At 72.8% G+C, this 56,307-nt stretch carries 51 protein-coding genes and 1 pseudogene (1 of these 52 only partly in view); 28 read left to right on the forward strand and 24 right to left on the reverse strand.

Annotated elements, in window-relative coordinates:
* Positions 1 to 1,224, forward strand: a 1,224-nt coding sequence (locus ABZX11_RS02660; RefSeq protein WP_354909234.1) for a PepSY-associated TM helix domain-containing protein, incomplete at its 5' end; no start/stop codon positions are given.
* A complete protein-coding gene (locus tag ABZX11_RS02665; RefSeq protein ID WP_354909236.1) occupies positions 1,221 to 1,823 on the forward strand; it encodes a DUF5134 domain-containing protein in 603 nt (200 codons plus the stop codon). The genes ABZX11_RS02660 and ABZX11_RS02665, both read left to right, overlap by 4 nt.
* A 341-nt stretch (positions 1,824 to 2,164) precedes the next feature.
* On the opposite strand, the pseudogene ABZX11_RS02670 reads toward ABZX11_RS02665, so the two are convergent.
* Together ABZX11_RS02670 and ABZX11_RS02675 are read right to left on the reverse strand one after the other, a co-directional pair.
* Positions 2,165 to 4,341 (reverse strand): annotated as a pseudogene (locus ABZX11_RS02670) (heavy metal translocating P-type ATPase).
* Between the two features lie 62 nt (positions 4,342 to 4,403).
* A complete protein-coding gene (locus ABZX11_RS02675; RefSeq protein ID WP_176172381.1) occupies positions 4,404 to 4,610 on the reverse strand; it encodes a heavy-metal-associated domain-containing protein in 207 nt (68 codons plus the stop codon).
* Between the two features lie 130 nt (positions 4,611 to 4,740).
* Between ABZX11_RS02675 and ABZX11_RS02680 the strand changes: the two genes are divergently transcribed.
* The 3 genes from ABZX11_RS02680 (at position 4,741) to ABZX11_RS02690 (ending at position 7,048) form a co-directional block, all read left to right on the forward strand.
* Positions 4,741 to 5,301: a sigma-70 family RNA polymerase sigma factor gene (locus ABZX11_RS02680; RefSeq protein WP_354909240.1), complete on the forward strand. Its 561-nt coding sequence runs from the start codon at positions 4,741 to 4,743 to the stop codon at positions 5,299 to 5,301.
* A gap of 82 nt (positions 5,302 to 5,383) precedes the next feature.
* Positions 5,384 to 6,124, forward strand: a complete 741-nt coding sequence (locus ABZX11_RS02685) for a zf-HC2 domain-containing protein (RefSeq protein ID WP_354909242.1) — start codon at positions 5,384 to 5,386, stop codon at positions 6,122 to 6,124.
* A gap of 228 nt (positions 6,125 to 6,352) precedes the next feature.
* Complete coding sequence (locus ABZX11_RS02690; protein WP_354909244.1) at positions 6,353 to 7,048, forward strand: HU family DNA-binding protein; 696 nt, start codon at positions 6,353 to 6,355, stop codon at positions 7,046 to 7,048.
* A gap of 305 nt (positions 7,049 to 7,353) precedes the next feature.
* Here the strand turns inward: ABZX11_RS02690 and ABZX11_RS02695 are convergent, their stop codons facing one another.
* On the reverse strand, positions 7,354 to 7,710 hold the full coding sequence (locus ABZX11_RS02695; RefSeq protein ID WP_354909246.1) for a DUF6292 family protein: 357 nt from the start codon (positions 7,708 to 7,710) through the stop codon (positions 7,354 to 7,356).
* A 160-nt stretch (positions 7,711 to 7,870) separates the two neighbouring features.
* Between ABZX11_RS02695 and ABZX11_RS02700 the strand changes: the two genes are divergently transcribed.
* Genes ABZX11_RS02700 through ABZX11_RS02710 form a run of 3 tightly spaced genes read left to right on the forward strand, consistent with a single transcriptional unit; the run spans position 7,871 to position 11,015 of the window.
* Positions 7,871 to 9,319: a tryptophan 7-halogenase gene (locus ABZX11_RS02700; RefSeq protein WP_354909248.1), complete on the forward strand. Its 1,449-nt coding sequence runs from the start codon at positions 7,871 to 7,873 to the stop codon at positions 9,317 to 9,319.
* The gene (locus ABZX11_RS02705; protein WP_354909251.1) at positions 9,316 to 10,389 is read left to right on the forward strand and encodes a hypothetical protein; all 1,074 of its coding nucleotides are present in this window, start codon (positions 9,316 to 9,318) and stop codon (positions 10,387 to 10,389) included. Before ABZX11_RS02700 ends, ABZX11_RS02705 begins: the two co-directional genes overlap by 4 nt.
* 26 nt (positions 10,390 to 10,415) lie before the next feature.
* Positions 10,416 to 11,015 (forward strand): TetR/AcrR family transcriptional regulator, encoded by a 600-nt coding sequence (locus ABZX11_RS02710; protein WP_354909253.1) that lies wholly within the window; start codon positions 10,416 to 10,418, stop codon positions 11,013 to 11,015.
* 156 nt (positions 11,016 to 11,171) lie between these two features.
* Here ABZX11_RS02710 and ABZX11_RS02715 read toward each other — a convergent pair whose 3' ends face one another.
* From ABZX11_RS02715 to ABZX11_RS02725, 3 genes are all read right to left on the reverse strand, one after another.
* On the reverse strand, positions 11,172 to 11,585 hold the full coding sequence (locus ABZX11_RS02715) for an Lsr2 family protein (protein WP_176172374.1): 414 nt from the start codon (positions 11,583 to 11,585) through the stop codon (positions 11,172 to 11,174).
* 223 nt (positions 11,586 to 11,808) lie between these two features.
* The gene (locus ABZX11_RS02720) at positions 11,809 to 11,994 is read right to left on the reverse strand and encodes a hypothetical protein (RefSeq protein ID WP_354909256.1); all 186 of its coding nucleotides are present in this window, start codon (positions 11,992 to 11,994) and stop codon (positions 11,809 to 11,811) included.
* A gap of 859 nt (positions 11,995 to 12,853) precedes the next feature.
* Entirely contained in the window at positions 12,854 to 13,528 is a 675-nt protein-coding gene (locus ABZX11_RS02725; RefSeq protein WP_176172372.1) for an HU family DNA-binding protein, read from the reverse strand.
* A 604-nt stretch (positions 13,529 to 14,132) separates the two neighbouring features.
* On the opposite strand from ABZX11_RS02725, the gene ABZX11_RS02730 reads away from it, so the two are divergent.
* From ABZX11_RS02730 to ABZX11_RS02745, 4 genes are read left to right on the forward strand one after another with little or no spacing between them, the layout of a single operon-like run.
* Positions 14,133 to 15,875, forward strand: coding sequence for an ATP-binding protein (locus ABZX11_RS02730; protein ID WP_354909258.1), 1,743 nt, complete (start codon positions 14,133 to 14,135; stop codon positions 15,873 to 15,875).
* 47 nt (positions 15,876 to 15,922) lie between these two features.
* The gene (locus ABZX11_RS02735) at positions 15,923 to 17,083 is read left to right on the forward strand and encodes an exonuclease SbcCD subunit D (RefSeq protein WP_354909261.1); all 1,161 of its coding nucleotides are present in this window, start codon (positions 15,923 to 15,925) and stop codon (positions 17,081 to 17,083) included.
* 1 nt (position 17,084) lies between these two features.
* Positions 17,085 to 20,486 carry an SMC family ATPase gene (locus ABZX11_RS02740; RefSeq protein ID WP_354909263.1) on the forward strand — a complete coding sequence of 1,134 codons (3,402 nt, stop codon included), beginning with the start codon at positions 17,085 to 17,087 and terminating at the stop codon, positions 20,484 to 20,486.
* A complete protein-coding gene (locus ABZX11_RS02745) occupies positions 20,483 to 21,475 on the forward strand; it encodes a hypothetical protein (protein ID WP_354909266.1) in 993 nt (330 codons plus the stop codon). Before ABZX11_RS02740 ends, ABZX11_RS02745 begins: the two co-directional genes overlap by 4 nt.
* Before the next feature lie 262 nt (positions 21,476 to 21,737).
* Here ABZX11_RS02745 and ABZX11_RS02750 read toward each other — a convergent pair whose 3' ends face one another.
* Complete coding sequence (locus tag ABZX11_RS02750; protein WP_354909269.1) at positions 21,738 to 22,187, reverse strand: hypothetical protein; 450 nt, start codon at positions 22,185 to 22,187, stop codon at positions 21,738 to 21,740.
* A gap of 130 nt (positions 22,188 to 22,317) precedes the next feature.
* On the opposite strand from ABZX11_RS02750, the gene ABZX11_RS02755 reads away from it, so the two are divergent.
* Positions 22,318 to 24,432: a glycoside hydrolase family 3 C-terminal domain-containing protein gene (locus ABZX11_RS02755; protein WP_354909272.1), complete on the forward strand. Its 2,115-nt coding sequence runs from the start codon at positions 22,318 to 22,320 to the stop codon at positions 24,430 to 24,432.
* Here ABZX11_RS02755 and ABZX11_RS02760 read toward each other — a convergent pair.
* The 4 genes from ABZX11_RS02760 to ABZX11_RS02775 form a co-directional block, all read right to left on the reverse strand.
* Positions 24,354 to 24,932 carry a hypothetical protein gene (locus tag ABZX11_RS02760; protein WP_354909275.1) on the reverse strand — a complete coding sequence of 193 codons (579 nt, stop codon included), beginning with the start codon at positions 24,930 to 24,932 and terminating at the stop codon, positions 24,354 to 24,356. The two genes, ABZX11_RS02755 and ABZX11_RS02760, sit on opposite strands and share 79 nt — an antisense overlap.
* Positions 24,933 to 24,984: 52 nt before the next feature.
* Complete coding sequence (locus ABZX11_RS02765; protein WP_354909278.1) at positions 24,985 to 25,239, reverse strand: hypothetical protein; 255 nt, start codon at positions 25,237 to 25,239, stop codon at positions 24,985 to 24,987.
* A 91-nt stretch (positions 25,240 to 25,330) separates the two neighbouring features.
* On the reverse strand, positions 25,331 to 26,032 hold the full coding sequence (locus tag ABZX11_RS02770) for an MBL fold metallo-hydrolase (protein ID WP_354909281.1): 702 nt from the start codon (positions 26,030 to 26,032) through the stop codon (positions 25,331 to 25,333).
* 532 nt (positions 26,033 to 26,564) lie between these two features.
* Positions 26,565 to 27,266 (reverse strand): IclR family transcriptional regulator, encoded by a 702-nt coding sequence (locus ABZX11_RS02775; protein ID WP_176172366.1) that lies wholly within the window; start codon positions 27,264 to 27,266, stop codon positions 26,565 to 26,567.
* 143 nt (positions 27,267 to 27,409) lie between these two features.
* Between ABZX11_RS02775 and leuC the strand changes: the two genes are divergently transcribed.
* The 4 genes from leuC (at position 27,410) to ABZX11_RS02795 (ending at position 34,208) form a co-directional block, all read left to right on the forward strand.
* The gene (gene leuC / locus ABZX11_RS02780; protein WP_176172365.1) at positions 27,410 to 28,843 is read left to right on the forward strand and encodes a 3-isopropylmalate dehydratase large subunit; all 1,434 of its coding nucleotides are present in this window, start codon (positions 27,410 to 27,412) and stop codon (positions 28,841 to 28,843) included.
* 19 nt (positions 28,844 to 28,862) lie between these two features.
* A complete protein-coding gene (gene leuD, locus ABZX11_RS02785) occupies positions 28,863 to 29,465 on the forward strand; it encodes a 3-isopropylmalate dehydratase small subunit (protein ID WP_176172364.1) in 603 nt (200 codons plus the stop codon).
* 232 nt (positions 29,466 to 29,697) lie between these two features.
* Entirely contained in the window at positions 29,698 to 30,441 is a 744-nt protein-coding gene (locus ABZX11_RS02790) for an HU family DNA-binding protein (protein WP_354909285.1), read from the forward strand.
* A gap of 1,055 nt (positions 30,442 to 31,496) precedes the next feature.
* Positions 31,497 to 34,208, forward strand: a complete 2,712-nt coding sequence (locus ABZX11_RS02795; protein WP_254896927.1) for a BTAD domain-containing putative transcriptional regulator — start codon at positions 31,497 to 31,499, stop codon at positions 34,206 to 34,208.
* 98 nt (positions 34,209 to 34,306) lie between these two features.
* On the opposite strand, the gene ABZX11_RS02800 is transcribed toward ABZX11_RS02795, so the two are convergent.
* The 3 genes from ABZX11_RS02800 to ABZX11_RS02810 are packed head-to-tail and all read right to left on the reverse strand — an operon-like array spanning position 34,307 to position 38,389.
* Positions 34,307 to 35,260: an NUDIX hydrolase gene (locus tag ABZX11_RS02800; RefSeq protein ID WP_354909287.1), complete on the reverse strand. Its 954-nt coding sequence runs from the start codon at positions 35,258 to 35,260 to the stop codon at positions 34,307 to 34,309.
* Positions 35,257 to 37,623, reverse strand: a complete 2,367-nt coding sequence (locus ABZX11_RS02805; protein WP_176172361.1) for an RNA degradosome polyphosphate kinase — start codon at positions 37,621 to 37,623, stop codon at positions 35,257 to 35,259. Before ABZX11_RS02805 ends, ABZX11_RS02800 begins: the two co-directional genes overlap by 4 nt.
* A gap of 55 nt (positions 37,624 to 37,678) precedes the next feature.
* Positions 37,679 to 38,389 (reverse strand): 2-phospho-L-lactate guanylyltransferase, encoded by a 711-nt coding sequence (locus tag ABZX11_RS02810; RefSeq protein WP_354909290.1) that lies wholly within the window; start codon positions 38,387 to 38,389, stop codon positions 37,679 to 37,681.
* Positions 38,390 to 39,224: 835 nt separating this feature from the next.
* Here ABZX11_RS02810 and ABZX11_RS02815 point away from each other — a divergent pair.
* The 3 genes from ABZX11_RS02815 to ABZX11_RS02825 all read left to right on the forward strand — a co-directional run bounded on the left by ABZX11_RS02815 (position 39,225) and on the right by ABZX11_RS02825 (position 41,619).
* Complete coding sequence (locus ABZX11_RS02815) at positions 39,225 to 39,944, forward strand: lysophospholipid acyltransferase family protein (RefSeq protein WP_176172359.1); 720 nt, start codon at positions 39,225 to 39,227, stop codon at positions 39,942 to 39,944.
* Entirely contained in the window at positions 39,944 to 40,960 is a 1,017-nt protein-coding gene (locus ABZX11_RS02820; protein WP_354909293.1) for an NAD(P)H-dependent glycerol-3-phosphate dehydrogenase, read from the forward strand. Before ABZX11_RS02815 ends, ABZX11_RS02820 begins: the two co-directional genes overlap by 1 nt.
* A 179-nt stretch (positions 40,961 to 41,139) precedes the next feature.
* Complete coding sequence (locus tag ABZX11_RS02825; RefSeq protein WP_176177892.1) at positions 41,140 to 41,619, forward strand: cysteine dioxygenase family protein; 480 nt, start codon at positions 41,140 to 41,142, stop codon at positions 41,617 to 41,619.
* Here ABZX11_RS02825 and ABZX11_RS02830 read toward each other — a convergent pair whose 3' ends face one another.
* From ABZX11_RS02830 to ABZX11_RS02855, 6 genes are all read right to left on the reverse strand, one after another.
* Positions 41,620 to 42,594 (reverse strand): asparaginase, encoded by a 975-nt coding sequence (locus ABZX11_RS02830; protein ID WP_354909295.1) that lies wholly within the window; start codon positions 42,592 to 42,594, stop codon positions 41,620 to 41,622.
* Positions 42,595 to 42,607: 13 nt separating this feature from the next.
* Positions 42,608 to 42,856 carry a hypothetical protein gene (locus tag ABZX11_RS02835; RefSeq protein WP_354909297.1) on the reverse strand — a complete coding sequence of 83 codons (249 nt, stop codon included), beginning with the start codon at positions 42,854 to 42,856 and terminating at the stop codon, positions 42,608 to 42,610.
* A gap of 4 nt (positions 42,857 to 42,860) precedes the next feature.
* On the reverse strand, positions 42,861 to 43,241 hold the full coding sequence (locus tag ABZX11_RS02840) for a VOC family protein (RefSeq protein ID WP_176172356.1): 381 nt from the start codon (positions 43,239 to 43,241) through the stop codon (positions 42,861 to 42,863).
* A gap of 64 nt (positions 43,242 to 43,305) precedes the next feature.
* Positions 43,306 to 44,046 carry an FAD:protein FMN transferase gene (locus ABZX11_RS02845; protein WP_354909300.1) on the reverse strand — a complete coding sequence of 247 codons (741 nt, stop codon included), beginning with the start codon at positions 44,044 to 44,046 and terminating at the stop codon, positions 43,306 to 43,308.
* Positions 44,043 to 44,549, reverse strand: coding sequence for an FMN-binding protein (locus ABZX11_RS02850; protein ID WP_176172354.1), 507 nt, complete (start codon positions 44,547 to 44,549; stop codon positions 44,043 to 44,045). Before ABZX11_RS02850 ends, ABZX11_RS02845 begins: the two co-directional genes overlap by 4 nt.
* A 10-nt stretch (positions 44,550 to 44,559) precedes the next feature.
* Positions 44,560 to 45,906, reverse strand: a complete 1,347-nt coding sequence (locus ABZX11_RS02855; protein WP_176177891.1) for a ferredoxin reductase family protein — start codon at positions 45,904 to 45,906, stop codon at positions 44,560 to 44,562.
* Positions 45,907 to 46,053: 147 nt separating this feature from the next.
* Between ABZX11_RS02855 and ABZX11_RS02860 the strand changes: the two genes are divergently transcribed.
* A complete protein-coding gene (locus ABZX11_RS02860) occupies positions 46,054 to 46,767 on the forward strand; it encodes a response regulator transcription factor (RefSeq protein ID WP_176172353.1) in 714 nt (237 codons plus the stop codon).
* Positions 46,764 to 48,185 carry a HAMP domain-containing sensor histidine kinase gene (locus ABZX11_RS02865; protein WP_354909304.1) on the forward strand — a complete coding sequence of 474 codons (1,422 nt, stop codon included), beginning with the start codon at positions 46,764 to 46,766 and terminating at the stop codon, positions 48,183 to 48,185. Before ABZX11_RS02860 ends, ABZX11_RS02865 begins: the two co-directional genes overlap by 4 nt.
* On the opposite strand, the gene ABZX11_RS02870 is transcribed toward ABZX11_RS02865, so the two are convergent.
* Entirely contained in the window at positions 48,157 to 48,813 is a 657-nt protein-coding gene (locus tag ABZX11_RS02870) for a pyridoxamine 5'-phosphate oxidase family protein (RefSeq protein WP_354909307.1), read from the reverse strand. The genes ABZX11_RS02865 and ABZX11_RS02870 overlap by 29 nt on opposite strands.
* Before the next feature lie 84 nt (positions 48,814 to 48,897).
* Between ABZX11_RS02870 and ABZX11_RS02875 the strand changes: the two genes are divergently transcribed.
* Together ABZX11_RS02875 and ABZX11_RS02880 are read left to right on the forward strand one after the other, a co-directional pair.
* A complete protein-coding gene (locus ABZX11_RS02875; RefSeq protein WP_176172350.1) occupies positions 48,898 to 50,262 on the forward strand; it encodes a PLP-dependent aminotransferase family protein in 1,365 nt (454 codons plus the stop codon).
* Between the two features lie 120 nt (positions 50,263 to 50,382).
* On the forward strand, positions 50,383 to 51,477 hold the full coding sequence (locus tag ABZX11_RS02880; protein ID WP_176172349.1) for a D-alanine--D-alanine ligase family protein: 1,095 nt from the start codon (positions 50,383 to 50,385) through the stop codon (positions 51,475 to 51,477).
* On the opposite strand, the gene ABZX11_RS02885 is transcribed toward ABZX11_RS02880, so the two are convergent.
* Both ABZX11_RS02885 and ABZX11_RS02890 read right to left on the reverse strand, forming a co-directional pair.
* Entirely contained in the window at positions 51,474 to 52,010 is a 537-nt protein-coding gene (locus ABZX11_RS02885; RefSeq protein ID WP_354909311.1) for a DUF3515 domain-containing protein, read from the reverse strand. The two genes, ABZX11_RS02880 and ABZX11_RS02885, sit on opposite strands and share 4 nt — an antisense overlap.
* 19 nt (positions 52,011 to 52,029) lie before the next feature.
* Positions 52,030 to 52,263 (reverse strand): Lrp/AsnC ligand binding domain-containing protein, encoded by a 234-nt coding sequence (locus ABZX11_RS02890; RefSeq protein ID WP_003091994.1) that lies wholly within the window; start codon positions 52,261 to 52,263, stop codon positions 52,030 to 52,032.
* A 137-nt stretch (positions 52,264 to 52,400) separates the two neighbouring features.
* On the opposite strand from ABZX11_RS02890, the gene ABZX11_RS02895 reads away from it, so the two are divergent.
* Both ABZX11_RS02895 and ABZX11_RS02900 read left to right on the forward strand, forming a co-directional pair.
* A complete protein-coding gene (locus tag ABZX11_RS02895; RefSeq protein WP_354909314.1) occupies positions 52,401 to 53,357 on the forward strand; it encodes a thiamine-phosphate kinase in 957 nt (318 codons plus the stop codon).
* 16 nt (positions 53,358 to 53,373) lie between these two features.
* Positions 53,374 to 53,853: a GNAT family N-acetyltransferase gene (locus ABZX11_RS02900; RefSeq protein WP_176172346.1), complete on the forward strand. Its 480-nt coding sequence runs from the start codon at positions 53,374 to 53,376 to the stop codon at positions 53,851 to 53,853.
* Here ABZX11_RS02900 and ABZX11_RS02905 read toward each other — a convergent pair.
* Positions 53,840 to 55,036: a glycoside hydrolase family 27 protein gene (locus tag ABZX11_RS02905; RefSeq protein ID WP_354909317.1), complete on the reverse strand. Its 1,197-nt coding sequence runs from the start codon at positions 55,034 to 55,036 to the stop codon at positions 53,840 to 53,842. The genes ABZX11_RS02900 and ABZX11_RS02905 overlap by 14 nt on opposite strands.
* Positions 55,037 to 55,074: 38 nt before the next feature.
* Here ABZX11_RS02905 and ABZX11_RS02910 point away from each other — a divergent pair, with 38 nt between their 5' ends.
* Both ABZX11_RS02910 and ABZX11_RS02915 read left to right on the forward strand, forming a co-directional pair.
* On the forward strand, positions 55,075 to 55,605 hold the full coding sequence (locus ABZX11_RS02910; RefSeq protein WP_354909319.1) for a gamma carbonic anhydrase family protein: 531 nt from the start codon (positions 55,075 to 55,077) through the stop codon (positions 55,603 to 55,605).
* A 30-nt stretch (positions 55,606 to 55,635) separates the two neighbouring features.
* Positions 55,636 to 56,307, forward strand: partial view of a uracil-DNA glycosylase gene (locus ABZX11_RS02915; RefSeq protein WP_176172343.1) — the 5' portion only. The gene runs 6 nt beyond the window's last position; the window shows 672 of its 678 coding nt (coding positions 1-672); the start codon lies at positions 55,636 to 55,638; its stop codon lies off the right edge, out of view.

A 56,307-nucleotide genomic window follows, 5' to 3' on the forward strand; every position in this document is an offset into this window, starting at 1 on the left:
GCCACTCGCTACGACAAGCTCGCCATCGTCTACCGATCAGCGGTCGTCTTGCACGCCGTGTTCACCTGGACCAAGGCATTGTCAGACACGCCCTACGACCACGAGCTGCACGTCCCCGCCGGGCCCGGCAGCGTTCCGCTGGCCCAGCAGGCCGCCGCCGCCAAGGCCGTCGTCCCCGACGGGACGGTCACCGGGATCCGGCCCGGGGCGGCGCCCACCGACGCGACCCAGGTCGTCTTCGACCGGCCCGGGCTCGCTCCCAGCTACCACCACACCGTCTTCGTCGACCCGCACACCGGCGGGATCCGCGGACAGCTCGAAACCTACGGCTCCGGGCAGGCGCTGCCGCTGCGGGCCTGGATCGACGGGCTGCACGCCAACCTGCAGCTCGGGGACTTCGGCCGCTGGTACAGCGAACTCGCAGCCAGCTGGCTGTGGGTCGTCGTGCTCGCCGGGATCGCGTTGTGGGCGGGGAGGCGCAAGAGGTCGCGCAGCGCGCGCGGCCGGTTGCTGTCCTGGCACCGGATGACCGGCTTGGCGATCGCGGCCGGGCTGCTGTTCCTCTCGGCCACCGGGCTCACCTGGTCCGAGCACGCCGGCGACACCATCAGCGAACTGCGCGCCCAGCTGGACTGGACGACGCCCTCGGTGCCGACCGCGCTGCCCACGCCCCCGGGCGCCGACGTCGGGGTCGATGCCGTGCGCGCCGCGACCCTGCAGGCGGGCCTGGCCGATCCGGTGGAGATCCGCCCGCCGTCCGCGCCGGGGAAGGCCTACGTCGTGCAGCAGGTCGGCCGTGACTGGCCGACCCGGGCCGACTCGATGGCCGTCGACCCCGACGGCGGCCGGATCACCGGCACGCTGCGGTTCGCCGACTACTCCCTGGCCGCCAAGCTGTCCCGCTGGGGGATCGACGCCCACATGGGACTGCTCTTCGGCGTCGCGAACCAGATCGTCCTCACGCTGCTGGCCGCCGGGCTCGTCGCGGTCATCTTCTGGGGGTACCGGATGTGGTGGCTGCGCCGCCCGACCCGCGGCGAGAAGCGGTGGGGTCGCCCGCCGGTGCGCGGGACCTGGCGCCGGATTCCCGGGCGAGTGCTCGCGCCGTTCCTCGTGGTGACCGCGGTCATCGGCTACTACCTGCCGGTGTTCGGCCTGTCACTGCTGGCTTTCCTGGTCGTCGACCTGGTCGTCGGCGCGCGTCGCGAGGAGGTGCCGTCGTGATCGAGGCGACCGGGTTGCGGTGGATCCTGACGGCGGTCTTCGCGGCGGCGGGGGCGTTCTGCCTCTACCGCTGCATCCGGCACGGCACGGCGGCGAGCCGGATCGGCGACGTGCTGCACGCGGCGATGTGCGCGGCCATGGTCGCCATGGTGTGGCCGGCCACGATGGGCCTGGCCGGCCTCCCGCAGGTGGTGCTGTTCGGGTTCGCCGCCGCGTGGTTCGCCGTGGCGGCCGTGCGCGGCGGCGCGCACGGGAGCCGGTGGCACCCCGGCTACCACGCCGTGATGATGCTCGCCATGGTGTGGATGGTGTTCGCCATGCCCCGCGCCATGGTCGGCGGCGGAACGGCGACGACCACGGACATGCCGGGCATGGAAGGCATGGCCATGGCCCTCCCGTCGGCCGGCGGGGGTGTGCCCGCGGACGTCGTGCTCGTCGCGCTGCCGCTGGCGATCGCCTTCGGCCTGGCGGGCACGGTGTTCCTCGCCCGAGGTCTCGACGGGGCGCGGGTGGCGCCGCCGTCGGTGCGCACGGCCGGGTGGGGTGCCGACGCCCTGATGGGCCTCGGCACCTCCGTGCTGCTGCTCGCGATGCTGTGATCCCCCTGCTGCGGCTCGCGATGCTGCTCCCGGTGCCGTCGGGGAACCTGTCGATCACCCTGGCGCTGGTGCCGTCGCTGCGGTTCCCGTGGTGGGAGCTGGTTTGCGTCGCGCCGGCCACGCCGGTTGTCCACTGTGGATATCGCCGCGATGACCGGGGAACCCGGTGCCGGTCATGGTGGGTCGGCGCGGCTGCTGGTCGAGGCAGGTGTCGCCGTGCCCGCCCCGGCCGCTGAAGCGGCCACCGGGTGGCGATGGCATTGACGACGCCCGGCGCCGGCGACCGTCGGCCTCGGGATCGCCACCGGCACCGGCGTGCGCCGGGAGTCTGAAGTGGACATTCAGTGCGCCGCCCGCGCGGTCGTGCCCTGGAACCGGGTCAACCGCAGGCTGTTGGACACCACCAGGCAGCTCGACAGCGCCATCGCCGCGCCGGCGATCATCGGGTTCAGCAGGCCCGCGGCCGCCAGCGGCACCGCGGCGACGTTGTAGGCCAATGCCCAGAACAGGTTCGCCTTGATCGTGCTCAGGGTGCGCCGGGCGAGCCGGATCGCGTCGACGGCGGCCAGCAGGTCGCCGCGCACCAGCGTCAGGTCGGCGGCCTCGATGGCCGCGTCGGTGCCGGTGCCGATGGCCAGCCCGAGGTCGGCGGCGGCCAGCGCGGCGGCGTCGTTCACGCCGTCGCCGATCATCGCGACCACGTGCCCGCGCGCCTGCAGCTCCGCCAGCACCGCGACCTTCTGCTCCGGCGACACCCCGGCGATCACGTCGGTGATGCCCGCCTCGACGGCGATCGCCCGGGCCACGGCTTCGTTGTCGCCGGTGAGCAGGACCGGGTTCAGGCCCAGCCGGCGCAGGGCGAACACCGCAGGCGCGGACGTCGGCTTCACGGTGTCGGCGACGACGAGCACGGCGTGCGCGAGGCCGTCCCAGGCGAGCACCACCGCGGTGTTCCCGGCCTGCTCGGCCTTGGTCTTCTCGCGGGCCAGCGACGCCGGGACGCCGATCGAGAACCGCTGCAGCAGTTCCGGCTTCCCGACGACGACCCGGTGCCGCCCGACCCGGCCCAGCACCCCGAACCCGGCGATGGTCCGGAACTCGGCGACCTGCCCCACGTGGCCGAAGCGGCGGCGGGCGGCTTCGGTGACGGCGAGCGCGATGGGGTGTTCCGACGCGCTTTCCAGCGCCGCGGCCAGCTGCAGGGCGACGTCCGCGGGCACGCCGTCGGCGGTGCGGACGCGGTGAGCGTCATCTTCCCGGTGGTGATGGTGCCGGTCTTGTCGAGCACGACGGTGTCGACGCGGCGGGTGGACTCCAGCATCTCGGGCCCCTTGACCAGCACGCCGAGCTGGGCCCCGCGGCCGGTGCCGACGAGCAGCGCGGTCGGGGTGGCCAGGCCGAGCGCGCACGGGCAGGCGATGATCAGCACGGCCACCGCCGCGGTGAACGCCTGCCCGGCACTCCCGCCGGACAGCAGCCAGAAGGCCAGCGTGGCCAGGGAAAGCACGAGGACGATCGGGACGAACACCGCCGACACCCGGTCGGCGAGCCGCTGCACCCGCGCCTTCCCGTTCTGCGCCCGTTCGACCATCGCGGCGATCCGCGCGAGCCGGGTCTCCGTGCCCACCCGGACGGCACGCACGAGCAGCCGGCCGCTGAGGTTGACCGTGGCGCCGACGACTTCCGCGCCGGGCGCGACCTCGACCGGCACCGCCTCGCCGGTCACCAGGCTCAGGTCGACCGCCGAAGCGCCGTCGACGACCACGCCGTCGGTCGCGACCTTTTCGCCGGGCCGCACGACGAACACGTCGCCCGCGCGCAACCGGTCGATCGGCACCCGCTCCTCGCGGCCGTCGACCAGCAGCGAGACGTCCTTGGCGCCCAGGTCGAGCAACGCGCGCAGGGCCGCGCCGGCCCGTCTGCGCGACCGTGCCTCGAAGAAGCGCCCGGCCAGGATGAACAGCGTCACCCCGGTGGCCACTTCGAAGTAGATCCCGTCGCCCTGCCCGGACGGGGTGAGGTCGAACCCGTGCCGCATCCCGATCGTCCCGGCGTCGCCGAAGACCAGCGCGTAGAGCGACCACAAGTACGCCGCGGCGACCCCGATGGACACCAGCGTGTCCATGGTCGCGGTCCGGTGCTTCAGGTTCGCCAGCGCCGCCCGGTGCAGCGGCCAGGCGCCCCAGGTGACCACCGGGGTCGCCAGCACCAGGGAAAGCCATTGCCAGCCCGGGAACTGCAGTGGCGGCACCATCGCCATTGCGACGACGGGCACCGCGAGCGCGGCGGACAGCTTCAGCCGTTGCCGCAGCGCGTCCGGCGTCGCCTTGGCCGCCGCCGCGCCGGGCACCGTCGCCGTGTAGCCGCTCGCCTGCACCGCCTGCACGATGTCGTCGACCGTCAGCGCTGGCGGAACGTGCACGAGCGCCTTGGCGGTCGCGTAGTTGACGCCCGCGCGGACGCCGTCGAGCCGGTTGAGCTTGCGTTCGATCCTCGCGGCGCACGACCCGCAGGTCATGCCGCCGATCAGCAGCTCGACCTCCCGGCCCGGCGCCCGCGTCGCGCGGTGGCCGGTGGTGGTCACCGGACGAGCCGGTAGCCGGCGGTGCGGACGGCTTCGGCGACCTGCGCCGGGTCGAGCGCGGTGTCGCTCGCCACGTCGACCGCACCGCTCGGGACGTCGACGTCGACGCTGCGCACCCCCGGCAGCCCGCCGAGTTCCTCGCGGACCGAGCTGGCGCAGTGCCCGCAGGTCATCCCGGTGACCTCGTACTGTGTCCGGATCATCGCCGTCCTCGCCTTCCGCGCGTCGTTCGTGGCCTCGCGGGGAGAAGGTCGGTCCCGGCGGCCGATCGGTTCCCGCGGGTTTTCCAAGATCGTTTTCAACCGGCCGGGACGGGGGTGCGTAGTAGGGGGTGTGACCGCACACCGCGCGGAAGACCCCGAACTGACCGGCTGGGCCCTGCGCGCGGGGCGCGGCGACCCGGTGGCGCTCGAGCGGTTCCTGCGGGCCGCCCAGCCGCACGTCTGGCGGTTCGTCGCCGCGCTGGACAGCACGCGCACCGCCGACGACCTCACCCAGGAGACGTTCCTGCGCGTGCTGAGCGCCCTGCCGCGGTTCCGGGGCGATTCGTCGGCCCGCACCTGGGTGCTGGCCATCGCCCGCCGGGTCGTGGCCGACCACATCCGCGCCGCACGGGCCCGGCCCCGCACCACCGGGACGGACTGGCAGGCCGCGGCCGAAAGCGTCGTCCCGCCGGAACGGCTGGACGAGCAGGTCGTGCTGGACGAGCTGGTGGCCGCGCTCGACGAGGACCGCCGGGCGGCCTTCGTGCTCACCCAGACCCTCGGACTGTCCTATGCGGACGCCGCCGAGGTGTGCGGGTGCCCGGTCGGCACCATCCGGTCCCGCGTCGCGCGGGCCAGGGAGGACCTGCTCGCGGCGCTGGCGGGGCGCTCGTCCCGGCTCGTGGGCTGAACGCACACCCGGCGGGACCGTCCCGATCGGACAGTGGGCCCGGCATCCGGGTTCGCCCGGCAGGCGACTACGGGAGGTGGACGTGGACTGCGCGGAGCTGCGCGAATCGCTGTCGGCGCGCATCGACGGCGAGCGGCCGCCGCTGCCGGACGACGTCCTCGACCGGCACCTGGCCGGCTGCCCGGACTGCCGCGCCTGGCAGGAGCGGGCGGCGGCGCTGCGCCGGCTGACCGTGGTCCGGGAAGCGCCGCCGGTGCCCGATCTCACCGCGCGGATCCTGGACGGCGCGCCGGTGCCCCGGCCGCAGCGCTGGGGCGTGCGCGTGGCGCTCGCCCTCGTCGCGCTCGTGCAGAGCGGGCTCGGGCTGGCCGAGCTGCTCGGCGCTGACGTCGGGCACGTGGGTCACGCCGGCCACGGCGGGTTCGCGGCCGCGGTGCACCTCGGCAACGAGAGCGCCGCCTGGAACGTCGCCGTCGGCATCGGGCTGCTCTGGGCGGCCCTGCGGCCCGCGACGGCCGCGGGGCTGTTGCCGGCGCTGGGCGGATTCGTGGTGGTGCTGGGCATCACTTCCGGCGTCGACCTGACGACCGGGGAGGTGGCGCCGGACCGGGTGGCCTCCCACGCGCTCGTCGTCGCCGGGCTGGCCCTGCTCTTCGCGGTGCGGCGGCAGCACAAGCGCCGGCCCGCACCGCGTTCCGCCGGCCGGCTGCCGTTGCCCGGCGACGACGTCACGGGCACCGCGGGCGGTTCTTCGCCGGAGGCCGCGGAACCGCCGCAACGATGGCGTTTCCGGCCGCGGCCGACGGGACGGCACGTGGCCTGACCGGCTTTCCGCCGCGGCCGCGGATCGGTTGCGGGGGAGGGCTTTCGCGGGCCGACGTCGATCAATTGTTCGATTTTCCGGCCGTCCCGGGCCGGGTGGGACCGGAATTCCGCGCGACACAACAGAGTTAAGATGCCGTCGCTGTTTGGTTTTGCGGGGCCGTGGTAATACGCTGTGCGCTGTCGGCCGCGATGGGCCTGACTGGTAGTTCCACTATGGAGGACTGGAATGACGAACAAGGCCCAGCTGATCGAGGCGCTGTCGGAGCGTCTGGGCGATGACAAGAAGGTGGCTGCGCAGGCCGTGGACGGTCTGGTGGACATCATCATCCGGACGGTCAACAAGGGCGAGAAGGTCAACATCACCGGCTTCGGGGTGTTCGAGAAGCGCGCTCGCGCGGCTCGCACGGCGCGCAACCCGCGCACCGGTGAGGCCGTGAAGGTGAAGAAGACCAACGTGCCCGCGTTCCGCGCCGGCACGACGTTCAAGGACGTCATCTCCGGCACGAAGAAGCTCCCGAAGGCGACCCCGGTCAAGCGCGCCACGGCGTCGACCTCGACCCGCGCGACGGCGACCAAGACCGCGGCGGCTGCTGCTCCGGCGAAGGCCACCACCACCCGCACCACGCGGGCGGCGGCGGCGAAGCCGGCCGCGACGACCACGCGGACCCGCGCGACCGCGGCGAAGCCGGCGGCCAAGGCGACCACGGCGACCAAGGCGGCCCCGAAGACCGCAGCCGCCAAGACGACGGCGGCCAAGGCCACCCCGGCGAAGGCGACCCCGGCGAAGGCGACTGCGGCGAAGGCGACGACGACGCGCACCCGGACTGCTGCCGCCAAGCCGGCCGCGGCCAAGACCACCGCGGCGAAGGCCCCGGCGGCGAAGGCCCCGGCCAAGCGGACCTCCGCGGCCAAGAAGAAGTAACCGGATCCAGCTGGCGAAGGGCCCCGCACCGAACTGGTGCGGGGCCCTTTGTCGTTTCCGGGATCGAGCCGAAACGCTGGGCGGCGATCGTCTCGCGGCCGGTGCGCGGGACGTCCGCGACCATCGCCTCGGACGTGGCCGCCGCTCTCCGAGCACTCCCGCGACAAGACCGACCTGTCCCGCAGCGTGGCGACCGGGGAACTGCCCGCACGGGGCGCCACCCTGGCCGAGCTTCCCGAAGCGTCCACTGTGGAAATCGGCACCCGCCGGGAACGCCACGAGCGCTTCGCTGCGCACCCGCGTGATCACCAAGGGCGTCGAGCCGGCTCGGCCGCGCCCTCGTCCGCCCGGCGCACCGGCCGTTCCCCTCGCCCGGACAGCGCCGTGAGGACGAAGTCGGCGACCGCTGCGGGTGCCGGCGTGCCCGGCAGGCCGGCCACGACCCGCGCCGCGCCGGACGGGCCGGCCTCGGCGGCCAGCTCCCAGCCTTCGCCGGGTGTCCAGCGCAGCAGGTAGTCGTTCGCCGCGCGCTCGCCCGCCTGTCCCGCGAAGCGGATCTGCCCGCCCGCGAAGTCGCCGGTGCGCGATCGGGTGTCCTCCGGCTGCAGCCCCAGCTCCGCGGCCACGGCCTGCAGGTGCGCGGCCGGTTCGTCGTCGGTCATCGTGCGCCTCCCTGTCGCCGGTGACTACCCGCGCGGGCGGGCCGGGAAACCCCGGACCCGCCTTGTCTGTCCATAGTGGACGCAGGCGGGGGCTTGACACCGCCCGTGGGTCATTCATACATTCAGTGTCCGTTTGTATGAATGACGGGAGTTGATCCGCATGCGGCTCGGCAACACCGCCGTCGTCCTGGGCGGCAGCGCCGCCGGTCTCTGCGCGGCCGGTGCGCTCGCCCCGCACTTCGGCCGCGTCCTGGTGCTGGAACGCGACGAACTGCCCGAGGGCGCCGAGCACCGCCGCGGCGTCCCGCAGAGCAAGCACCCGCATTTCCTGCTCAACTCCGGGCGGCGCGCGATCGGCGCCCTGTTCCCGGGCTTCGAAGACGACCTCATCGCGGCAGGCGGGCTGCTGCTGATGCCGTCCATGGACGCCGCCTACCTCGACGGGCCCGGCTGGTCGGCCCGCAAGCGCAGCGCCATGACGATGGTCTACGGCTCGCGGATCCTCATCGAGCGCGTGCTGCGGGACAAGGTGCGGCAGCTGGCGAACGTCGACGTCCGCGAAGGTGTCGCGGTGCGCGGCCTGACCACCGCGGACGGGAAGGTCACCGGCGTCGGCTTCGCCGACGGCGAGCACGTCGACGCCGACTTCGTGGTGGACGCGATGGGCCGCGGCTCCCCGGTTTCCGGCTGGCTGGCGGCGGCCGGCTGGCCCGAGCCCGAAGTGCAGACCCTCGACGCCAAGGTCACCTACACCTCGCGCTGGTACGACCTGCCCGCCGAACGTCCCGCGTCCTGGTGGTGGCGGCACCTGGTGATCATGCCGACGCCGGACAAGGGCGAGCACCCCGCCGAACACGAGTTCCTGGTCAACTTCTTCCCGATCGAAGGCAACCGCGTCATCGCCTGCATGGGCTCGTGGGGACTGGAGATGCCGAGCACCACCGACGCGTTCGTGGAGACCGCGCGCCGGGTGCGGACGCCGTTGTTCGCCGACGCCATGGACCGCTGCGCCCCCGCCTCGCCGGTCCACCTCACCCGCTCCACCGGCAACAAGTGGCGGCGCTACGACCGGTTGCGCCGCCGGCCGCGTGGCCTGGTCTTCGTCGGTGACTCGATCTGCGCGTTCAACCCCTTCTACGCCCAGGGCATCAGCTCCGCGTCGGCTTCGGCCCTGCTGCTGCGCGAGCACCTGTCCCGCGCCGAGCGGCTCGACGAGAGGTTCTCCGCGCGCTTCTTCGCCGCGCAACGCGGATTGCTGCGCGTGCCGTGGCGCCTGGCGATGGCCCGGGACCAGGGCTACGCGTGCGCCGTGGGGACCGAACAGCTGCCGGAGTGGCGGCGACGGCTCGTCGCGGCCGTGTCGGCGCCGGCGTTCAGCCTCGTCGTCGGTGCGGCGCGGGAGGACGCGGTGGTCGACGAGCACTTCGCCAAGGTGTTCAACCTGGACGAGTCGCTCGGGCAGATGCTGCGCACCCCGCGCGTGCTCGCGGGCCTGGTGCGGTACCGCGTCCGCGCGGCGCTGGGCAGGCACCGGGTCCCGTTCGGCTTCGACCCGCAGGCCGAACCCCCGGCCACGGACTACTCGACGGCGACGGCGACCGCGCGATGAGCACGGCGTGCGGGCCGGACGCCGAAGCCGTCACCCGCGGTCTCGGGTTCGACTGCCACGACGTCTCGCCGGTGGTTTCGGTCCGGCCGCCGTGGGCGCTCGCCCACTGGACGATGCCGCTGCTGGAGGTGCTGATCGTCGGCGGCGCGGTGTTCGCGCTGGTGCACGCCCTCCGCCGGTACCGCGCGGGTGACCCGGTGAACCTGGCGCTGTGGTGGGCTTCGCTGGTCTACCTCTTCGTCACCGAGCCGCCGCTGTACTTCCCGGAGTGGTTCGGGCTCGACCGGCTGTACGGCTTCATCTTCGCCCACAACCGGTTCACCGTGCAGTTCATGGGGGACCGGCTGCCGCTCTACATCATCGCGTTCTACCCGGCGTTCAGCCAGCTCGCCTACGAGGTCGTGCGATCGCTCGGGCTGTTCCGGCGCGGGGCGCTGCGGGGTTCGGTGGCGGTGGCCTTCGTCTGCCAGGTGTTCTACGAGGTCTTCGACCAGCTCGGCCCGCAGCTGAAGTGGTGGGCCTGGAACCCGGGCAACGCGATCGTCAACCGGCCGGCGCTGGCTTCGGTGCCGCTCAACAGCATGCTGCTGTTCGCGTCGGTGTCGATGGCCGCGATGACCTACCTCGTCGTGCGTCTGACGGGCGGTCCGCCGCGGCGACGGCTCACCCCGCGGATCCTGCTCGCCGGGGTGCTCACGCCGCCGGCCATGGCGATCGCCGGGATCCCGTCGGGCTTCGCGGGCGACGACGTCACCGCGCGGGCGTGGATCCTCGGTGTCGAGCTGGGACTGCTGTGGGTGGCGGGTACCTGGATCGTCGTGGCGCACCTGCGGTCCGGCGAACCGGGCGAGCCCTGGTCGCCCTTCGCCCGGGTGTACCCCGCGGTTTACCTCGGCGGGCTGGCGGTGTGCTGGCTCGGGGCGCTGCCGGCGTACCTGGCCGCCGATGCCGGTGTCACCCCCGAAGGCACCCCGACCGGCAGCGGGCTCTACGTGCTGGCCTGCTTCGCCGCGGCCGGCCTGCTGGTGCTGGCGCTGTACCGGCGCGAGCGCGCCCCTGTCCCGGCCTGAGCGCCCGGCTCGGGGAAGATGGCGGTATGGGGCACCACGGATGGCAGGGCAACCCGCCCGGCACCGAAGACGCGGCACGCCGCCGGATCGTCGAAGCGGCGACGGCGTGCCTCGACCGGGCCGGCCTGGCCAAGACGAGCCTCTCCGACGTCGCGGCCGAGGCGGGCGTCACCCGGCAGACCGTGTACCGGTACTTCCCGAGCCTGAAGGACATCCTGCGGGCCGTCGCGCTGGCCGGTGTCGAGGAGTTCGCGGCGCGGATGGAGCGGCACCTGGCCGCCTTCGGCACCGCCGCGGAAGCCGCGGTGGAGTCCGTGGTGTTCGCTGTGCGCACGTTGCCCGCCGAGCCCCGCATGGGGCTGCTCCTGCAGGCGGGCGAAGCGGACTTCTTCACCGACGGCGTGGTTTCGCCGCTGGCGTTCTCGTACGGCGCGCGGATCCTCCACAACCTGCCGGTGGACTGGGCGGGCGCCGGGATCGGCACCGACGAGGAGCTGCGCGGCCTCGCCGAAGTGCTGATGCGGCTGTTCCTGTCGTTCCTGCAGTACCCGTCGACGCCGCCGCTGACCGACGACGAGCTGCGCGCCCTGGTGCGCCGCTGGATCGGGCCGGCGCTGCGCGGGTGAGGTTTTGCGGAAAGGCCGCGGAAAGCGCTGACAATTCCTGACAACTGTGACGCCTCCCACGGCGCCGCAAAAGCCGGCGGCGGTGGCAGGGGCCCGTTCAGCCTCCGCCACCGCCGCTGCGGTGATCTCTCCCCAGTGATCTCCCGGCCACCGGGGTTACTTCTTGGCGGCCGCGACCTTCTTGCGCGGAGCGCGCTTGCGCGGCGGCGCGGCGGGCGTCTCGGCCTCTTCGACCTGGGCCTGCTCGTAGGCCGAGATCACCTCGGAGGACAGGCGGCCGCGCTCGGAGACCTCGTAGCCGTTCGCGTTGGCCCAGGCGCGGATCTGCTGGTTGCGCTCGCGGTCGGTGGTGCTGGTGGTGGTCGACTGCCCGGTGGCGACGCGGACCTTGCGCCCGCCGATGCGCCGTCCGGCCGCGATGTAGCGGGCCAGCTCGTCGCGCAGGGCGGAGGCGTTGTCGTCCGAAAGGTCGATTTCGTAGGTGACACCGTCGAGGCCGAACTGAACGGTCTGGGCGGCGGTGGTGCCGTCGATGTCGTCCAGGATCTCGACGAGGACTTTCTGGGCCACGGGAATGCTCCTCAGCTGGATGTGCGTCCGGGGAACGCGACGTGTGACAAGTTGCACAATGGTCGGCGTTCTTCGGTGGAGTGTATCCACCCGAGGAGAGGTACGGCAATTTCCTCCTGGTTAGGCGTAACGGCGGAGTCTCGCCCCGGTCCCGATAGGACCGCCCCGGCTTTGGCCGGGCGGCGGGCCGCAGCGGCAATACCGGCGGAAATGCGCCGGGAATCTAGTTCCCGGAGGGCGTGGTGCCCTGCTCCCCGTGGTGGTAGGGCGGATCGGTGGCGAGAGCCTCGTCGGCGGCCCCATCGGCAGGATCGGCCAGGTGCGCCTCCGCGGCGGCTTCTTTGGCCTCTTTGATGAGCTGCCGGCTGTGGGCGAGGTCGGCTTCGGGCCGGTTTTCGTTCTCGGTCATCGCGACTCCTTGCGCTCGGATTGCGTTCTGTTACGGACGGCTACCCGCGAAGGGGCGAAGGCAACCGTCGGTGCATCGACGCCGGGGGATAAGGGGCGTTCACCCCAAGGAGTGGCGAGGTGAATTCTTCGGCGACCGGAGGAGGATCGGGTGGGCGAGTGGCCGGGACCGGTTCCGCGGCGGGCGAAATGCCCGGGGAAAGGCGGGCGGCCGGTTCCGGTGGCAGTCCTGTGTGGCGGGGTCGCGGCCGGTGGACGGCGTTCGGGGTGCCGGGTGGCTGGACCTGCCGAGAGCGCGGGAGCGGCGATCTCAGCCCGGTTTGCGCGCATTCGGCCCACCGCGGCCCGGAACGACCGGACGGGCGATGCGAGGACGCCGGTGCTGGGCCGCGCGGGATTGGCGGCCCGAGGGGGATCGCTGAAGCTCGCGGCAATTCGGCGGGGCCGGGATGCCGGTGGGGCGGCCGAGGGCATGCACGGTTCCGCGCGGGGTCGCGTTGGGCGCTCAGGCCCCCGGCGCCGCTCCTGGTGCCCCATGTCGCCGGGCTGGTCCGGCCTGGCTTGAACCCGCCGCGTGCTCCGACTGCCGTGGTGCGGGTGGGGGATTCGCCGCTCTGGTGTCCCATGTCGCTGGCGTGGTCCGGTCCGGCTCGAACCCGCCGCGTGCCTCGACTGCCGTGGTGCGGGTGGGGGATTCGCCGCTCTGGTGTCCCATGTCGCTGGCGTGGTCCGACTCGGCTCGAACCCGCCGAGCGATGCAGGCCCGCAAGGTCACCGCCGAGTCCGCCCACCCGGCCCGGAACGCCGGAAGGGCCCCGCACCTACCCGGTGCGGGGCCCTTCCGATGTCGCCAGAGGGTGTTACTTCTTCTTGGCGGCCGACGTGCGCTTGGCCGGGGCCTTGGCCGCCGTGGTCTTCTTCGCCGCGGCGGTCTTCGTCGCGGCCGGCTTGGCGGCGGCGGTCTTCGCCCGCGTCGTCGTCGCCTTGGCCGTGGTGGCCTTGGCCGCCGTGGTCTTGGCGGCGGTCTTCGGGGCCGCCTTGGTGGCGGTGGTGGCCTTGGCGGCCGGCTTCGCCGCGGTGGCGCGGGTCCGCGTGGTCGTCGAACGCGTGGTGGCCGGCTTGGCCGCGGCCGCGCGCGAGGTGGTCGCCCGCGAAGTCGTGGCCTTGGCCGGGGCCGCCGCCGCGGTCTTGGTGGCGGTGGCGCGGGTCGCCGTGGTGGCGGTGGCGCGCTTGACCGGGGTCGCCTTCGGGAGCTTCTTGGTGCCGGAGATGACGTCCTTGAAGGTGGTGCCGGCGCGGAAGGCGGGCACGTTGGTCTTCTTGACGCGGACGGCCTCACCGGTGCGCGGGTTGCGGGCGGTGCGAGCGGCGCGGGCGCGCTTCTCGAACACCCCGAAGCCGGTGATGTTGACCTTTTCGCCCTTGTTGACCGTCCGGATGATGATGTCGACCAGACCGTCAACGGCCTGCGAAGCCACCTTCTTGTCGCCCAGACGCTCCGACAGCGCCTCGATCAGCTGGGCCTTGTTCGTCATTCCAGTCCTCCATAGTGGAACTACTCGTCACGGCCCATCTCGGCCGACACTGCACACGGTATTACCAATACCGCACAAAATCCAACCGGGGGTCGAAATATTTCCTTGTGCGGGGGCGGGTTCCGCCTCCGGAAGGACCCTCGCCAGACGCGACCCGGATCGCAATCCGACTCCTCGCCATGCCTCTGAGCAGGCAAAACCCGGTACCGGAGCCGTCCACAGTGGTCGTCCATATAGGACCGGAAGCACTTCCGGAGAACTTTTCCCGCGACACGCCGGAGCGGCGTGTGTCCGAGCCCACCACGAGGGCCCGCTTCGCCGTGGCGGCAGGCGGAAGGCGGGCCGAAGCGGCGGCGGAAGCGGCGCCCGTAACGCCGCACCCGCCCGCCGCGACCCCACGGGCACGGCGTTGCGGCGCAACCGGGTGCGCCCCGGAATGCCTGCGACGGGGACGAAAGGCACTCCCCGAAGGGTGAACTCACTCGTTCGGCGCAGTCCCGGCCTGCGCGGACACCGCGGGAGCAACGCCGTGTTGGGCGCGGGACTGTCGTACCGGCGGGCTAGTCTGCCGCGGGAGGAAGACCCCGGCCGGACAGGGAGAACCGTGGACCAGGAGACGCTCACCACCGTGGTCGGACGGGTGGCAGGCACCGAGGACTCGACGCCGCTGCAGTTCTGCGTGGCCATCGATCCGGACGCCTACCTGCAGCTCGACGACGTCGTCGTCACGCGCAGGGAACTGCCCGGCCTCGGCGAAGTCACCTCGTACGGCGTCGTGACGCAGGTGACCGCGCGGCACGAAGGCGCCAGCTTCGGCAGCGACGTCTTCCTGATCTCCGACGGGGTCCTGCCCGCACAGGTGCAGGAGATCGCCGAGATCGCCACCACCCGCGTCGAGCCCGAGTGCTACGTGCCGCCCAAGCCGGGCAGCCGGGTCGAGCGGGCCGTGGGGGAGGATCGCGCGCAGGCGCTGTACTTCGACAACATGACCCGCCAGGTGGCGGTCGGCCTCGGCCGGGACGGCGAACCCGTCTACCTCAACATGGACTTCCTCGACGGCACCCGCGGCGCGCACGTCAGCATCAGCGGCGTCTCCGGCGTGGCCACGAAGACGTCGTTCGCGTTGTTCCTGCTGCACTCGATCTTCCGCGGCGGCGCCCTGCCGAACGCCCACAACGCCAAGGCCCTCGTCTTCTCGGTCAAGGGCGAGGACCTGCTGTTCCTCGACACGCCGAACGTCCACCTCGACGAGAAGCTCACCGGCGAGTACCTCAAGCTGGGCCTGCCCGCCGAGCCCTTCGCGTCCGTCGGCTTCTTCGCGCCGCCGACGCCGTCGGACACCACGGGGAAGCCTTACGTGACCGGGCGGACCTCGGGCGTGGGCGCGTTCTGGTGGACCATCGCGGAGTTCTGCGGCCAGGACCTGCTGCCGTACGTCTTCGCCGACGCCGAGGACGAGCGCAACCAGTACACGATGGTCATCCACCAGGTCGCGAACCGCCTGCGGCTCGACAGCACCCCGGCGGGCAAGGACGGCGCCGCGAACGTCGACGGCGTCCTGTGCCGCACCTACGCCGAGCTCATCGACGTCATCTGCGAGCGCGTCACCGACGAGGAAACCCGCGCGAGCTGGGCGGGTGCGGTCACCGGCGCCGGCACGGTCAACGCCTTCATCCGCCGCCTGCGCTCGAGCCAGCGCGCCCTGTCCGGCCTCATCCGCGGCGACCTCGCCGACCACCCGGCCCGCCGGCTGTCCACCGAGAACCAGCAGGTGACCGTGGTGGACATCCACAACCTCGTGGAGCGCGCGCAGCGGTTCGTCGTCGGCGTCACGCTCGCCGCGGAGACCGCCCGCAAGGAGGCGGCAGGCCCCGGCGGGCTGTTGTTCACCATGCTGGACGAGCTGAACAAGTACGCGCCGCGCGAAGGCAGCAGCCCGATCAAGGAGGTGCTGCTGGACATCGCCGAACGCGGCCGCTCCCTCGGCGTCATCCTGATCGGCGCGCAGCAGACGGCCTCCGAGGTGGAACGCCGGATCGTCAGCAACAGCTCGGTGCGCATCGTCGGCCGCCTCGACGCCGCCGAGGCTTCGCGGCCCGAGTACGGCTTCCTCCCGGCCAGCCAGCGGGTGCGCGCCACGCTCGCCACGCCGGGCACGATGTTCGTGAGCCAGCCGGAGATCCCGGTGCCGATCGCCGTCGGCTTCCCGTTCCCCGCCTGGGCCACGCGGCTTTCCGAGGCCGGGACGATCCCCACGACCACCGCCACATCGAAGAAGTCCGATCCCTTCGCGGGCCTCCCCTCGCGCGGCAGCGACCCCTTCGGCGACGACCCGCCGCCGTTCTGAGCCCACCGCGAGCCCACCGCCCACCAACCCGAACGGAAGGACGAAGTGTGAAGTTCCTGCACACCTCCGACTGGCACATCGGCAAGACGCTCAAGGGGCGCAACCGCCTCGACGAGCAGCGGGCGGTGCTCGGCGAGATCGTCCGGATCGCGCGGGAGGAGCAGTTCGATGCGATCCTCGTCGCGGGTGACCTCTACGAGACGTCGGCGCCGTCGGCGGCCGCGCAGGAACTCGTGGTGCGGGCGCTGATGGCGCTGCGCGAAACCGGTGCCGAGGTGATCGCCATCGCCGGGAACCACGACCACGCCGCGACGTTCGAGGCGTACCGCCCGTTGCTGCTGGCCGCGGGCATCCAGCTCACCGGCGACCCCCGCCCGGTCCACGACGGCGGTGTCTATTCGTTCGACGCGCGTTCGACGGGCGAGCGCGTCAACGTCGCCGTGCTGCCCTTCCTTTCCCAGCGCTACGCGGTCCGCGCCGCCGAGCTGCTCGCCGGGACGCCGGCGGACAACGTCGGCGAGTACGACCAGCGCGTGCGCGACATCCTGGAGCACCTCAAGACCGGGTTCACGCCCGGCGCGGTGAACCTCGTCATGGCGCACCTGACGGTGACCGGCGGGACGATGGGCGGCGGGGAACGCGCGGCGCAGTCCATCTTCGAGTACCACGTGCCCGCCACGGCGTTCGGCGCCGACCCGCACTACGTGGCGCTGGGCCACCTGCACCGGCGCCAGTCGCTGCCCGCCGCGTGCCCGGTGCACTACAGCGGTTCGCCGTTCGCGGTCGACTTCGGCGAGCAGGACAACACCAGCGTCGTGCTGGCGGTGGAGGTGAGCCCGTCGACACCGGCGAAGATCACCGACATCCCGCTGAAATCGGGCCGCAAGCTGCGGACCGTCCACGGCACGGTGGCGGAACTGACCGGCCGCGCCGCAGAGTTCGGCGAGGACTACCTCCGCGTCTACATCCGCGAAGCGACCAGGGCCGGGCTGCGCGAGGAGATCCAGGAAGCCCTGCCGAACGCCCTGGAAATCCGCATCGACCCGGAGTTCGCCGCGCCGGTGATGACGTCGAACGGCGACCGCGCGGTCGCGGACCGTTCACCGGGGGAGCTGTTCGCGAGCTACTGCGCGGAACGCACGGTCGAGGACAAGCGCGTGCAGGCGCTCTTCGCGCGGCTGCACGACGAAGAGACGAGCGGGGTGTGACATGCGGCCAGTGCTGCTGGAGATGACCGGCTTCGCGTCCTTCCGCGAGAAGACCGAGATCGGCTTCGAGGACACCGACTACTTCGCGCTCGTCGGGCCGACCGGCGCGGGCAAGAGCACGGTCATCGACGCGCTCACCTTCGCGTTGTACGGCTCGGTCGCCCGCTGGGACCACGAAGGCCTGGTCGCGCCCGCGCTGGCCCCGACGGTCAACCGCGCCACCGTGCGGCTGGTCTTCGACGCCGGCGGCGCGCGCTACCACGTCGTGCGCGAGGTCCGGCGCAGCGGCGGCAAGAAACCCACGGTCAGCGTCAAGAACGTCCGCCTGGAACGGCTGATCGACCCGACCGCGCTCGGCGGCCCGGAGGACGACGCCGACCCGGTCGCCGCGGACTCCGAGGTGACCCCGGCGGTCGAACGCCTGCTCGGGTTGACGTTCAAGCACTTCTGCACCTGCGTGGCGCTGCCCCAGGGCGACTTCGCCGAGTTCCTGCACGCGAAAGCCGCCGACCGGCAGAAGATCCTCATCAAGCTGCTGGGCCTGGAGGTCTACGAGCGGATCGGCCGCCGGGCCGGTGTGACGGCGGAGCAGCAGAAGCAGCGTGCCGCCGTTCTCGCCGAACAACTCGGCAGCTACGCCGACGCCACCGAGGAAGCCGTCGCTGAACAAGCTGCCCGGATGACGGCGCTGGCGGAGCTGGACGCGCGGGTGAACGCCGCCCTGCCGGGGCTGAACGACGCCACCCGCGCGCACGAAGGAGCGCGTCAACGCGTCGCCACGCTGACGGCGGAGCTGAAAGTCCTCGACGCTGTAGAACGCCCGGACGGTGTCGAAGACCTCGAAACCCGGCGTCGCGAAGCGGCCGAAGCCGTCGCGACGGCCCGCACCGCGTTGGAGACGGCGGAAACGGCGGACGAAACCGCCCGGGCCGCCCTCGCCGCGGCGCCCGCGCGCGGCGAACTGGAACGGATCCGCGCCGCGCACACCGAACTCGCCGACCTCGAGCAGGCTCTCCCGCGGCTCGGCGAAGCGGCGGAAGCGGCGAAGCAGGCGAAGGAAGCTGCCGCCACGGCGGCGAGCGAAGCGATGTCCGTCCTCGACGCGGCCCGGGAGAACCGGGACCGGACGGCCCGGGCGGCGGAGGACACCGCCGCCGAAGCCGCCCGCGCCCGGCAGGACCGGGATCGGCTCGCCGGCCTGCGACCGCCGGGGGATCTCGGCGACCTGTCGGCGGAATCGGCGCGGGTGGCGAAGCGCACGGCGGCCGCCGACGAGCGCCTGCAGGCGGCGGAGGCCGCCGACGCCGAGGCACGGGCGGCGCTGGCCGCCCAGCCGGATGTCGCCCCGCTCGCCGCGGCCCGCTCGGATGCCCGCACGCTGTATGCGTTGTGCGAGGCGCAACGGAAGGCCGCGCCGGAGCAAGCCGCTCGCCGCGCCGAGCTGGCAGCAGCGCGCGCGGCCCTCGCCGCCGCCGACAGCGAACTCGCCGCGGCGAAGACCGCGCTGGCCGAAGCCGAGCAGGCCGGGCAGGCGCTGGTGCTGCGGGCCGGGCTCGCCGTCGGGCACCCGTGCCCGGTGTGCGAGCAGGAAGTCACGGCCCTGCCGGACGCCGGCGGCCACGCCCACCTCGCCGAGGCCCGCGAGCGCGTCGAACAAGCCGAGCGCGGCCGTGCGTCGGCCGAATCGGGCGTGCGCAAGCTGGAACGGGCCGTGGACCGCGACACCGACGCCCGCACGTCGGCGGCCGCGCAGGCGGAAGAACTCCGCGCGGTGCTCGCCGAGGTCGACGGGCCGCCGGAGTCGGCAGCCCTGCTGCGGCCCGTCGAGGCGTCCTTCTCCGAGCGGGACTACGCGGATCTCGTCGCCGCCGTCCGCGAACGGGGTGAATGGCTCTCGGCGACGATCGACGGCCGCACCCGCGTGGCCGACGCCGCGCGCGCCGCGGACGCGGAACTGGCCGCGGCGCGCGCCGAACGCACGAAGGCCCAGCAAGAGGCCGAAATCGTGGCGAAGTCGTTCGCGGCGGCCCGCGAGGCCCTGCGCGCGGCCCGCGATCCCCTGGTGGAGCTGGGAGCGCCGGCGCTCGACGGCGACGACGTCCCGGCGGGGTGGCAGCGCCTCACCACGTGGGCGGCTTCCGCACTGGAAGAGCGGCGCACCGTGCTGGCCGCTTCGGAAGCGGCCGCCGAGGCCGCCGGCAAGGAAGCCGTCGTGGCGGCGGAGGATTTCCGGACCGCCGAGCGGGACGCCGAGCAGCGGCGCGCGCGGGCGGTCGACACGGGGCTGGCCGAGCAGGCGGCGAGCACCGGACTGGCGGCCGCGCGGCAACGGCGGGCGGAGCTGGCGGCGACCCTCGACGGCGCACCATCCGCCGAGGTCGTCACCGAGCAGCTCGCCCGTGTCGCGGAACTCGAGCAGACGGCGAAAACGGCGGACGCCGGCTTGCGGACCGCGCGGGTGGCCGCGAAACGCGCCACGGAAGCGCAGGCGGGCATCGGCGCCCAGGTGGAAGCCGAGCGGCAGAAGCTGTCCCGTGCGCGCGACCCGCTGGTCGGCCTCGGTGCCCCGCCGATCGACGGTGAAGGCCTCCTCGACGCCTGGACCGCGCTCACGGACTGGGCCGCCGGGCAGGCGAAGGACCACCGCGAGCGCTTGGCCGTCGCGACGTCCGCCGAAGGGGAAACGGCCGAAGCGTTGCAGGCGGCCGAACGCGCGGTCGCCGACGACGTCACCGCGCTCGGCGTGGCCGTGCCGGAGGGCCCGGTGCGCGAGCGCGTCCCGGTGGCCGTCGCGGCCGCCCGGGCGCGCGCCGAAGGCGACCACACGGAGCTGAAACGGCGAGTGGCGCGCGTCGCGGGCCTGCACGAGGACATCGCGGCGGCCGAGTCCGAAGCCCAGGTCGCGCGGCTGCTCGCGGACCTGCTGCGCTCGGACAAGTTCCCGCGCTGGCTGATCGCCGGCGCGCTCGACACGCTGGTCGCCGAGGCGTCGGCGTCGCTGCTGGAACTGTCCGGCGGCCAGTTCGAGCTGACCCACGACAAGGGCGACTTCCTGGTGGTGGACCACAACGAGGCCGACGCCCGCCGCCCGGTCAAGACGCTGTCCGGCGGCGAGACGTTCCAGGCGTCGCTCTCCCTGGCGCTCGCGCTGTCTTCGCAGCTGGGGGCCATGGCGGCGGAGGGGGCGACCCGCCTGGAGTCGATCTTCCTCGACGAGGGCTTCGGCACGCTGGACGAGGCGACCCTCGACGTCGTGGCGTCCACTTTGGAGAACCTGGCCGCGTCCGGCTCCCGGATGGTCGGGGTGATCACGCACGTGCCGGCGCTCGCCGAGCGCGTCCCGGTGCGGTTCCTGGTCACCCGGGACGGCACCGGCTCACACATCGCCAGGGAGGGCGCATGACCGTTCACCAAGCCGATGCGGTGGCCGGGATGCACTTCAACATCGACGCCTGGGACCCGGGCTACGGCAGCTCGATGGAGGCCGAGGAGCTCGGCCGCTCGCAGGCCGAGGTCGAGCTCGACGTCGAGGTCCCCGAGGCCGAGTGGGCCCCGATCGACCCGTCGCCGGTGTCGCCGCCCGAAGCCGTGCTGTTCGTCGACGGCGTCCGGCGGATCGACGCCCGCGTCTGGATCGACGACCCGGCGGGCACGAACTCGGCGTCCATCGGCATCTGCGCCTCCTACGCGGCCGGCGTGGTGTGCTGCTGCGAGGGACGGGCACACGTCGTCGGCACCGACGTCCGGCGCGGGCTGTTCACCGTCGCCCCGCAGGCGGACGACATCGTCACCCCGGCCGGCATCTACACGGCGCACCGCGCGGCGGCCAAGGAGGACAAGCCGCTGCCGGTGGTGCTGTCGTCGGCGCTGCAGGAGCAGCTGGCCGAGACCGAGCTGGAGACGGCGATCCGCGCCCGCACGGCGATCGCCGGGCACGTCGGCAACGACCTGCTCGTGGTCGACGGTCCGCTGCGCGGCCGGGCGCACCTCGACCGGGCGGTGGGGTTCATCAAGAGCCACCAGACGACGTACCTGCCGGGCGAGCTCAACGCACTGGTCGGACGGCTCGGCGCGCACCAGCGCACGCCGGTGTTCCTGATGGGCACGACGTGGGTCCGCCATTCGTGGTACCTGCGGCTGCCGTCGGTCGGCGGCCCGCCGTGGTCCGGGGTGGTCCGGGTCGAGGCGGCACCGCACCTCGGCCGCGAGCAGGTCGCGGAGCTGGCGAACGTCACCCAGTCGGTGCTGGGGCGGTTCGCGTCGGTCGCGTACAAGGACTCGCGCGCACCGCAGAACCTGTACCCGATCGCCGGCCTGGAGCGCGACCTGCGGCACCGGCTGGGCGACCAGCAGTTCGTGTATCGGGCGCTGCGCCTGGCCGCGGCTCGCTGAACCGGCTCGGTGACCAGTAGTTCGGGTATCGGGCGCTGCGCCTGGCCGCGGCTCGCTGAACCGGCTCGGTGACCAGTAGTTGGGGTATCGGGGGCGCTATGGCGGCCCGCTGAAGCCGGGCCCCGGGTGCGGCTGGAGGCCGTTCTGCGTCATCGGCTGGGCGACCGGCCGTGTCCCGGGCGCTGCGCCCGGCTGCGCCCCGCTGAGGGCCCCGGGGCGGCGGACTGGGGAATGCGCCACCCCGGGTGTCCTGTGTGGAGGGTCAGCCCAGCGAGCCGTCCCCGGTCTGCGGCGCCCCGGCCGGCTTGACCGCGACCTGCGGTTTCGCCGGCTTCGGCTTGGGCTTCGTCGTGTCCGGCGGTGGCGTGACGAGGATCGTGAAGGTGAGGGTCGGCGACCGGCCGTCCGAGCACGGGTAGGAAGCGGTGTACCTGCCGGGTCGCTTGATCGCGGTCGTGCTCCCGCCCATGTGCCCCCAGTTGCCCACACCGACCATCTTGAGCGGAGCGGTGAAGCCCGCGGACGTGACCGGTCCGGTCGGCGTGCACGCCGAGTGGCCCAGTCCGGTGTACACGTCCGCGTTGATCCGGCCGCCCGGCTCGACCGTCGAGGTCAGGATCCACCCGCCTTCGCCGGCCGCGCTCGCCGGGGCCGCCAGCGCGAGCGTCGCCGCGCTCGCCGCCGTTAGGCCGATCAGGGTTTTCTTCAGCATGGCTCGTCCCCTCCCGTTGGTGCTCCTCCCACGCCTGAGCCGGGGAAATGGTTGAGTCCAATCTTCGTTCAAGTACATGAACGTCAATCGCGTCTATGTTTCGGTGTCACGTATGGATTAGCTTGGCCGGATGCGCAAAGGCCCGCTCGTTCTCGCCGTGGTCCTGGGGTTGTCGCTGACGACACCGGCGGCCGCGCAGGCCCAACCCTGGCGCGACGCCCGCCAGTCACCCGACCGCCGGGCCGCCGAGCTGGTCGCGGCGATGACCCTCGACGAGAAGATCTCCCAGCTGCACCTGCAGCCCGACGCCGAGCACCAGCGGTTCGTGCCGCCGATCCCGCGGCTGGGCGTGCCGGGCTTCCGCATCGCCAACGGCCCGGCCGGGATGGGCCCGGCCGACGACAAGCCCCAGAAACCGGCGACCGCGCTGCCGGCCACGATGGCGCTCGCGTCGACGTTCGACACCGGTCTCGCCCGCCGGTACGGCCGGCTGATCGGCAGCGAAACCCGGGCGCTGGCGCACAACGTGTCCGAGGCGCCCGACATCAACATGGCCCGCGTCCCGCGCAACGGCCGCACGTTCGAAGGCATGGGGGAGGACCCGGTCCTGGCCGGCGCCCTGGCCGCCGCCGACATCCGCGGGATCCAGGAGAACGGCACCATCGCCGAGGTCAAGCACTACGCGGCCAACAACCAGGAGACCCAGCGCTTCAGCATCGACGAGCACATCGACGAGCGCACGCTCAACGAGATCTACCTGCCGCACTTCGAGCGGGCGGTGACCGAGGGCCGCGCGGGTTCGGTGATGTGCGCCTTCCCGAAGATCAACGGCGTGTTCGTGTGCGAGAACCCGGCGCTCCTGCAGGGCAAGCTGCGTGACGAGTGGGGGTTCAAGGGGTTCGTCCAGTCCGACTGGGGTGCCGCGCACAGCACTCTCGGCTCGGTGAACGCGGGCATGAACCTCGAAATGATCGACGGCACCTGGTACGGCGACAAGCTGAAGCAGGCCGTGCTGGCCGGGCAGGTGACCGAGCGGCGGGTCGACGAGCTGCTCCTGCCGCGGTTCCGCACGATGTTCGCCTTCGGGCAGTTCGACCACCCGCCGGTGCTTTCGCCGTTGCCGACGGCGCAACACGACGCCGCGGCGAAGGAGTTCGCCGAACGCGGCATGGTGCTGCTGCGCAACGAGCACGCGCAGCTGCCGCTCGACGCCGGAGTGCGCTCGATCGCCCTGATCGGGCCGTTCGCGACCAAGGCCAAGACCGGCGGCGGAGGCAGCTCCGCCGTTATCCCGACGTCCACAGTGGACCCACTGCCGGGGCTGCAGCAGCGGGTGCCGGGGGCCGCGGTGACCCTGGACGACGGCAGTGACGTGGCGCGCGCGGCCGCGCTGGCCCGGACCGCCGACGTCAGCGTGGTGATGGTCGGGGACAACGAGACCGAGGGCAAGGACCGGCCGAGCCTGGCCCTGGACGGCAACCAGGACGCCCTGGTGACCGCCGTCGCCGAGGCCAACCCGCACACGGTCGTCGTGGTGAAGAGCGGCGGCCCGGTGCTCATGCCGTGGGCCTCGCGCGTGCCGGCGATCCTCCAGGCGTGGTACCCCGGCCAGCAGGACGGCGCGGCGGTGGCGGGCGTGCTCTTCGGCGACGTCAACCCGTCGGCGAAGCTGCCGATCACGTTCCCGGCCGCGGACGCCGACACGCCGGCGAACACCCCGGCGCAGTTCCCGGGGATCAACGGCGTCGCGACCTACTCGGAAGGGCTGCAGATCGGCTACCGGTGGTTCGACGCGCAGGGCCGGGAGCCGCTGTTCCCCTTCGGCCACGGCCTGTCGTACACGACGTTCGCCTACTCGGACCTGTCGGTGCGCAGCACCGGCGACGGCGCCACGGCGACGTTCACGGTGCGGAACACCGGCCACCGGGCGGGCGCCGAGGTCGCCCAGCTGTACCTGGGCTTCCCGGCGGCCGCGGGCGAGCCGCCGCGGCAGCTCAAGGGCTTCGAGCGGGTCTCGCTCGCACCGGGACAGGCCCGGCGTGTGACGATCCGGCTGGACGCACGGGCGTTCTCCGTCTGGGACACGGCGACCCACGCGTGGCGGCCGGCACGGGGCACGTTCACCGTGTCCGTGGGCGGCTCGTCACGATCCCTGCCTCTGACGCGTCAGATCTTGCAGCCGGGCGCGGTGGCGGAGGCGAGTATCAGCTCCGGGGACGCGGCCACCGCGCCGACCGGGTCGTAGGTGCCGTCGACGTCCCGCTGCGCCTGGTTCATCGCCTGGACGGCCCGGTCCTGGGCCGCCACGCTGCCCTGCTTCGCGCGGTCGAGCGCGTCCTTGGCCTCGGTGGCGCGGTCGCGGGCCTTGGTGAACTTCGTGACCAACGCCTGCCGGACGGTGTCCCCGAGCGGCACCGGCGCGGGCGGCAGCGCGGTGAGCTTGTCGACCACTTCGCCGGTGCGCGCCGCGATCCCGCCCAGCGTCGCGCTGAGCGCCTTCTGCGATTCGTCGAACGTGTCGGGCGTCGGCTGGACGGCCTCGGCCTCCTGGTTGGTGCGCAGCCGGTAGCCGTGGACGGCCGAGCAGAACCCGTCCATCCAGCGCACGGCCGCCGGGTCGGCGACGGGCCGGGACGTGATGGTCGTGACCGGGCTCGGGTTCTGGGCAGGCGGGGCGGCGGTCGGCGTGTTCCCGCACGCGGTCAGCAGCAGGCAGGCGCCCAGCAGGGCGGTGGCGATCTTCATGGGTTCCCCTCGCGTTTGCCGCGTACACGCGCGAGGGGGCCGGATGGTTGCGTCACGCGGCGGCGAGAGTTCCGCCGAGGGCCCGCAGGCCCTCATCGGTCAGTTCGGCCCGCGTCCACTGCCCGACGGCCACGACCCGCGACGGCCGGATCAGGCCGGCCCGCGCCAGCTGGTGCGCGGTGGCCTGGTCGCAGCAGGGCAGGCCGTCGACGCGCAGGTCGGGCTCGCAGCTGCAGGTGAGTTCGGCCCGCCCGGCCCCGACGGCCCGCAGCATCGCCATCGCCCGGCGGTTCAGTTCGGTGTGCATGGTGGTCATCCCCCTCGTGTGGTGCTGACAATGAGGAGACGTGACCGCCGTCACCGAATACGCGAGTTCCGGCAGGGTCACCCGATCGGCGCTACTTCCCCCACCGTTGGTCATCGGGGTCTTCGCCGCGAGCGAGCGCGTCGAGGTAGGCCCGATCGACGGCGAAGCGGGCGGCGATCTCTTCGCCTCGCGCCACGGAGCCGTGCCCGGGGACGAGGACATCAACACGCCCCGCGGCGTCTTCCAGCCGGTCGAGCGCGGCGCGGTAGTGGGCGGGCTCTTCGTTCCGGCGGCGGTCGAGGAGCGGGATCAGGACGTCGGAGAGCAGGTCACCGGCAATCAGCACGCCCCGGTCGGCGAGCAGGAGAGCGGCGTGGCCCGGGGCGTGCGCGTCGTGCTCGATGAGTTCGCCCGGGAGGGGATGGTGGTTTTCGGGCAGCGGAGTGAGGAGGGCGATCGGTTCAAGGGGGATGTCCGGCGCGGTTTCCCGGGCCATGGCCTGAGCGCGTTCGCGGGCTTCGCCGGCGATGCGGGCGTTGGTGGGGGTGGCGTAGCGGGGGACGTCGCCGAAGCGGGGGTGCCAGAGCAGGTGGTCCCAGTGGGGGTGGGTGGAGAACCCGGCGACCACGGGGGTGTCGAGCCGCTCGAGGTCGTCGGCGAGCTGGTCGAGTTCGGAGCCGTGGATCCCGGGGTCGACGAGGAGGAGGCCGTCGTCCGTTTCCACGACGGTGGTGTTGCTCCAGACCCACTCGCTCTGTCGTACCCAGACACCGTCGGCAACCTGATTCAGCATCGGGCCACGGTGTCAGGTGCGGCTGGTGGGCGCAATCGCTTCGGTGGAGACGCTGCTTGCGCGGCTGGTCGGAGGTCGGAAACTCGCTCTGCGGCTCGGGCAGCGGCCGTGAAGTGTGGTGGCGGGGGCGATCGTTTGCGCTGCTGCCGCCCCGGGGGCGCCCCCCGGTTCCAGCGTATCGGCGGCTGCCGACAAGATCGGCGGGAAAGCCGCTGCCTGGGCCTGTTTGTCCACATCCGGCCCGGCCTGTGGAAACCCGGCCGGGCAATGACCCCGACGCGATTTCAAGGCTCTTCCCGCAGGGCTCCCGCGGCTGTCGGGCGCAGTCGCCTCAACGTCGCCGCGGCTGTCGGGCGCAGTCGCCTCAGCGCCGCCGCCCGGGGGCGCCCCCCGGTTCCAGCGTATCGGCCGCTGCCGACAAGATCGTCCGGAAAACCGCTGCCCGGGCTCGTTCATCCACATCCGCACCAGCCTGTGGAAACCCGGCCCAGGCACCGACTACGACCACACTTCAGGACCCGCCGGGCAAACCTCAGAGCCGTTCCTGCAAGGCGTCCGCCGCCGCGAGAAGGTCCGCCGCCCACCGCGCGCCCGGCTTTCGCCCGATCCGCTCGATCGGCCCGGAAACCGAGACCGCCGCCACGACCGTCCCCGCCGAATCGCGCACCGGGGCCGAGATGCTCGCCACCCCCGGCTCGCGCTCCGCCACGCTCTGCGCCCACCCGCGCCGCCGGACCTCCAGGAGTGTCCGCTCGCCGAAGACCGCGTCCGCCAGGATCGTGCGCTGCGTGTGCGGGTCCGCCCAGGCCGCGAGCACCTTCGCGCCCGAGCCCGCCGTCATCGGCAGGCGGGACCCCACCGGGACCGTGTCGCGCAGGCCACTCGGCGGCTCCGCCGTCGCGACGCACACGCGCTGGATGCCGTCGCGCCGGTACAGCTGGACGCTCTCGCCCGTGACGTCGCGCAGCTTCGGCAGGACCACGCCCGCCGCGTCGAGCAGAGGGTCCGTCGAACCGCCCGCGAGCTCGGCCAGTGCCGTACCGGGACGCCAGCGGCCGTCCGGACCGCGGCGCAGCAGCCGGTGCACCTCGAGCCCGACCGCGAGCCGGTGGGCGGTGGCCCGGGGCAGGCCCGTCCGCGTGCACAGTTCCGCGAGGCCGCAGGGGTCGTCCGCGACCGCCTGCAGGACGGCCACTGCTTTGTCCAGTACTCCGATACCGCTATGCTGTCCCACGAACCGATACTAGCGTCCCGCACTTTGGGAAGTCCAGTATCTGGGAAAACCCTGAACTCGAGCTGCGCCCTCCTTCGCGGCTCGCACCCCGATCTCGCAGGTGCGCGCCCGAGTTCGTCGACGAACCGTGGAAGGAGCCGGAGATGACCAGCCCGACCGGCAAGGCCCGCACGCTGGCGGAGAAGGTGTGGGAAAGCCACCTCGTGCGCCGAGGCGAAGGTGCCGAACCGGACCTGCTCTACATCGACCTCCACCTGCTGCACGAAGTCACCAGCCCGCAGGCCTTCGACGGCCTCCGCCTGGCCGGGCGGCCGGTGCGCCGCCCCGACCTGACCATCGCGACCGAGGACCACAACGTCCCGACCGTCGACATCGAGCTCCCCATCGCCGATCCGGTCTCGCGCACCCAGGTCGACACCCTTCGCCGCAACTGCAAGGAGTTCGGGGTCCGGCTGCACCCGATGGGTGACGCCGAGCAGGGGATCGTGCACGTCATCGGCCCGCAGCTGGGCCTGACCCAGCCCGGCATGACCGTCGTCTGCGGCGACAGCCACACCTCGACGCACGGCGCGTTCGGCGCCATCGCCTTCGGCATCGGCACGTCCGAGGTCGAGCACGTGCTGGCCACCCAGACGCTGCCGCTGCGTCCTTTCAAGACCATGGCGATCACCGTCGACGGCGAGCTGCGCCCGGGCGTCACGGCGAAGGACATCATCCTCGCGGTGATCGCCAAGATCGGCACCGGCGGTGGCCAGGGCTACATCCTGGAGTACCGCGGTTCGGCCATCGAGGCGCTCTCGATGGAGGCCCGGATGACCGTCTGCAACATGTCGATCGAGGCCGGCGCCCGCGCCGGGATGATCGCGCCGGACGAGACGACCTTCGCCTACCTGAAGGGCCGCCCGCACGCGCCGCAGGGCGCGGACTGGGACGCGGCGCTGGAGAACTGGCGGCAGCTGCGCACCGACGACGGCGCCGAGTTCGACGCCGAGGTGCACCTCGACGCGAGCGAGCTGACGCCGTTCGTGACCTGGGGCACCAACCCCGGCCAGGGCCTCCCGCTGGGCGCCGAGGTGCCCGACCCGGAGGCGATCCCGGACGAGAACGACCGCATCGCCGCTGAAAAAGCCCTGTCCTACATGGACCTGAAGCCCGGCACGCCGCTGCGCGAGATCGCCGTCGACACCGTCTTCCTCGGCTCCTGCACCAACGGCCGGATCGAGGACCTGCGGGCCGCGGCCGAGGTGCTGCGCGGTCGGAAAGTGGCGGACTCGGTCCGCATGCTGGTGGTTCCCGGCTCGATGCGCGTCCGCAAGGCCGCCGAGGCCGAGGGGCTCGACCAGGTCTTCACCGAGGCGGGCGCGGAGTGGCGCCAGGCCGGCTGCTCGATGTGCCTCGGCATGAACCCGGACCAGCTGAAGCCGGGCGAGCGCAGCGCGTCGACGTCCAACCGCAACTTCGAGGGCCGGCAGGGCAAGGGCGGCCGGACGCACCTGGTGTCGCCGCTGGTGGCCGCCGCCACGGCCGTCCGGGGCACGCTCTCGTCCCCGGACGACCTGCTGACCGCCGCCCGCTGACCCACCCGAGGAGCTACCCATGGAACCGTTCACCCAGCACACCGGCGTCGGCGTCCCGCTGCGCCGGTCCAACGTGGACACCGACCAGATCATCCCCGCGGTCTACCTCAAGCGGGTGACCCGGACCGGGTTCGAGGACGGCCTGTTCGCCGCCTGGCGCGGCGACGAGAACTTCATCCTCAACTCCGAGCCGTTCCGGAACGGGAGCGTGCTGGTCGCGGGGCCGGACTTCGGAACCGGTTCCTCCCGCGAGCACGCCGTCTGGGCGCTGATGGACTACGGCTTCCGGGTCGTCATCTCCGCCCGGTTCGCCGACATCTTCCGCGGCAACTCCGGCAAGGGCGGCCTGGTGGCCGCGCAGTGCGAGCAACACGACGTCGAGCTGCTCTGGAAGCTGCTGGAGAACGAGCCCGGCACCGAGGTCACGGTCGACCTCGAGACCAAGACCGTGCGGGCCAAGGACTTCACCGCGCCCTTCCAGATCGACGACTACGTCCGCTGGCGGCTGCTGGAAGGCCTCGACGACATCGCGCTGACGTTGCGCCATGCCGGTGAGATCGACGCCTTCGAGGCGAGCCGCCCGTCGTGGAAGCCGACGACGACGCCGGTGGCCGCCGGCTGATCCGGTCCAGGGGCGCCTTCCCTTGTGCGACAAGGGAAGGCGCCCCTTTTCCGGCTGTTTCCTCCGGATGCCGAACGGCCCTCCGCGAGCCTTTTACCGGGGCTCGGCGCGAGGCGGAACCCGTCCCGGGACAAGGGAAAGTTCCGCATGCCGTTTGGAATTTGTGCTGCCTTGGTAATACCGTGTCGCTAGTCGGCCGATGCGGCCGTGGAGCCTTCCTGGAGGACTGGACATGGCCAACAAGGCCCAGCTGATCGAGGCGCTGACCGAGCGCCTGGGCGACAAGAAGGCCGCTGCCGAGGCGGTCGACGGTCTGGTCGACATCATCATCCGGACGGTCAACAAGGGCGAAAAGGTCAACATCACCGGCTTCGGTGTGTTCGAAAAGCGCGCCCGCGCGGCACGGACGGCGCGCAACCCGCGCACCGGCGAAGCGGTGCGGGTGAGGAAGACGAACGTGCCCGCGTTCCGCGCCGGCACCACCTTCAGGGAAGTCGTTTCCGGGGCGAAGAAGCTGCCGAAGGCCACCCCGGTCAAGCGCGCGGCGGCGACCACGACCACGCGAGCGGCGGCCTCCCGCACGGCGGCGGCCCCGAAGCCGGCGACGACCACGCGGACCCGCACGACGGCGGCCAAGCCGGCGGCAACGAGGACAACGGCGGCCAAGGCGGCCCCGAAGACGACCGCGGCCAAGCCGGCGACAACCCGTTCGCGGACGACGGCGGCCAAGCCGGCCACAACCACGGCGGCGAAGTCGACGGCAGCGAAGGCCGCCACGGCGACGAAGACGGCGGCGGCGAAGACGGCCACGGCCGCGAAGTCGACGGCGGCGAAGGCGACGACCGCGGCGAAGACCGCAGCCGCCAAGACGACCGCGGCCGCGAAGGCCCCGGCGGCGAAGGCCCCGGCCGCCAAGACGACCACGGCCCGCAAGGCCCCGGCGAGGCGCACCTCGACCGCGGCGAAGAAGGACTGATCGCCCGAAACTGTCGTACCCCTGCGGTAACGTGAAATCCGGGGGACCCCCTTGGGGCGACCCCCTGCTCGACGAGCAGCTTTCCGGCAGGGCCCCGCGCGACTTGCGTGGGGCCCTGCCGCATGTCCGGGCCCTGCCGAGGAAGTAGGCCGCGCGCCCGAGGGGGCGGTGGGCGCATCCAGCCGGCCGCCCCGCGCACCGGCTCGCGTGCCCGGGCAGTCGGCTGCCGCACCGGGACAGTCGGCTCGCGCACCCGAACGGTCGGCCGCCGCACGGGAATGGTCGGTTGACGCACCTGGACGGTCGGCTCGCGCACCTGGGCGGTCGGCTCGCGCACCTGGGCGGTCGGCCGATGTACCGGGACGGTCGGCTCGCGTGCCCGGACGGTCGGTCGGTGTGCGGGAATGGTCGGTTGACGCACCTGGGCGGTCGGCTCGCGTACCTGGGCGGTCGGCCGATGTGCCGGGACCGTTGGCTCGCGTACCCGGACGGTCGGCCGGTGTGCGGGAATGGCCGGCTTGCGTACCTGGGCGGTCAGTTGGCGTACCCGGACGGTCGGTCGCGGATCGGGTTGCGGCGTGGGCGAATCGACCGGCGGTGCAAGCGATCCTGTCTCGGGTGCACGAACCCCGTTGCCTGCGCACCTCATCCGACCGTCCGAGTACGCGGGCCGACTGTCCGGGTACGCCAGCCGACCCTGCAGGTAGGCGGGCGCGCGAGTCCGGCGAGGTGTCCGGGGGCGGGAGTTGGTTCGCCACATACGTGAGCCCTCGGCTGCGGTGGCTGGGAAGCCGGCCGGCGGGTGGGAAGTCACCCACTGCCGGCGCCTGGCTTCCGACCGGGCACCCGCGTCACCCGGCCGGCCCAACCCCGCCCCCGCAACCGGTTCCGCCCAATTTCGCAAAGTTGCTTGAGCGCCCGGCCGAGTGGTGCCACGCTGCGTTCCTCGGGCCCGCGTCCGGCGGGGCCGGCGGTGCGAGGCGAACCTGGGGGCGACCACCATCGACATCCGGCTGCTCGGCCCGTTTCAGGTGCTCGTCGACGGTGCGCCGGTCGTGCTGACCAGTTCGCGCCAGCGCGCGCTGCTCGCCACCCTCGCCCTCGCCGCCGGGCGGCTCGTCTCCATCGATGCCCTCGCCCGGGGTGTCTGGGGGGAAACCCCGCCCGCGCACATCCGGGGCAGCCTGCAGACCTACGTCATGCGCCTGCGCCGGCTGTGCGGCGAAGACTCCGTCGTCACCGAACCGGACGGGTACCGGCTGGTCGTCGACCCGTCCCGGGTGGACGCGCTGCGGTTCCTGCACACCCTCGACCAGGCCGCCGCCGCCACGGAACCCGCCCGGCGGCGGGAACTGCTCACCGCCGCGCTCGACGGATGGGGTGGGGTTCCCCTCGAAGGCGTCGGGTCCCCGGCGCTGTCCGCCGAGTGGGGACCGCTGCTGACCGAGCGGTACCTCTTCGCCGTCGAACAGCGCATCGACCTCGACACCGGGCTCGTCCCCGACGCGCGGCTCGTCGCCGAGCTCACCGATCTCGTCGCCCAGCACCCGCTGCGGGAATCGCTGTGGGAACGGCTGGTGCGCGCCCTCGCCCGGTCCGGGCGCCGGGCCGAAGCCCTCGCGCGCTACGCCGGGCTGCGGGCGTTGCTGGCCGACGAACTGGGCGTCGAACCGGGCGAAGACCTCCGCCGGCTGCACGCCGAACTGCTCGCCGCCGACGCCGATCCGGCTGTCCACACCGTGCCGCGGCAGCTGCCCTTCGACGTCGCCGGCTTCACCGGCCGGGGTCCCGAGCTCGCCGAACTCGACCGGCTGCCGCCCGGGGGCGCGTCCGGCATCGTCGTCATCGAGGGCACCGCCGGTGTCGGGAAGACGTCGCTGGCCGTGCACTGGTCACACCGCGTCCGCGAGCGCTTCCCCGGCGGCCAGCTGTTCCTCGACCTGCGCGGCCACTCCGCCGACACCCCGGTCACCCCCGGCGCCGCGCTGGCCGGCTTCCTGCGCGCGCTCGGCGTCCCGGCCGAGACCCTGCCCTCCACTGTGGAGGAACGCTCGGCGCTGCTGCGCAGCAGGCTGGCGGGCAGCCGCACCCTGATGCTGCTCGACAACGCCCGCGACGCCGACCAGGTCCGTCCGCTCCTGCCCGGACCGGGCAACCTCGTCGTCGTGACCAGCCGGAACCAGCTGCGCGGCCTCGTCGCCCGCGACGGCGCCCGGCGCATCGCCCTGCGTTCCTTCGACGACCGCGACGCGGCCGCGCTGCTCGCCGGCAGTGTCGGGCCGCAGCGCCTCGCCGCCGAACCCGACGCCGTCGCCGAACTCGTCCAGCTCTGCGGCCGCCTGCCGCTGGCACTGGCGCTGGCCGGGGAGCGCGCTTCCCGGTTCTCCGGCGTCTCGCTCGCCGGCATCGTCGAAGAACTCCGGGACCAGCGGCTGCGGCTCGACACCCTGCGCGACCCGCAGGACGCCGGCACCGATCTCCGTGCCGCGTTCTCCTGGTCCTACAAGGCCCTGCGCCCGGCCGCCGCCCGCTTCTTCCGGCTGCTCGGCCTGCACCCCGGCCACGGCTTCAGCCTCGCCTCGGCCGCCGCGCTCGCCGGCGCCGACCTGCGCGAAGCACGCGAGCTCGCCGACCAGCTCGCCGCCGCCCACCTGCTCAACCAGCCCGGCACCGACCGCTACCAGTTCCACGACCTCCTGCGCGTCTACGCGGGCGAGCTCGTCGAAACCGAAACGACGGCGGCCGAGCGCGCGGAGGCGCTGCGCCGGCTCGTCGACTGGTACCTCGCCAGCGTCGCCGAAGCGAACAAGCTGGTCCGCCCCGACCTGCTCACCGAGGACATCACGCTCGACCCGCCGCCGCTGCCCGCCGTCCGCTTCGCACAGCACGAGCAGACGATCGCCTGGTACACCACCGAACGCCAGGCCCTCACCGCGCTCGTCGGGATCGCCGCCGGGCACGGCTGGACCGCGCACGCCTGGAAACTCGCCTGGCTGCTGCGCGGGTTCTTCGCCGAGCGCCACGACCGCGACGACTGGATCACCACCGCCCGCGCGGCCGTCGCCGCCACGCGCGACGCCGGCGACGGGACGGGCCTGCAGTACAGCGCCAACAACCTCGGCTCGGCCTACCTGCGCACCCTGCAGTCCGACCTGGCGATCGAAGCGCTGGAGGAAGCGCGCGCCGCATCCGAAGGCGGCGACGGCACCACGCTGACGGTGGCGATCCTGTCCAACCTCGCCGGTGCCTACTACGTCCGCGCCGAGTTCGCCGAAGCCGAGCGCTACGCCCTCAAAGCCGTCGACCTCGCGCGCGAGCACGGCCAGCGCACCTTCGTGCCGCACGCGCTGCTCAACGTCAGCGCCAGCCGCATCGGCCTGCGCGACTACGACCACGCCGCCGAAGCCGCCCAGGCGGCCCACGAAGCCTTCGCCGAACTCGGCGACCGCTACCACGCGGCGCTGGCGCTGGGGAACGTCGCCGAGGCCCTCGAAGGCGCCGGCCGCCACGACGAAGCGGAGCGGGCCGGGCTCGACGCGCTCGCCGAGCTCAAGGAGCTGAACGCCGACTACGGCACGATCGACGTCCAGATCACCCTCGGCCGGCTGAAGCACCGCACCGGCCGCGCGGCCGAGGCGGGCGGCCACTGGGCCGAGGCGCTGACCGTCAGCCAGCGCCTCGGCGACCCCCGCGCCGCGGAAGTCCAGGCCCTGCTGGCCACGGTGCCGACAGAAACCCCCTCGCCCGGGGATGCGCCGTACCCCTAGCCCGGCGCAGCCCAGCGGGACCCTGAGCAAGTACACCAAGATCGACTGTCACGGCGCTGTCTCGTCGTGACAGGGGCGCTACCCGGAGCGCCGGCCGCTCAGGACCGGCTGGGGGAAGGAGCGGGCAGGGCGCTCGGGTGGTAGTCCGCCGCCAGCAGCACCGGGCCTTCGGTGCCGGTCGGCGGCCGGAACGACAACACCCAGAACGAGCCCTTCTTGCTCGGCACCACCCCGCCGCGCGCCGCCGAAAGCTCGACCCCGTCGCGGTCGGCGAGCGCGCTCACCAGGTCCGGGATCACCCCGCCCTGGCTGCACACGACCGGTGTCCCGCCGTCCCCGGCCACCGCCAGCAGCCGCGCCACGCCGAGGACCGGGTCCGGCCAGTAGCCCTCCTCCGAGAACAGCGGTTCGTGCCGGACCTCGGCCTCGAGGTCCTCCGCCACTCCGTGGACGGTCTGGACGCACCGCAGCCGCGGCGCCGAGAGCACCCGGTCCGGGCCGAACAGCGCCAGCACCCGGCGCAGCGCCGCCGCCTGGCGCGAGCCCGCCTCCGACAGCGGCCGGAGGTCGTCGTCGCCGGACCACTCGTCGCGCTTGCCCGCCTTCGCGTGGCGCACCAGCACCAGCGTCGTCAGGCCCACCGGGAGTTCGCAGAACGCCCGCAGCACCCGGACGTCTTCCGGGCGCGTGAGCAGCTTCTCCGCCGCCGTCGGCTCCAGCCAGCGCAGCTCGTCGACCTCGTCGTTCGCCGCGAACTCGCCGGAAACCGCTTCCGCGGCGAAGTAGTCGACCGTCTTCGGCACCGTCCCGGAGCCGTTCCGGGACGGCACCGGGTACGCCGACCGGGCCAGGTAGCGGCCCAGGACCGCGGTGAACCCGGTCTCCTCCCGGACTTCCCGGACGGCGGCCTCGGCGATCGTCTCGCCCGCGTCGAGCTTCCCCTTCGGCAACGACCAGTCGTCGTACCGCGGGCGGTGGACCAGCGCGACCTCGGTCGTGCCCCCGGCGACGCGCCACAGCACCGCGCCGGCCGCCCGTACCTCCTGGGTCATCCGGCGGCCCCGTGCAGCTTCGCCAGTTCCAGCTGGTGGTCACGCACGCGCGAGCCTTCGGCCGGGGACGGCGACCACTCGCCGCTCTCGGTCAGCACCCAGCACCGGGTCTCCGGGTCGAGCGCCGAGTCGAAGATGTTGTCGAGCTGGGCGGTCAGCTTCGGGTCCTTGACGCGGACCAGCGCCTCGATCCGGCGGTCCAGGTTGCGGTGCATCATGTCCGCGCTGCCGATCCAGTGCGTGCCGCCGGCGCGGAAGTTGAAGATCCGCGAGTGCTCCAGGAACCGGCCGAGGATCGACCGGACGTGGATGTTCTCCGACAGCCCCTCGACGCCGGGCTTGAGCGTGCAGATCCCGCGCACCACGATCTCGACTGGCACGCCGGCCTGGGAGGCGTGGTAGAGCGCGTCGATGACCTGCTCGTCGACCAGTGAGTTGCACTTGATCCGGATCCCGGCGGCCTGCCCGGCCCGCGCCAGCTCGATCTCTTCGCCGATCGCGCGCACGATGCCGCGGCGGATGCCGTGCGGCGAGGTCAGGATCGTGCGGTAGGTGTCCTGCCGCGAGTAGCCGGTGAGGACGTTGAACAGGTCGGTGACGTCCGCGCCGATGCTCGGGTCGGCGGTGAACAGGCCGATGTCCTCGTAGAGCCGGGCTGTCTTCGGGTTGTAGTTGCCGGTGCCGATGTGGCAGTAGCGGCGGATGGTCGAGCCCTCCTGGCGCACGATCATCGACACCTTGCAGTGCGTCTTCAGCCCGACCAGGCCGTAGACGACGTGCACGCCCGCGCGCTCCAGCGTCCGCGCCCAGGTGATGTTCGCCTGCTCGTCGAAGCGCGCCTTGATCTCCACCAGCGCGACGACCTGCTTGCCGGCCTCGGCGGCGTCGATCAGGGCGTCGACGATCGGGGAGTCACCCGAGGTCCGGTAGAGGGTCTGCTTGATCGCGAGGACCTTCGGGTCGGCCGCCGCCTGCTCGATGAACCGCTGCACGCTGGTCGAGAACGAGTCGTACGGGTGGTGCACCAGCACGTCACCCTCGCGCAGCGTCGCGAACACGCTCTTCGGCGTCTCGCGCTCGCCGAACGCCGGGTGCGTCGCCGGGACGAACGGCCGGTCCTTCAGCTCCTTGCGGTCCACAGCGGACAGCTGGTGCAGGCAGGTCAGGTCGAGCAGGCCGGGCACCTCGACCACGTCCGCCGGGTCGACGTCCAGCTCGCGCAGCAGCAGCTCGAGCATGTGCTCGCTCATGTCCTGGGCGACCTCGAGGCGCACCGGCGGGCCGAACCGGCGCTGCGCCAGTTCGCGCTCGAGGGCCTGCAGGAGGTCTTCGTCACGGTCTTCGTCGACCTCGAAGTCGGCGTTGCGGGTGACGCGGAAGACGTGGTGCTCGGTGACGTCCATGCCGGTGAACAGCTCGCCGAGGTGCGCGGCGATCAGCTCCTCGAGGGGGAGGAACGTCGCCGTCCGGCTGGTGCGCTCGGTCTCGACGCGCATCAGGCGCGGCACGTTGCTCGGCACCTTGACCCTGGCGAAGCGCTCGGTGCCGCCTTCCGGGTCGCGGACCGTCACCGCGAGGTTGAGGGAAAGGCCCGAAATGTACGGGAACGGGTGCGCCGGGTCCACGGCCAGCGGCGTCAGGACCGGGAAGATCTGCTCGGAGAAGTAGCTGGACAGCCGGAGCTGGTCGGCGCCGGTCAGGTCGGCCCAGCCGACGATGTGGATGTCCTGCTCGGCCAGCTGCGGGCGCAGGTGCTTCTCGAAGGCGCCGGTCTGCCGCTCGACGAGGTCCTGGTTGCGCTTGGCAATGTAGCCGAGCTGCTCGCGCGGGGTGAGCCCGTCCGCGCTGCGGACCAGCAGGCCGGTCTCGTCGCGGCGCTTCAGGCCGGCGACGCGGACCATGTAGAACTCGTCCAGATTGGACGCGAAGATGGCGAGGAACTTCGCCCGCTCCAGCAGCGGCTGCGACTCGTCCTCGGCCAGCGCGAGCACGCGGGCGTTGAAGTCCTGCCACGAGAGCTCGCGGTTGAAGTACCGGTCGTCGGGCAGCGTCTCGACGGCGGTCGGCGCGACGGTGACGGCGGGCGGCGCGGACGGGACGGCCCGGAACTCCTCGGCGTTGCGGGCGTTGCCCTGCGTGGCGCTGCGGCGGCGCGTCGTGGCCGAGGTCGCGGCCGCGGCGGTGGTCTTGCGGGTGCGCGCCTTGCCGGCGTTGGCACGGGCGGCGGTGTCGCGCGCGGTGGACTTCGACGGCACCTTTTTCGCCGTGGCCGGCTTCTTCGCCGCATCGGCGGATTCACTGGCCGGGTTCCTTCGCCTCCGCGGTGCGGGCGTGCCGCCGTCGTCTGTGCTCACGGCACCCATTCTTCACTACGCGGGGCGGAATTGCGCAGGCCGCGGTGAAGGTCGGATGAACAGCTCAGTGCGGGAGGGCACACGGTTCCCGGAGGAAGGCTGCGGTGTGTTTTCCGACACCGAGGGCGCGGACGTGGGCGAGATCATCCGGGGTGTCGACGTCGCTGCGGAGGGTGGGGAGGGGGGCGGAGAGGGCGATCGCCCCGGAGGCGGCGTGGAGGCGTGCGGAGGCGGGGCCGAAGCGGGGGTCGAGCGGTTCGCCGGGGGCGGCCAGGAGGAGGGTGGTGCCGGTGCCTTGGCGATCGGCTACGAAGGCTCGGCGGGCTGCGTTGTGGGCTGGGCCTGCGGCTGGGCTTTGGGCTGCGGCTGCGCTTTGAGCTGCGGCTGCGGCTGCGGCCAGGGCTTCGGCTTCGGCCAGTGCGGTGGTGAGGTCGCCGGCGCGGAGGGCGGGGAGGTCGGCTTGGAGCGCGCCGACGACGGCGTCCGGATCGTCGGCTCTGAGCAGGGCTTCGCCGTGGCGGAAGGCGGCGTTGAGGGTCTTCTCGGCGGGTTCTTCGACGATCTCGACCCCGAGTTCGCCCAGCTCCGCGACGGCCCGCGGATCGGCGGCGACGAGCAGGACGCGCCTGACCTCGGCGCTGGCGGTGACGGCCGCGAGGGTGTCCTTGGCCAGGGCGAGGACCAGCCCGGGGTGCCGATCCGCCTCGACGGCACCACGAAGCCGCGACTTGCCGTCGCGGGGGTGTTTCATCGGCACGATCAGATCCACGTCCACGTGTCCATCTTTACCCGAAAGCGGCGCTGCCGGTGGCGGGCCGGGGTGGGTTGTCCACAGGTGACGGGTGTTGTGGACAGGTTCTGGGTGGTGGGGGTTCGGGGCGGGGGTTTGTCGGGTGGGGGCGATAGCGTCGAAATCGGGGGTGCCCCGTTGGGGGATGGTGGCCCCCTTGGGAGGGCGGGCTCTGTGTCGGGTGGGGGTGGTGCCCGGCCCGCACTGCGCCGATCCGCCTGGGTGCACAGCCACCCAGCGACCGCCCGTCACAACCCACGCCAGGCGCGCAGGGAAAGGCTCGGTAGACCAGTTCCCGGCTGATCGTCGAGACCGGCCGGCCTCGGCCGCGAAGGCCCGCAGCGACGCCCGGGCCCGCGGGCCCCGGCCAGGCGATCAAGACCTCCTCCCGGGAGAATCGGCAACCGCAACCGCAACCGCGACCGCGCCTCCGCCGGCGCCGACGGAAGTGTCGCGGCCTGGTCTGCCGGCGTTTTGTGGTCCGGTAGTCGACTAGCGGGCTGCTTCCTCTGGCAAGGGCCGGGGTGTGCGGGCTATGGGGGCTCGACCAGCGGAGCGAGGTGCTCGGTGGTGGGTTCGGGCCGCCGTTGCCGGGCCGGGCCCGGGTAACCAGTGGGTCCCGACCGAAGACCCGGCCCGATCCCGCCCGCGAGCAGCCGCGACTTGGCCCCGCCGCCGACCCGCGACCCCGCAAACGCCGACCGGACCGGACAGCCGAAGCACCCCCGGCCTGGTCAACCCACCCGCCCACCCCACCCAACCGGACCCTCCCTGGACCCGCCCGAGCCCGGCGCGGCAGGATCAAGGCCCGACCCGTCGTGTGGAGGAGGAGATCGTGGCCCGGCGTGAGAAGGGCGGCTTCTGGGTGGGCTTGGCCGCCGCACTGTTCTACCCGCTCACCGGTATCGGGCGGCGGGTCTACGTCGGCGCCGAAAAGATTCCGCGGCAGGGGCCCGCTCTGCTCGTCATGAACCACATCTCGCACCTCGATCCCGTCGTCGACGCCGTCTTCGTGCACCGGCAGAAGCGGGTTCCGCGGTTCCTCTTCAAGGAGAGCCTGCTGCGCGCGCCGGTGCTCGGGCCGATCGTCGGGGGGTCCGGGCAGATCCCCGTCTCGCGGGGGTCGGCCGCCGCCGGGGACAGTCTCAAAGCCGCTCACCAGGCCCTCGAAGAGGGGAAGATCGTCGTCATCTACCCCGAGGGCACCATCACCAAGGATCCCGCCGGGTGGCCGAAGGAGTCCTTCACCGGCGCCGCCCGGCTCGCGCTGCAGAACGACGTTCCCGTCATCCCCATCGCCCGGTGGGGGACCAGCCAGATCTTCAACGGCTACACGAAGAAGTTCACGCCTTTCCCGCGCAAGACGATCACCCACTCCGTCGGCGACCCGCTCGACCTGTCCGCCTACCGCGGCGGCAACACCCGCAGCGCCACGAAACTGCGCGAGGTCACCAAGGTCATGATGGACGAGGTGACCCGGCTCCTCGCCGGAATCCGGCACGAGGAACCGCCGTCGGCCAAGCCGGGGGATCCCGTCTGATGCGCGCCGACGTGCAGCGGGTCACCGTGCTCGGGGCCGGCTCGTGGGGCACCGCCTTCGCCAAGGTGCTCGGCGACGCCGGCCGGGACGTCACCGTCTGGGCGCGCCGGGACCAGGTCGCCGAGGACATCCGGGACCGGCACACCAACAGCGCCTACCTGCCCGGTGTCACCCTGCCGCCGAACATCACCGCGACCAGCGACCCGGCGAAGGCCCTCGGAGCAGCCGAAGCCGTCGTCCTCGCCGTGCCCAGCCAGAGCCTGCGGGCCAACCTGACCGCGTGGCGCGAGCTGCTGCCGGACGACGCGATCCTCGTCAGCCTCGCCAAGGGTGTCGAGCTCGGCACGCTCAAGCGGATGAGCGAGGTGATCGGCGAGATCGTCGGCATCGACGGAGGCGAGGTCGTCGTCGTCACCGGGCCGAACCTGGCCAAGGAGATCGCCGCCGGGCAGCCGTCGGCCTCTGTGCTCGCCTGCGCCGACCACGAACGCGCCGTCGCGATCCAGCGCGCCTGCGCCAACTCCTACTTCCGCCCGTACACCAACACCGACGTCGTCGGCTGCGAGCTCGGCGGGGCCTGCAAGAACGTCATCGCGCTCAGCACCGGGATGGCCGCGGGCCTCGGCCTCGGCACCAACACGATGGCGACGCTCATCACCCGCGGCCTGGCCGAAATGGCCCGGCTCGGCGCGAAGCTGGGCGCCGACCCACTCACCTTCGCCGGGCTCGCCGGCGTCGGCGACCTGGTCGCCACCTGCTCTTCGCCGCTTTCGCGCAACCGCACCTTCGGCGAACGCCTCGGCCGTGGCGAGACGCTCGAACAGGCGCAGGCGGCGGCCGGCGGGCAGGTCGCCGAGGGCGTCATGTCGTGCTCGTCGATCCGGGCGCTCGCCATGAGCCTCGGTGTCGACATGCCGATCACCGACGCCATGCACCGCGTCTGCCACGAAGGCGTCGACCCGCGCCGGGCCGGTGCCGAGCTGCTCGGCCGGTCGCAGAAACACGAGTGGTCCTGATCCTTGGGACGGCTTGACCGGGAAGGACGCGACTGCGACGCTTGTCGCATGTTCGCGTACGCCATGTCCGAGTCGAGGGGCCGCACCGGCCTCCGCTCCGCCGTGCGCGCGTGTCGCTGTTGTCGGTGAACCCAGCCCCGGCCCAGCTCGACACCCCTATCTTCTGCGTGAGGACCCTCATGTTCGCCGTTCCGGACAACACCCTGCTGCGTCCCGAAAACCCCGCCCTGCGCCACCCGGTGCGCGTCGCCCTCGAGGTCGCCGCCGACCGCGACCGCTGGCGCCACCTGCTGCGCTACGACCCCGACGAGCGCTTCGCGACGCTGGTGTCGAAGGACGAGCGGGAGGAGGTGTGGCTGATGAGCTGGCTCCCCGGCCAGCGCACCGACCTGCACGACCACGCCTTCGCCAGCGGCGCGTTCACCGTGGTCGGCGGCCACCTCACCGAGGCCGTGGCCCGCCGGGCGCCGGGCGGCCGCGCGGTCACCGAGCTGCACGCCCTGTCCGCCGGGCAGTCGCGGGTGTTCGGCCCCGGGTACGTGCACGAGGTCCGCAACGACGGCCCGGACCCGGCCGTCTCGATCCACGTCTACCGCGACGCCGGCCGCGCGATGCGCCCGTACCACCTGGACCCGGTCGACGGCCCGCTCCCCGGCTGATCAGTCCAGGTCGCCGCGGGCCCGGAACCCCTGCTCGATCCGGGAGCGGTCCGCACCCGCGGCCAGCAGCGTGTGCAGCAGGATCCGCGCCTTCCGCGCGTTCAGCCAGCCCGCCATCGTCGCGCCCAGCGCGATCAGGCTCGACTCCGAGCCGTGGAAACCGTACGTCGAGCGCAGCGTCGGCCCGGCGCCCGTCCGCGAGGCGACGACCACGGGCAGGGACGGCACCAGCCGCGCGATCACGTCCGCCGTGCCGCCCGAGACGTGGCCCACCCCCGTCGCGGCGATCACCACGCCGCGCACATCCGGCTGCGAAGCCGTGTGCTCCAGGAACGCGCCCGAGTCGTCGAGACCGGTTTCCACGATCGGGACCAGGCCGTCGAAGCCGCCGCCGTCGAAGGACGGCAGCCGCGGCGGGGACGGGTGGAACCAGTGCACCGCGTGCTCGACGACCATGCCCAGCGGCCCGGCCGGTGCCGAGGAGAACGCGTCCAAGTGGCTCGAGTGCGCCTTCCGCACCCAGCGGGCCGCGTGGACGTCGTCGTTGAGCGTGACCAGCACGCCCCGGCCGCGGCTGCGCGGATCGGCCGCGACGGTGAGCGCGTTGCGCAGGTTCGCCGGGCCGTCCGGGCTGAACAGCCCGGCGTTGCGCATCGCGCCGGTGACCACCACCGGGACGTCCGAGGGCCAGTGCAGGTCCAGGAAGTACGCCGTTTCCTCGAGGGTGTCCGTGCCCTGGACGACTACAAACCCGTCGGCGTCCTGGCGCAGGCCCCATTCGCGGCAGCGCAGCAGCGTCGCGAAGTCCAGCGACGCGCTGCCGATCCCGGCCAGCGTCTCGGCCAGGACGTCCATCGGCAGGTCGCCGAGCCCGCCGAGCAGGTCGGCCGCGCCGAGCCGCGGGACGGCCCCGCCGCCGCTGTCCGGGGCCATCGAGATGGTGCCGCCGAGGGAGGCGAGGGCGATCAAAGGCATGCGGCCACCCTATTCAGCCGCCTTTGACCGCCTGGAGCGTGTAGGTCGCCGCCAGCCGCCACTCGCCGGTGGCCTCGTCGAGCAGCGCCGCCCAGCGCCGATCGAGGCACCCGCCGCGTCGGCGAGGCCGGTCGAACCGCACCACCCCGCTCAGGTGCGCCGGATCCTCGGCGAACCGCGCGAAGGCGTGGTCCGGCGACGCCGCGTGCAGGACCGCGCGTTCGTCCCGGTCGGCCTTGGTGACCGCGAACGAGTCCGTCACGACGTTATGACACCGCCGCGCGCTCGGCCGCGCTGCGCAGCACGCAGAACTCGTTGCCTTCGGGGTCGGCGAGCACCGCCCAGCCCGTGCCGTCCGGCTTGCGGAGGTCGTTCACCAGCGTCGCGCCGAGGCCCAGGAGCCGTGCGACCTCCTCGTCGCGCGGGATGTCCGGCTGCAGGCACAGGTGGAGCCGGTTCTTCACCGTCTTCGGCTCGGGCACGCGCAGGAAGAGCAGGTTCGTTCCGTCGTTCAGCTCGAAGCCGACTTCGTCGTCGCCCGGCTGGTCCTCGTCCGGGATCGGCTTCCCGGTCACCTGGCTCCAGAACTGGCAGAGCGTGTACGGGTCGGCGCAGTCCACGGACACGTTCAGCACGGACGACGGCATGGCACTCCTCGAAAAGTCGGCTGGGCCCGAGTCTGGCCCAGCCCCGCGGAGAGAGCGAACCGATTTAGGACGCCAGTGCCAGCCCGGCCGTCCGGTGCACCCGGCGGCTGTCGTCGACGATGAGGATCTCGCAGTCCGGCCGGTCGGCCGCCCAGGTGATGCCCTCGGTTCCCATCGCGAACGCCGCCGTGGCCAGCGCGTCCGCCGTCACCAGGTCGCCGGCCACGACGGTGACGCTCATCAGTCCGGTCGCCGGTGTCCCGGACCGGCCGTCGAGGATGTGCGAGCCGCGCTCGTACGCCGCCGAGGTCGCGATCGCGCCGTTGCGGGACTCCAGGACCGCGCACACGGCCAGCGGCTGCTCGGGGTGGCGCACCCCGACCCGCCACGGACGGCCCGGCTCCGGCTCGCCCGCGGTGACGACGTCGCCGCCGGCGTTGAGGCAGAACGTCGTCGCGCCTTCGGCCTTCAGCATCTCGGCCGCGCGCTGCACCGCCCAGCCCTTCACCACCGCGCACGGGTCGAGGCCGCGGCCCGGCAGCCGCGCGCGGAACGCGCCGCCGGAAAGCTGCTCGTAGTACGCGCACAGCTCCAGCACCTCGATCAGGTCGTCGCTCAGCTCGGCGGCCGTCAGCTCGCCGCGGTCGTACCGGCTGACCTCGCTGTCCTCCCGGAACGGGCTGAACCGGGCGTCGACGTCCCGGAACCACGCGAAGACGTCGTCGACGACCTCGGTGAAGTCGTCCTCGTCCCGCAGGTCCAGCGAGATCGGCAGCCCCATGACCTGTTCGACCCGGTTCGTCATCGGTTACCCCTCGCGTCGATCGCGGCCTGCAGGGACGTCTTGTAGGACTCGCTGGTCTCGGTGGCGCCGGTCACCGTGTCGATGTCGGCGCTCTGCGCCTTGATCGCCTCTTCCTGCAGCTTCGGGAGGGCGGTGAGCGAGCGGCCGCCGTCCGGGGCCTGCAGCAGGGTGATGGCGGTGAGCCGGGCGCCGGTGAACGTCACCTGCACCTGCACGGTGCCGTAGCGGCTCGACTCGGCGCTGCCCTTCGTCGTCACGGTCTCGCCCGCGGTGTCCCTGGACGACGGAACCTCCGAAGTGGACGGTGCCGGACCGGACGAAGTGGCCGGAGCCGCCGGTGTGCTCGTCGGGGCCGCCGAAGTGACCGGTGTGGACGGTGCGGTGGCCGCCGGCGGCGGCGCCTGGGCGACGGCGGCGGTGTTGTGCACCGGCCCCGGCTCGAACCGCCAGACGGCGATGAACCCGGCGATGGACAGCGCGACGACGAAAATGGTCTTCTTCACAGCAATCCCCCTAGGCCGCGAGGCTGAAACGTTCGGCGTGGACCTGGGAACCCGGCACGCGCAGCTCGCGCAGGCTGCGCAGCACCGCGGACGTCATCCCCGGCGGGCCGCAGACGAACACGTCCCGCTCGTGCACGTCCGGCACCATCATGTGCAGGTTCGCCGGCCCGAGCATCACCCCGCGCGGCCCGACCGCCTGGTCCGGTCCGGTGAGGACGCTGACGCTGGCGCCGCGGGCCTTGGCCAGCTCGTTCAGCTCCGGCAGCAGCACCGCGTCCGCCTGCGACCGCACCCGGTACAGCACGACGACATGGCCGTCGATGTCCTCCAGCAGCGCGCGGATCGGCGTGATCCCGACCCCGCCCGCGACGAGCAGCGCGTTGGGCCGCCGCTGGTGGATCGTCGTGAAGGCGCCGTACGGGCCTTCGGCGAACACGCGCGTCCCGACGCGCAGGTTGCGCAGCCCGGCGCTGGAGTCCCCGAGCGCCTTCGCCGTCAGCCGCAGGGAACGGCCGTCGGGCGCGGCCGACAGGGAGAAGGGATTGGCCTGCCACCACCGGTCTTTGGTCAGGAACCGCCACAGGAAGAACTGCCCCGCCTTGGCCGGCATCTTGTCCAGGTGCTTGCCGGACATGTACACCGAAACGACGTCCGGTGACTCGGACACCACCGCCGTGACCCGCAGCTGGTGGCGCAGGTTCCGCCACAGCGGCAGCACGACCCGCCCGGCGAGCACGGCCGCGCCGGCCCCGAGCCACAGCGTCCACCAGTACGCCTTCGCCGGTTCCGAGCCGGCGAACGACTGGCCCAGCGCGATCTGGTGGGTGAAGGCCAGCAGCACCGCGGCGTAGGTGTAGAGGTGGATGAAGTGCCACGTCTCGTAGGCCAGCCGCTTGCGCGCGAACTTCGCCGAAGCGGCCCCGACGATGAGGATCACCGCGAAGGCGACCAGCGCCCGCAGGATCCCTTCGAGCGTGTCGGCCATCTCGACCAGCTCGTCGACGACGCCCTTGTCCGAGACCTCCGCGTAGCCCATGGTGATGAACACCAGGTGCGCCAGCAGCGTCCAAAGGATCGTGAAGCCGGTCCAGCGGTGCCAGGTGGTCAGCCGGTCCATCCCGAGCCGCCGGTCCAGCCAGGGCAGCCGGGCCACCAGCAGCAGCTGGAACGCCATCGCCAGCGCGCCGTAGAGGCCGGCCAGCCTGCCGATCGTGATCAGCACGTTCTGCGACACCCCGGCCTGCACGAACAGGACGGTGACGGCGGCCACGTTGGCGCCGAGGAAGAGGAAAAGGCCGGATTTCGCGGCGATCCGGGGGCGGATCGCCGGGCGCGCGGCCTCGGCGGTCTGCGTCATGGTGGTCACACGGATCCCCCTTCGGTTCGGTTCACGAAGGTCAGCCTCGCCACGCAGGCTGTGGCGAGTCTGGGTACCGGCTGTCGGAATCCTGTCGGCCGCGGGCGCCGCCTCGCCCGCCGCGCACGCGGGGGAGAAGATGCAGGGGTGCAGACTCCCGACCCCGTGCGCCTGCTCGTCGTCGACGACGAGCCGCACATCGCCGACCTCGTCGCCACCGTCGCCCGGTACGAGGGCTGGCAGGCGGTCACGGCCGGCACCGGGCAGGCCGCGCTGAGCCGGGCCGCGGAGTTCGGGCCGGACATCGTCGTGCTCGACCTGATGCTGCCCGACTTCGACGGCTTCACCGTGCTCGACCGGCTGCGGGCGGGCGGCAACGCGGTGCCCGTGGTGTTCCTCACGGCCAAGGACGCGACGGCCGACCGGATCGCCGGGCTCACCCGCGGGGGTGACGACTACCTCGTCAAGCCGTTCTCGGTCGAGGAGCTGATGGCGCGGCTGCGGGCGGTGCTGCGGCGCAGCGCCGGGGTCGCGCACCAGCCCGAGGCCCGCGGGGCCGTGCTGCGCGTCGGCGACCTCACCCTGGACGAGGACACCCGCGAGGTCCGCCGCGGCGACGTCCTGGCCGAGCTGACCCCGACCGAGTACGAGCTGCTGCGCTACCTCATGCGCCGCTCGCCCGCGGTGCTGACCAAGGCGCAGATCCTCGACCACGTCTGGGAGTACGACTTCGGCGGCCGGTCCAATGTGGTCGAACTGGTGATCTCGCACCTGCGGCGCAAGGTCGACGCGGGTGACGGCGAACCGCTGATCCACACCGTCCGCGGCGTCGGGTACGTCGTGCGGCAGGCGCACCGGTGAAGGGCCTCTTCACCCGGTGGTACGGCGCCTGGCAGCGCACCCGGCTGGGCACCCGGATCACCCTCGGCCTCGGCGCGCTCGCGCTGGTGGTGTTCGCGGCCGTGGGCGTCACGACGGTCGGGATCATGCACGGCTACCTCGACCGGCGGCTGGACGAGCAGCTGTCCAAGAGCCAGAACACCCAGCTGCCGCTGCTGCGCGAAACGCACGGCTCGCCGCAGTCGGTGTACTCGTGGTACTCGGCGCTCTACAAAGTGCAGGACGGAGTCGCCGTCCCCGAGCCCGGCGGCCGGCTGCCGGGCGATGCCAAGCAGCTGGCGAAGATCGCCGCCGAGGCGGTGAGCGGGGACGTCACCCGGAACATCTACCTGCGCGACGACGGCCCGTACCGGGTGCGCGCCTGCCCGGTGGACACCGACTCGGTGCTGCTGTCGGCGGCGCCGCAGCAGGACCTCGACGCCACGGTCCGGCAGCTGGTCTGGGTCGAGGTCGGCGCGTTCGCGCTCGCACTGGCCGTGCTGGTGGTCGTGGGACGGCTGGTGCTGCGCCGCGGCCTGCGCCCGCTGGCCGACATGGCGGGCACCGCGCACGACATCGCCACCCACGACCTCACCGTGAACCCGGACCTGCCGGTGCGCGCGGCGGGCACCGGCGGCGGCGCCGAAGTCGACGAGCTGCGGACGGCGTTCAACGTGATGCTGGCCCACATCGACACGTCACTGGCCGCGAAGACCGCGGCCACCGAGCGGCTGCGGCGGTTCGTCGCGGACGCCTCCCACGAGCTGCGGACCCCGCTGACGTCGATCCGCGGGTACGCCGACCTCTTCCGCTACGCCGCGGCGAACGAGCCGGCCGAGCGGGAGGCGCACCTGGCGAAGATCCGCGAGGAGACCGCGCGGATGACCGTGCTCGTCGACGACCTCCTGCTGCTGGCCCGGCTCGACGCGCGGGCCGCCGAGACGCCGCTGCGGCCCGAACGCCTCGACCTGGCCGAGCTGGCCGGTGACGCGGCGGACGCGTTCGCCGCCGGGCGGCCGGACCACCCGCTCACCTCGGCGCTTTCGGCGGCGTTCGTGCACGCCGACCCGGTGCGGCTGCGGCAGGTGCTGGACAACCTGCTGGCCAACGCGGCCGTGCACACCCCGCCCGGGACGGCGGTGCACGTGTCGGTGACCGCTTCGGACGGCGAGGCCGTCGTGCAGGTGACCGACACCGGGCCGGGCATCGTGGCGGAGGACCGGGAGCGGATCTTCGACCGGTTCTTCCGCGTCGACGACTCCCGCACCCGCGGCAACGGCGGCACCGGGCTCGGGCTGTCGGTGGTCCAGTCCCTGGTGACCGCGCACGGCGGCACGGTCTCGGTGGCGTCCGGGTCCGGCCGGACCACGTTCACCGTCCGGTTGCCGCTCGCGCGGTGACGTGCGGCGGGGTCGTCCAGCCGGGGGAGAGGTCTGCGGACGGCTCGGGCACGCCGTAGACCGTCCGCACCGGGAGCACACCCGCCCAGGCCGTGTCCGCCTCGACGTCTTCGGGCTCGTCGTCCGGGCCCTCGGCCCGCATCTTCACCGACGCCTCGGCGAGGTCCAGCGCGAGCACCGACACCGCGGCGAACTCCTTGGCGTTGACCTCGCGCGCGTGCTCCCACGAGCCCGGTGCGAGGTGGTCGGTGAGCACCTTCAGGCCGTGCAGCTTCGCTTCGGCGTCGAGGACCGGCTTCGCCCGGCCGAGGATGACGGCGCTGCGGTAGTTCATCGAGTGGTTGTTGACCGAGCGTGAATAGACGATGCCGTCGAGCAGCGTCACCGTCACGCAGACGTCGACGCCGTGCGCGGCGGTGCGGAGGCTGGCCGCGCCGGTCGACCCGTGCAGGTAGAGCGTGTCGCCGTCGCGGCCGTAGCCGGTGGGGAGGACCAGCGGCACGCCGTCGCGGACCACCCCGAGGTGGCAGATCAGGCCTTCGTCGAGGACCGCGTGCAGTGCGGACCGGTCGGTGACGGCGCGGTGCTTCTTGCGGCCGAGCGTGGTGCGGGGCGTGGTCGACAACATGCGACCAGCGTCTCCCGCCGCAGTGGCCTCGGAAAACGGCCACTTCTCGTACACTTGGGAAGTCCACTCCGGATTGGAGGTCCCGTGTCCGACACCGCGCTCCCGGTGAGCCTCGACCGTTCGGCGGTGACCCCGCTGGCCGTCCAGCTGGCCGACGCGCTGCGCGAAGCGGCGGCGAGCGGCCACCTGCGCGGCGGCGACCGGCTGCCCTCGACGCGGGCACTGGCCGGGCGGCTCGGCGTCAGCCGCACGGTGACGTCGGCGGCGTACGAGCAGCTGCACGCCGAAGGCTGGATCGCCGGGCGGCACGGCTCCGGCACGTACGTGACGACCCCACCGTCGTTCTCCGCTTCCGAGGTCCCCGCGCCCGCCGTGCCGACGCCCGAGGCCGCCACGCCGTCGCTGCTGGACCTGGGCCCGGGCACGCCGTGGGCGGCGGGGCTGGACCGGGCGGCCTGGCGCCGCGCGTGGCGAGCGGCCGCGGACCCGGAACCGCTGGTCCGCGCCCACCGGGCCGGGCTGCCGGAGTACCGCGCGGCGGTGTCGGAGCACCTGCTGCGCCACCGCGGCCTCGCGGCGGGTTCGGTACTGGCCACCGGCGGCACGACGGCGGCGGTGGTGGAGCTGGCCGCGGCGGTGCTGGAACGCGGGGACGTCGTCGCCGTCGAGGAGCCCGGCTACCAGCGGGCGGTCCAGGCGTTCCGGCGCGCGGGCATGCGTGTGGTCGGCGTGCCGGTGGACCTCGAAGGGCTGCGGCCGGACGCGATCCCGGAGGGCGCGCGGGCGGTGTACTGCTCGCCGGCGCACCAGTACCCGATGGGCAGCAGGCTGAGCGCGGCCCGGCGGGTCTCGCTGGTCGAGCGCGCCCGATCGTCGGGGATGCTGGTCATCGAGGACGACTACGACGGCGAGCTGCGGTTCGACGTGGCACCGCTGCCGATGCTGGCGTCGCTGGCCCCGGACGTCGTGGCGCACCTGGGGACGACGTCGAAGATCCTCACCCCGACGCTGGGCGCGGGCTGGATGGTGGCGCCGGAGGCGATCACCTCGGCGGTGCTGGCGTACCGCGACCTGACCGGAACCCGGCCGTCCCCGGCGGGACAGCGAGTGCTGTACGAGTTCGCGCGCAACGGCGACCTGGGCCGTCACCTGCGCAAACTGCGCCGCGAGATGGCGGAGAGGCGATCACTGCTGGCGGGCGCGCTGTCGGCCGCGGACATCCCGGTCCGCGGCGACGACGCGGGGGCGCACCTGGTGGTGCCGTTCCCGTCGGCCGAAGTGGAGGCGTCGGTGATCGCTTCCGCCGAGCGGCGGGGGATCCGGCTGGATGGGCTGGCGCGGCACTTCGCCGGAGCGCCGTCGGCGTTCGGGGTGGCGATCGGGTACGCGGGGTGTGCGCGGGAGGCGTTGGTGGCGGCTCTGCCGACGCTGGTGGCGTTGCTGCGCTGAGACGGGCCTCGACGGACAAGACGTGCCGGGGCCGTCACCGGTTGCGTTCACCGCTCGCCGCCGTCCCCCGTCGCACGGGGCTGGGCTGTTCCGCGAGGTCACCGGGTACGGTGGCTCACCATGAGCGAGAAGATCCGGGTGGCCGTGGTGTTCGGCGGGCGCAGCAGCGAGCACACCATCTCGTGCCTGTCCGCCGGCAGCGTGCTCGGGCACCTCGACCCCGAACGGTTCGAGGCCGTCCCGGTCGGCATCACGCGCGAGGGCCGGTGGGTGCTCGGCTCCGGGGACTCCGCCCAGCTCGCCATCCGCGGCCGCGAACTGCCCTCCGTGGACGACGGCAAGGGGCTCGTGCTCGCCGGTGACCCCTCCAGCCAGGGCCTGGTCGCGGTGGAACCCGGCCGGGAAAGCGAACTGCTGTCCCACGTCGACGTCGTCTTCCCCGTCCTGCACGGCGCCTTCGGCGAGGACGGCACCATCCAGGGGCTCCTCGAGCTCGCCGGCATCCCCTACGTCGGGCCCGGCGTGCTCGCCAGCGCGGCCGCCATGGACAAGGAAACGGCCAAGAAACTGCTTGCCGCCGAAGGGCTTCCGGTCGGGACCTACCGCGCCCTCCGCCGTGACCAGTCCACTTTGGATGAAGGGGACCGGGCCGCGCTCGGGCTGCCCGTGTTCGTCAAGCCGTCGCGGGCCGGCAGTTCCGTCGGGATCTCGCGCGTGGCGGACTGGGCCGAGCTCGACGCGGCCATCGGACTCGCCCGCGCGACCGACCCGAAGGTCCTGGTGGAGGCCGCCGTCGTCGGGCGTGAGGTCGAGTGCGGCGTCCTGGAGTTCCCCGACGGCCGCGTCGAAGCCTCGCTGCCCGCCGAGATCCGCGTGCTGTCGGAGGACGAAGACGCCTGGTACGACTTCGAAACCAAGTACCTCGGCGACGACGCCGAGCTCGACATCCCCGCCAAGCTCGACGACGCACTGACCGAGAAGCTCCGCGCGATGGCCGTCGAAGCCTTCCGGGCGCTGGACTGCCAGGGCTTGGCCCGCGTCGACTTCTTCGTCACCGAAGACCATGAGCTGATCATCAACGAGGTCAACACCATGCCGGGCTTCACCACGAAGTCCGCCTACCCGAAGATGTGGGAGGTCACCGGCATGGACTACGCGACCCTGCTGACCACCCTCGTCGAGACGGCGATCGCCCGCGGAACCGGCCTCCGCTAGGAAAAGCGCAGCGGACGCGCGGGCAGCTTCGCCGCCACGGTGTCCGAAATCTCCTGCAGCGGCCCGGTTCCGGCGGTGTCCGGCACGGTCAGCGCCGCGTAGACCTCGCGGTCCACCACGTACCACGTCGACGCGCCCTCGCCCGGCACCTGCAGCCACTGCACCTTGTTCACCAGCCGCAGCTGCGCCGTCGGCGTCAGCTCCGGGGGACGGTCGAGGCCGCAGCGCAGCACCACGGGATCAGGGGAACCCCAGGCCACCGTGGCGGGCGGCGCCGGGTCCGCCAAAGCACGCACCTTGAGCGCCGTCCCGTTCGAGGTCAGCTCGGAGGGCACCGCGCCCAGCAGCGTCGTGCAGCCCGGCGACCCCGCGGCAGGCGCCGGCACGGCGACCAACGGCAGCGGGCCGGCGATGTCCGCGGGGGACGGCCGGGTCAGCGCGAACACGGCGACGGCGACCGCCAGCGCCACGGCGAGCGCGGCCGCGGTGACGAGCACCACCCGGGGCGGCGCACCGGTGTCGGAATCAGGCACCCGACCACTACACCATTGCTCAGAGGTGGACGACCGGGCAGGTCAGCGTCCGCGTGATGCCTTCCACGTTCTGCACCTTCGCGACCACGAGCTGGCCCAGCTGGTCCACGTTGTCGGCGGCGGCGCGGACGATCACGTCGTACGGTCCGGTGACATCCTCCGAGCTGGTCACACCCGGGATGCTGGAGATCTCGGCAGCCACCGCGGCCGCCTTGCCGACCTCGGTCTGGATGAGGATGTATGCGTGGACCACGGCGCGCCCTTTCGTCGGGATCTTGTTCCTCAAGGTAGGAACGTCACCAGCAACGTATCGCCAGCTCACGGAAAAACATAGGGCATCCGACTATCGGTGATCGATCTTTGTCCCGGTAGAGAAAGCAGAGGTGACCGGTGTCACCGAACGACGGAACGGTCGCCGAGACCGGGGAGTTCGCGCTCATCCGCGCCGTCACCGAAGGACGGCGCCAGCCGCCGGGCACGCTGCTCGGCCCGGGCGACGACGCCGCCGTCGTCGCGGCCCCGGACGGCCGGGTGGTCGCCAGCACCGACGTGCTCGTCCAGGGCGTCCACTTCCGCCTGGACTGGTCGACGCCCGAGCACGTCGGGCGCAAGGCCGTCGCGGTCAACCTGGCCGACATCGCCGCCATGGGCGCCACCCCGACCACCGTCCTGGTCGGCCTGGCCTGCCCGCCCGAGACGCCCAGCGACGTCGTGAAGGGGATCACCGACGGTATGTGGGCCGAAGCCGACCGGGCCGGCATCGGCGTCTCCGGCGGCGACATGGTCCGCGCCGACCAGCTCGTGATCAGTGTCACGGCGCTGGGCGACCTGGGCGACCGCGAGCCGGTGACGCGCTCGGGCGCCCGCCCCGGTGACGTCCTCGCGGTGAACGGGCGGCTCGGCTGGGCCGCGGCCGGCCTGGCCGTGCTCGGCCGCGGCTTCCGGTCCCCGGTCGGTGTCGTCAACGCCCAGCGCTGCCCGGAACCGCCCTACGAGGCCGGGCCGCGGGCCGCCCTCGCCGGGGCCACCGCGATGATCGACGTCTCCGACGGCCTGCTCGCCGACCTCGGCCACATCGGCGAGGCCTCCGACGTCGGCATCGACGTCCGCACCGCCGACCTCGACGTCCCCGCCCGGCTCACCGAGGTCGGCGCCGCCCTCGGCGCGGATCCACTGGACTGGGTGCTCACCGGCGGCGAGGACCACGCGCTGGCGGCCACCTTCCCGCCGTTCACCGAGCTGCCGGAGGGCTGGCGCACCATCGGGGTGGTCACCATGGCGGGCTCCGGGATCACCGTCGACGGGAAACCGTTTTCGCGAGAAGCCGGATGGGCGCACTGGCGCTGATCTAGGCTCCGGAAGCGTGAGAATCGTTCCAGTCCCCTACGACCACCCCGACGCGGCCAAGCTCATGGCCGCGGTGCAGCAGGTGTACGTCGAGCGCTACGGCAGCGAAGACGCCACGCCGATGAGCCCCGCGGACTTCGATCCGCCTCAGGGCCTGTTCCTCGTCGGCTACCAGGGCGAGGAAGCCGTCGCCTGCGGGGCGTGGCGCGCCCACGACGGTCCCGAGCCCGACTTCCGGCCGGGTGACGCCGAGTTCAAGCGGATGTACGTCTCCGACGTGGCGCGCGGCCGCGGGTTCGCGCGGATGATCCTGTTCGAGCTGGAACGCACGGCGGCGCTGTCCGGCCGCAAGCGCGCGGTCCTCGAGACCGGGACGAAGCAGCCGGAGGCGATCGCGCTCTACACGTCGTCGGGCTACACCGAGATCCCGAAGTTCGGTGTCTACAAGAACGAGCCGGAGAGCCGCTGCTTCGGCAAGGACCTCACCTCGGGGTGAGCTTCAGCAGGGCCGCCGCGTGCGGCCGCAGGGACGCGCTCACCGCGGTGCCGACGTCCCGGTGGGCCCAGAGGTCCCGGACGTTCCAGGCGCCGGGAATCACGGCGGAAACGGTTGCGGTGGTGCTGCCGGTGTTGAGCAGCACCACCGCGAACCCGCCGTCGCTCAACGGTTTTCCCCACACCTGGTAGCCGGGGCCCGCGGCGAGCCGCCGTCCCTGGCTGCCCGCGAAGTCCTGGTCGACGGCGATCGCCTCGGCGTTCCCGAGCGTCGCGAGGTCGGTGCCGCTCAGCTTCGCCGGGTCGGTGCCGGCGAACAGCGGCGCGTTCAGCACGGCCCAGACGCTGAAGTGCGCGCGCGACTCGTCGGCGGTCAGCGTGCCGTTGCCGACCTGCAGCATGTCCGGGTCGTTCCAGCCGCCGGGGGAGCCGCTGTGGACGGCGACGGCGGCCTGCCGGTCGATCGTCGCGAGGACGGAATCCCAGGTCGCGAAGAGGTCGTCGGTGGTGCGCCAGAGGTTCGCCACCGGCCGCGCCCAGGTCCACGGGCTGGAGACGCCGTACTCGGAGATCGCGTAGACGATCGGGCGGGGCAACGCGGCCAGCTCGTCGCGCATCTTCTCGAACGCGGCCTTCCGGTCGAGGCCGTCGACGGTGTCGGCGTAGCACCAGTCGTACTTGAGGTAGTCGACGCCCCAGCGGTCGAACGTCTCGGCGTCCTGGCGCTCGTGGCCGAGCGAGCCGATGCCGGACGCCGGGTAGGCGTCGTTCGCCATGGCGCAGGTCCGGCTGCCGGGCACGGCGTAGATGCCGAACAGCAACCCGCGGGAGTGGACGTAGTCGGCGAGGTCGGCGATGCCGTGCGGGAACCGCTTCGGGTCCGGCTGCAGCGAGCCGTCGGCGGCCCGGGTGGCGGCCTGCCAGCAGTCGTCGACGACGACGTACTCGTAACCCGCGTCACGCAGGCCGGTGTCGGCGAGCGCGTCGGCGGCCCTGCGCACCACGTCCTTGGTGAGGTCGTGGCAGCGGACCTGGTTCCAGCTGTTCCAGCCCATCGGCGGGGTGCCGGCCAGGCCGTTCGCCAGGGCCGGCGTGGCGACGGGCAGGCTGAGCAGCCACGTCAGCACGACGAGGAGGAGCACGAGCGGGCTGGTTTTCGGCTTGGCGGCGATGGCGTGATCCAATCGCAGAACACGTGAAACCGCAGTCACCCGGAGGCGGCATGCCGATCTACGCACTCGGATCCCTCGAGCCGACGATCCACCCCGACGCCTACGTCCACCCGGACGCGACCGTGATCGGCGACGTCCGGATCGGCGCGCACGCGTCCGTCTGGCCGCAGACCGTGCTGCGCGGCGACCACGGCTACATCGAGATCGGCGAGCGCTCGAACGTCCAGGACGGCTGCGTCTTGCACTGCACCGAGCGGCACCCGACGATCCTCGGGCCGTCGTCGGCGATCGGGCACGCGGTGCACGTCGAGGGCGCGACGATCGGGACCGGCTGCCTGATCGCGTCCGGTTCGGTGGTGCTGAACGGCTCGGTGATCGAGGACGGCGGCATGGTCGGCGCGGGCGCGGTGCTGTCCTACGACTCGCACGTCAAGACCGGCGAGATCGCGCTGGGCGTGCCGGGGAAGGTGCGGGAGAACAAGTCGTTCGGCCCGGAGAGCATCGCCATGGTGGTGGACTCCTACGTCGAGCGAGGCAAGCGGTTCCGGACCGAGCTGAGGCGGCTCGACCCGCTCGGGTGACGCCGGCCACGCCCGGTAGGCTTGCGCGCCGTGACCGCACGACCGCTGCAGGACATCGTCGAGGCAGGCTGGGCGAAAGCCCTCGAACCGGTGGCGCCGCAGGTCGCCGCGATGGGGGAGTTCCTCCGCGCGGAGATCGCCGCGGGCCGCACCTACCTGCCGGCGGGTGAGCACGTGCTGCGGGCGTTCAAGCAGCCGTTCCACGACGTCCGGGTGCTGATCGTCGGCCAGGACCCGTACCCGACGCCGGGGCACGCGGTCGGCCTGAGCTTCTCGGTCGCGCCCGACGTCCGGCCGATCCCGAAGAGCCTGATCAACATCTACAAGGAGTACGTCGACGACCTCGGCCACCCGCTGCCGTCCAACGGCGACCTGACACCGTGGGCCGAGCAGGGCGTGCTGCTGCTCAACCGGTCGCTGACCGTGCAGCCCGGCAAGTCCAACTCGCACCAGGGCAAGGGCTGGGAAGCGGTCACCGAGCAGGCGATCAAGGCCCTCGCGGCCCGGTCGGAGCCGATGGTGGCGATCCTGTGGGGCCGCAACGCCCGCAACCTGCGCCCGATGCTGGGCGACGTGCCGTGCATCGAGTCCGCGCACCCGAGCCCGCTCTCGGCGCACAACGGCTTCTTCGGGTCCCGGCCGTTCAGCCGGGCCAACCAGCTGCTGGAGCAGCAGGGCGCGGCGCCGGTGGACTGGAAACTT

The organism is Amycolatopsis sp. NPDC004169, from assembly GCF_040610315.1.
In the GTDB taxonomy this organism is placed as follows: domain Bacteria; phylum Actinomycetota; class Actinomycetes; order Mycobacteriales; family Pseudonocardiaceae; genus Amycolatopsis.

What these genes read in the sequence shown, in the direction of transcription:
- leuD (WP_176172364.1), top strand. Translation starts at nt 28,863, where the DNA reads ATGGAACCGTTCACCCAGCACACCGGCGTCGGCGTCCCGCTGCGCCGG.
- ABZX11_RS02745 (WP_354909266.1), top strand. Translation starts at nt 20,483, where the DNA reads ATGACCGTTCACCAAGCCGATGCGGTGGCCGGGATGCACTTCAACATC.
- ABZX11_RS02870 (WP_354909307.1), bottom strand. Translation starts at nt 48,813, where the DNA reads ATGTTGTCGACCACGCCCCGCACCACGCTCGGCCGCAAGAAGCACCGC.
- ABZX11_RS02825 (WP_176177892.1), top strand. Translation starts at nt 41,140, where the DNA reads ATGTTCGCCGTTCCGGACAACACCCTGCTGCGTCCCGAAAACCCCGCC.
- ABZX11_RS02750 (WP_354909269.1), bottom strand. Translation starts at nt 22,187, where the DNA reads ATGCTGAAGAAAACCCTGATCGGCCTAACGGCGGCGAGCGCGGCGACG.
- ABZX11_RS02880 (WP_176172349.1), top strand. Translation starts at nt 50,383, where the DNA reads ATGAGCGAGAAGATCCGGGTGGCCGTGGTGTTCGGCGGGCGCAGCAGC.
- ABZX11_RS02855 (WP_176177891.1), bottom strand. Translation starts at nt 45,906, where the DNA reads ATGACGCAGACCGCCGAGGCCGCGCGCCCGGCGATCCGCCCCCGGATC.
- ABZX11_RS02765 (WP_354909278.1), bottom strand. Translation starts at nt 25,239, where the DNA reads ATGCACACCGAACTGAACCGCCGGGCGATGGCGATGCTGCGGGCCGTC.
- ABZX11_RS02800 (WP_354909287.1), bottom strand. Translation starts at nt 35,260, where the DNA reads ATGACCCAGGAGGTACGGGCGGCCGGCGCGGTGCTGTGGCGCGTCGCC.
- ABZX11_RS02690 (WP_354909244.1), top strand. Translation starts at nt 6,353, where the DNA reads ATGACGAACAAGGCCCAGCTGATCGAGGCGCTGTCGGAGCGTCTGGGC.
- ABZX11_RS02770 (WP_354909281.1), bottom strand. Translation starts at nt 26,032, where the DNA reads ATGCTGAATCAGGTTGCCGACGGTGTCTGGGTACGACAGAGCGAGTGG.
- ABZX11_RS02820 (WP_354909293.1), top strand. Translation starts at nt 39,944, where the DNA reads ATGCGCGCCGACGTGCAGCGGGTCACCGTGCTCGGGGCCGGCTCGTGG.
- ABZX11_RS02760 (WP_354909275.1), bottom strand. Translation starts at nt 24,932, where the DNA reads ATGAAGATCGCCACCGCCCTGCTGGGCGCCTGCCTGCTGCTGACCGCG.
- ABZX11_RS02710 (WP_354909253.1), top strand. Translation starts at nt 10,416, where the DNA reads ATGGGGCACCACGGATGGCAGGGCAACCCGCCCGGCACCGAAGACGCG.
- ABZX11_RS02695 (WP_354909246.1), bottom strand. Translation starts at nt 7,710, where the DNA reads ATGACCGACGACGAACCGGCCGCGCACCTGCAGGCCGTGGCCGCGGAG.
- ABZX11_RS02725 (WP_176172372.1), bottom strand. Translation starts at nt 13,528, where the DNA reads ATGACGAACAAGGCCCAGCTGATCGAGGCGCTGTCGGAGCGTCTGGGC.
- ABZX11_RS02805 (WP_176172361.1), bottom strand. Translation starts at nt 37,623, where the DNA reads ATGGGTGCCGTGAGCACAGACGACGGCGGCACGCCCGCACCGCGGAGG.
- ABZX11_RS02790 (WP_354909285.1), top strand. Translation starts at nt 29,698, where the DNA reads ATGGCCAACAAGGCCCAGCTGATCGAGGCGCTGACCGAGCGCCTGGGC.
- ABZX11_RS02830 (WP_354909295.1), bottom strand. Translation starts at nt 42,594, where the DNA reads ATGCCTTTGATCGCCCTCGCCTCCCTCGGCGGCACCATCTCGATGGCC.
- ABZX11_RS02755 (WP_354909272.1), top strand. Translation starts at nt 22,318, where the DNA reads ATGCGCAAAGGCCCGCTCGTTCTCGCCGTGGTCCTGGGGTTGTCGCTG.
- ABZX11_RS02840 (WP_176172356.1), bottom strand. Translation starts at nt 43,241, where the DNA reads ATGCCGTCGTCCGTGCTGAACGTGTCCGTGGACTGCGCCGACCCGTAC.
- ABZX11_RS02675 (WP_176172381.1), bottom strand. Translation starts at nt 4,610, where the DNA reads ATGATCCGGACACAGTACGAGGTCACCGGGATGACCTGCGGGCACTGC.
- ABZX11_RS02720 (WP_354909256.1), bottom strand. Translation starts at nt 11,994, where the DNA reads ATGACCGAGAACGAAAACCGGCCCGAAGCCGACCTCGCCCACAGCCGG.
- ABZX11_RS02845 (WP_354909300.1), bottom strand. Translation starts at nt 44,046, where the DNA reads ATGACGAACCGGGTCGAACAGGTCATGGGGCTGCCGATCTCGCTGGAC.
- leuC (WP_176172365.1), top strand. Translation starts at nt 27,410, where the DNA reads ATGACCAGCCCGACCGGCAAGGCCCGCACGCTGGCGGAGAAGGTGTGG.
- ABZX11_RS02910 (WP_354909319.1), top strand. Translation starts at nt 55,075, where the DNA reads ATGCCGATCTACGCACTCGGATCCCTCGAGCCGACGATCCACCCCGAC.
- ABZX11_RS02740 (WP_354909263.1), top strand. Translation starts at nt 17,085, where the DNA reads ATGCGGCCAGTGCTGCTGGAGATGACCGGCTTCGCGTCCTTCCGCGAG.
- ABZX11_RS02700 (WP_354909248.1), top strand. Translation starts at nt 7,871, where the DNA reads ATGCGGCTCGGCAACACCGCCGTCGTCCTGGGCGGCAGCGCCGCCGGT.
- ABZX11_RS02705 (WP_354909251.1), top strand. Translation starts at nt 9,316, where the DNA reads ATGAGCACGGCGTGCGGGCCGGACGCCGAAGCCGTCACCCGCGGTCTC.